General features: G+C 71.0%; 49 protein-coding genes, 1 tRNA gene and 1 pseudogene (2 of these 51 running past the window's edge). 12 read left to right on the top strand and 39 right to left on the bottom strand.

Annotation, left to right across the window (positions count from 1 at the left end; translation table 11 throughout):
- From OC490_RS06135 to OC490_RS06125, 3 genes are all read right to left on the bottom strand, one after another.
- A protein-coding gene (locus OC490_RS06135) for a glycosyltransferase family 4 protein (protein WP_262056751.1) crosses the window boundary here: on the bottom strand, positions 1-265 show its beginning. Its footprint begins 920 nt before the window's first position; 265 of the gene's 1,185 nt are visible here — the first part of the coding sequence; its start codon is at positions 263-265; its stop codon lies off the left edge, out of view.
- Positions 262-660: a 6-pyruvoyl trahydropterin synthase family protein gene (locus OC490_RS06130; RefSeq protein ID WP_019073017.1), complete on the bottom strand. Its 399-nt coding sequence runs from the start codon at positions 658-660 to the stop codon at positions 262-264. Before OC490_RS06130 ends, OC490_RS06135 begins: the two co-directional genes overlap by 4 nt.
- Before the next feature lie 150 nt (positions 661-810).
- A complete protein-coding gene (locus OC490_RS06125) occupies positions 811-1,791 on the bottom strand; it encodes a zinc-dependent alcohol dehydrogenase (protein WP_262056750.1) in 981 nt (326 codons plus the stop codon).
- A gap of 105 nt (positions 1,792-1,896) precedes the next feature.
- On the opposite strand from OC490_RS06125, the gene OC490_RS06120 reads away from it, so the two are divergent.
- The gene (locus OC490_RS06120; protein WP_262056749.1) at positions 1,897-2,667 is read left to right on the top strand and encodes a CDP-alcohol phosphatidyltransferase family protein; all 771 of its coding nucleotides are present in this window, start codon (positions 1,897-1,899) and stop codon (positions 2,665-2,667) included.
- Between the two features lie 67 nt (positions 2,668-2,734).
- Here the strand turns inward: OC490_RS06120 and OC490_RS06115 are convergent, their stop codons facing one another.
- The 6 genes and pseudogenes from OC490_RS06115 to OC490_RS06090 all read right to left on the bottom strand — a co-directional run bounded on the left by OC490_RS06115 (position 2,735) and on the right by OC490_RS06090 (position 8,497).
- Positions 2,735-3,478 (bottom strand): YcnI family protein, encoded by a 744-nt coding sequence (locus OC490_RS06115; RefSeq protein ID WP_262056748.1) that lies wholly within the window; start codon positions 3,476-3,478, stop codon positions 2,735-2,737.
- Between the two features lie 39 nt (positions 3,479-3,517).
- Entirely contained in the window at positions 3,518-4,120 is a 603-nt protein-coding gene (locus OC490_RS06110; protein WP_262056747.1) for a hypothetical protein, read from the bottom strand.
- A gap of 229 nt (positions 4,121-4,349) precedes the next feature.
- Positions 4,350-4,716 (bottom strand): annotated as a pseudogene (locus tag OC490_RS06105) (MFS transporter); the annotation flags it as partial.
- Positions 4,713-6,443 carry an ABC transporter permease subunit gene (locus OC490_RS06100; protein WP_262056746.1) on the bottom strand — a complete coding sequence of 577 codons (1,731 nt, stop codon included), beginning with the start codon at positions 6,441-6,443 and terminating at the stop codon, positions 4,713-4,715. The gene OC490_RS06100 and the pseudogene OC490_RS06105, both read right to left, overlap by 4 nt.
- A gap of 3 nt (positions 6,444-6,446) precedes the next feature.
- On the bottom strand, positions 6,447-7,964 hold the full coding sequence (locus tag OC490_RS06095; RefSeq protein WP_262056745.1) for an ABC transporter substrate-binding protein: 1,518 nt from the start codon (positions 7,962-7,964) through the stop codon (positions 6,447-6,449).
- Positions 7,961-8,497 carry a GNAT family N-acetyltransferase gene (locus OC490_RS06090; protein ID WP_262056744.1) on the bottom strand — a complete coding sequence of 179 codons (537 nt, stop codon included), beginning with the start codon at positions 8,495-8,497 and terminating at the stop codon, positions 7,961-7,963. The genes OC490_RS06095 and OC490_RS06090 overlap by 4 nt, the downstream gene beginning before the upstream one ends.
- Positions 8,498-8,660: 163 nt before the next feature.
- On the opposite strand from OC490_RS06090, the gene OC490_RS06085 reads away from it, so the two are divergent.
- Positions 8,661-9,608 (top strand): ATP-binding protein, encoded by a 948-nt coding sequence (locus OC490_RS06085; protein ID WP_262056743.1) that lies wholly within the window; start codon positions 8,661-8,663, stop codon positions 9,606-9,608.
- A 65-nt stretch (positions 9,609-9,673) separates the two neighbouring features.
- Positions 9,674-10,066, top strand: coding sequence for an SCO5389 family protein (locus OC490_RS06080; RefSeq protein ID WP_262056742.1), 393 nt, complete (start codon positions 9,674-9,676; stop codon positions 10,064-10,066).
- On the opposite strand, the gene OC490_RS06075 is transcribed toward OC490_RS06080, so the two are convergent.
- The 6 genes from OC490_RS06075 to OC490_RS06050 form a co-directional block, all read right to left on the bottom strand.
- A complete protein-coding gene (locus OC490_RS06075; RefSeq protein ID WP_262056741.1) occupies positions 10,053-10,895 on the bottom strand; it encodes an alpha/beta fold hydrolase in 843 nt (280 codons plus the stop codon). The genes OC490_RS06080 and OC490_RS06075 overlap by 14 nt on opposite strands.
- Before the next feature lie 121 nt (positions 10,896-11,016).
- Entirely contained in the window at positions 11,017-12,882 is a 1,866-nt protein-coding gene (locus OC490_RS06070; RefSeq protein WP_262056740.1) for a discoidin domain-containing protein, read from the bottom strand.
- A gap of 164 nt (positions 12,883-13,046) precedes the next feature.
- Complete coding sequence (locus OC490_RS06065) at positions 13,047-14,405, bottom strand: GH1 family beta-glucosidase (protein ID WP_262056739.1); 1,359 nt, start codon at positions 14,403-14,405, stop codon at positions 13,047-13,049.
- Between the two features lie 38 nt (positions 14,406-14,443).
- A complete protein-coding gene (locus OC490_RS06060; protein WP_078532652.1) occupies positions 14,444-15,304 on the bottom strand; it encodes a carbohydrate ABC transporter permease in 861 nt (286 codons plus the stop codon).
- A complete protein-coding gene (locus tag OC490_RS06055) occupies positions 15,297-16,292 on the bottom strand; it encodes a carbohydrate ABC transporter permease (protein WP_262056738.1) in 996 nt (331 codons plus the stop codon). The genes OC490_RS06060 and OC490_RS06055 overlap by 8 nt, the downstream gene beginning before the upstream one ends.
- Before the next feature lie 8 nt (positions 16,293-16,300).
- Positions 16,301-17,617 carry an ABC transporter substrate-binding protein gene (locus OC490_RS06050; RefSeq protein WP_262056737.1) on the bottom strand — a complete coding sequence of 439 codons (1,317 nt, stop codon included), beginning with the start codon at positions 17,615-17,617 and terminating at the stop codon, positions 16,301-16,303.
- A gap of 210 nt (positions 17,618-17,827) precedes the next feature.
- Between OC490_RS06050 and OC490_RS06045 the strand changes: the two genes are divergently transcribed.
- Complete coding sequence (locus OC490_RS06045; protein ID WP_262056736.1) at positions 17,828-19,594, top strand: coagulation factor 5/8 type domain-containing protein; 1,767 nt, start codon at positions 17,828-17,830, stop codon at positions 19,592-19,594.
- Positions 19,595-19,646: 52 nt separating this feature from the next.
- Here the strand turns inward: OC490_RS06045 and OC490_RS06040 are convergent, their stop codons facing one another.
- From OC490_RS06040 to OC490_RS06010, 7 genes are all read right to left on the bottom strand, one after another.
- The gene (locus tag OC490_RS06040) at positions 19,647-19,973 is read right to left on the bottom strand and encodes a putative quinol monooxygenase (RefSeq protein WP_262056735.1); all 327 of its coding nucleotides are present in this window, start codon (positions 19,971-19,973) and stop codon (positions 19,647-19,649) included.
- Positions 19,974-20,147: 174 nt separating this feature from the next.
- Positions 20,148-22,208, bottom strand: a complete 2,061-nt coding sequence (gene fusA / locus OC490_RS06035) for an elongation factor G (protein ID WP_262056734.1) — start codon at positions 22,206-22,208, stop codon at positions 20,148-20,150.
- 245 nt (positions 22,209-22,453) lie between these two features.
- Positions 22,454-23,458, bottom strand: a complete 1,005-nt coding sequence (locus OC490_RS06030) for a lactonase family protein (RefSeq protein ID WP_262056733.1) — start codon at positions 23,456-23,458, stop codon at positions 22,454-22,456.
- A gap of 142 nt (positions 23,459-23,600) precedes the next feature.
- Positions 23,601-24,293 (bottom strand): response regulator, encoded by a 693-nt coding sequence (locus tag OC490_RS06025; protein ID WP_262056732.1) that lies wholly within the window; start codon positions 24,291-24,293, stop codon positions 23,601-23,603.
- Positions 24,290-25,606, bottom strand: coding sequence for a sensor histidine kinase (locus OC490_RS06020; RefSeq protein WP_262056731.1), 1,317 nt, complete (start codon positions 25,604-25,606; stop codon positions 24,290-24,292). The genes OC490_RS06025 and OC490_RS06020 overlap by 4 nt, the downstream gene beginning before the upstream one ends.
- 83 nt (positions 25,607-25,689) lie before the next feature.
- Complete coding sequence (locus OC490_RS06015; RefSeq protein ID WP_262056730.1) at positions 25,690-26,535, bottom strand: ABC transporter permease; 846 nt, start codon at positions 26,533-26,535, stop codon at positions 25,690-25,692.
- Positions 26,532-27,467, bottom strand: a complete 936-nt coding sequence (locus OC490_RS06010) for an ABC transporter ATP-binding protein (protein ID WP_262056729.1) — start codon at positions 27,465-27,467, stop codon at positions 26,532-26,534. The genes OC490_RS06015 and OC490_RS06010 overlap by 4 nt, the downstream gene beginning before the upstream one ends.
- Positions 27,468-27,768: 301 nt before the next feature.
- On the opposite strand from OC490_RS06010, the gene OC490_RS06005 reads away from it, so the two are divergent.
- Positions 27,769-28,881: an arabinogalactan endo-beta-1,4-galactanase gene (locus tag OC490_RS06005; RefSeq protein ID WP_262056728.1), complete on the top strand. Its 1,113-nt coding sequence runs from the start codon at positions 27,769-27,771 to the stop codon at positions 28,879-28,881.
- A gap of 83 nt (positions 28,882-28,964) precedes the next feature.
- Here the strand turns inward: OC490_RS06005 and OC490_RS06000 are convergent, their stop codons facing one another.
- Positions 28,965-29,978 (bottom strand): glycoside hydrolase family 26 protein, encoded by a 1,014-nt coding sequence (locus OC490_RS06000; protein ID WP_262056727.1) that lies wholly within the window; start codon positions 29,976-29,978, stop codon positions 28,965-28,967.
- Between the two features lie 400 nt (positions 29,979-30,378).
- Here OC490_RS06000 and OC490_RS05995 point away from each other — a divergent pair, with 400 nt between their 5' ends.
- Positions 30,379-33,159, top strand: a complete 2,781-nt coding sequence (locus tag OC490_RS05995; protein ID WP_262056726.1) for an AAA family ATPase — start codon at positions 30,379-30,381, stop codon at positions 33,157-33,159.
- Positions 33,160-33,169: 10 nt separating this feature from the next.
- Here OC490_RS05995 and OC490_RS05990 read toward each other — a convergent pair whose 3' ends face one another.
- From OC490_RS05990 to OC490_RS05965, 6 genes are all read right to left on the bottom strand, one after another.
- The gene (locus OC490_RS05990) at positions 33,170-34,051 is read right to left on the bottom strand and encodes a GNAT family N-acetyltransferase (RefSeq protein WP_262056725.1); all 882 of its coding nucleotides are present in this window, start codon (positions 34,049-34,051) and stop codon (positions 33,170-33,172) included.
- A gap of 162 nt (positions 34,052-34,213) precedes the next feature.
- The gene (locus tag OC490_RS05985; protein WP_262056724.1) at positions 34,214-34,903 is read right to left on the bottom strand and encodes an alpha/beta fold hydrolase; all 690 of its coding nucleotides are present in this window, start codon (positions 34,901-34,903) and stop codon (positions 34,214-34,216) included.
- Positions 34,904-34,985: 82 nt separating this feature from the next.
- Positions 34,986-35,888, bottom strand: coding sequence for an alpha/beta fold hydrolase (locus OC490_RS05980; RefSeq protein WP_262056723.1), 903 nt, complete (start codon positions 35,886-35,888; stop codon positions 34,986-34,988).
- A gap of 85 nt (positions 35,889-35,973) precedes the next feature.
- On the bottom strand, positions 35,974-36,942 hold the full coding sequence (locus tag OC490_RS05975) for an RNA polymerase sigma factor (protein ID WP_262056722.1): 969 nt from the start codon (positions 36,940-36,942) through the stop codon (positions 35,974-35,976).
- A gap of 127 nt (positions 36,943-37,069) precedes the next feature.
- Positions 37,070-37,432 (bottom strand): hypothetical protein, encoded by a 363-nt coding sequence (locus OC490_RS05970; protein WP_262056721.1) that lies wholly within the window; start codon positions 37,430-37,432, stop codon positions 37,070-37,072.
- Between the two features lie 26 nt (positions 37,433-37,458).
- A complete protein-coding gene (locus OC490_RS05965; RefSeq protein WP_262056720.1) occupies positions 37,459-38,463 on the bottom strand; it encodes a LacI family DNA-binding transcriptional regulator in 1,005 nt (334 codons plus the stop codon).
- A gap of 120 nt (positions 38,464-38,583) precedes the next feature.
- Here OC490_RS05965 and OC490_RS05960 point away from each other — a divergent pair, with 120 nt between their 5' ends.
- Positions 38,584-39,738, top strand: coding sequence for a Gfo/Idh/MocA family protein (locus OC490_RS05960; RefSeq protein ID WP_262056719.1), 1,155 nt, complete (start codon positions 38,584-38,586; stop codon positions 39,736-39,738).
- A gap of 149 nt (positions 39,739-39,887) precedes the next feature.
- Positions 39,888-42,197, top strand: coding sequence for a helix-turn-helix transcriptional regulator (locus OC490_RS05955; protein ID WP_262056718.1), 2,310 nt, complete (start codon positions 39,888-39,890; stop codon positions 42,195-42,197).
- Between the two features lie 265 nt (positions 42,198-42,462).
- Here the strand turns inward: OC490_RS05955 and OC490_RS05950 are convergent, their stop codons facing one another.
- The 7 genes from OC490_RS05950 to OC490_RS05920 all read right to left on the bottom strand — a co-directional run bounded on the left by OC490_RS05950 (position 42,463) and on the right by OC490_RS05920 (position 49,753).
- Positions 42,463-43,383, bottom strand: coding sequence for a trypsin-like serine peptidase (locus tag OC490_RS05950; RefSeq protein WP_262056717.1), 921 nt, complete (start codon positions 43,381-43,383; stop codon positions 42,463-42,465).
- 67 nt (positions 43,384-43,450) lie between these two features.
- Positions 43,451-43,810: a hypothetical protein gene (locus tag OC490_RS05945; RefSeq protein ID WP_262056716.1), complete on the bottom strand. Its 360-nt coding sequence runs from the start codon at positions 43,808-43,810 to the stop codon at positions 43,451-43,453.
- A gap of 45 nt (positions 43,811-43,855) precedes the next feature.
- On the bottom strand, positions 43,856-44,560 hold the full coding sequence (locus tag OC490_RS05940; protein ID WP_262056715.1) for a DUF4232 domain-containing protein: 705 nt from the start codon (positions 44,558-44,560) through the stop codon (positions 43,856-43,858).
- 239 nt (positions 44,561-44,799) lie between these two features.
- Entirely contained in the window at positions 44,800-45,690 is an 891-nt protein-coding gene (locus OC490_RS05935; RefSeq protein ID WP_262056714.1) for a glycoside hydrolase family 19 protein, read from the bottom strand.
- Between the two features lie 229 nt (positions 45,691-45,919).
- Positions 45,920-48,211 (bottom strand): penicillin acylase family protein, encoded by a 2,292-nt coding sequence (locus OC490_RS05930; RefSeq protein WP_262056713.1) that lies wholly within the window; start codon positions 48,209-48,211, stop codon positions 45,920-45,922.
- A 259-nt stretch (positions 48,212-48,470) separates the two neighbouring features.
- Positions 48,471-49,490, bottom strand: coding sequence for a DNA-directed RNA polymerase subunit alpha (locus OC490_RS05925; protein ID WP_019073061.1), 1,020 nt, complete (start codon positions 49,488-49,490; stop codon positions 48,471-48,473).
- 175 nt (positions 49,491-49,665) lie between these two features.
- Positions 49,666-49,753 (bottom strand) — tRNA-Leu (locus OC490_RS05920).
- A 485-nt stretch (positions 49,754-50,238) separates the two neighbouring features.
- Between OC490_RS05920 and OC490_RS05915 the strand changes: the two genes are divergently transcribed.
- Complete coding sequence (locus tag OC490_RS05915) at positions 50,239-50,439, top strand: hypothetical protein (RefSeq protein ID WP_262056712.1); 201 nt, start codon at positions 50,239-50,241, stop codon at positions 50,437-50,439.
- 15 nt (positions 50,440-50,454) lie between these two features.
- Here OC490_RS05915 and OC490_RS05910 read toward each other — a convergent pair whose 3' ends face one another.
- The 3 genes from OC490_RS05910 to sucC all read right to left on the bottom strand — a co-directional run bounded on the left by OC490_RS05910 (position 50,455) and on the right by sucC (position 54,191).
- The gene (locus tag OC490_RS05910) at positions 50,455-52,035 is read right to left on the bottom strand and encodes an aldehyde dehydrogenase family protein (RefSeq protein ID WP_262056711.1); all 1,581 of its coding nucleotides are present in this window, start codon (positions 52,033-52,035) and stop codon (positions 50,455-50,457) included.
- A 102-nt stretch (positions 52,036-52,137) separates the two neighbouring features.
- Positions 52,138-53,049, bottom strand: a complete 912-nt coding sequence (gene sucD, locus OC490_RS05905) for a succinate--CoA ligase subunit alpha (RefSeq protein ID WP_262056710.1) — start codon at positions 53,047-53,049, stop codon at positions 52,138-52,140.
- Positions 53,050-53,060: 11 nt separating this feature from the next.
- Positions 53,061-54,191, bottom strand: coding sequence for an ADP-forming succinate--CoA ligase subunit beta (gene sucC / locus OC490_RS05900; RefSeq protein ID WP_262056709.1), 1,131 nt, complete (start codon positions 54,189-54,191; stop codon positions 53,061-53,063).
- A 178-nt stretch (positions 54,192-54,369) separates the two neighbouring features.
- On the opposite strand from sucC, the gene OC490_RS05895 reads away from it, so the two are divergent.
- The 3 genes in view from OC490_RS05895 to OC490_RS05885 are tightly spaced (at most 11 nt apart) and all read left to right on the top strand, a layout consistent with a single transcriptional unit that may run on beyond the window.
- Entirely contained in the window at positions 54,370-56,067 is a 1,698-nt protein-coding gene (locus OC490_RS05895; RefSeq protein WP_262056708.1) for a thiamine pyrophosphate-binding protein, read from the top strand.
- 11 nt (positions 56,068-56,078) lie between these two features.
- Positions 56,079-57,311, top strand: coding sequence for a formyl-CoA transferase (frc, locus tag OC490_RS05890; protein WP_262056707.1), 1,233 nt, complete (start codon positions 56,079-56,081; stop codon positions 57,309-57,311).
- Between the two features lie 4 nt (positions 57,312-57,315).
- Positions 57,316-57,671, top strand: partial view of an acetate--CoA ligase family protein gene (locus tag OC490_RS05885; protein ID WP_262056706.1) — the 5' portion only. It continues 1,789 nt past the right edge of the window; the window shows 356 of its 2,145 coding nt (coding positions 1-356); the start codon lies at positions 57,316-57,318; its stop codon lies off the right edge, out of view.

Below are 57,671 nucleotides of genomic sequence, written 5' to 3'. Positions count from 1 at the left end.
CCGCGCGGGCGGCGGCATCGGGCCGGGGCCACTCGCCGTCGACGGCGTGCTTGTGGACCTGCCAGCCGAAGCCGGGGAGGTCCAGGCTGACCCGCCGGTCGTAGGCGTTGCCGCCGCTCGGCGCGGCCGGGTCGTCGACACCGCCCGGCATCACGAAGTGCACGGTGCGCAGGGACATGGGGATGATCTCGGCATTCCGGGAGGCCGCGCGCTGTGCGGGCAGGAATCCCAGCGAGGGGGCGCGGTCGATGGTCACGTCGCTCACAGGGCACGCTCGTAACTCGCCCAGGCGACGTGCGACTCGTGCAGGGTGACCTGGAGTGCGGCAAGGCCCCGGGCGCCCTCGCCCAGCGCGCCCTTCTCGATCCGCTCGGCGAGCCGGTCGGCGATGACCTTCGCCAGGAACTCCGTGGAGGTGTTGACGCCCGCGAAGTCGGGCTCGTTGTCGAGGTTTCTGTAGTTCAACTCGCTCACGACGGCGCCCAGTTCCTGGGTGGCCAGTCCGATGTCGACAACGATGTTGTCGTCGTCCAGCTCTGCGCGCCGGAAGGTGGCGTCCACCAGGAACGTGGCCCCGTGCAGGCGCTGCGCGGGTCCGAACACTTCGCCGTGGAAGCTGTGGGCGATCATGATGTGATCGCGGACGGTGATGCTGAACAACGGACGACCCTCCAGGTGCGGCGCGTCTGGTCCCCCGGCTGATCCCTGCCGGGGGATGCCGTGTAGTACGGCTGCACGCCTCCCCCTGTTCAGCCCTCTCTCACTCTTTTCTCAGGTCAGACGCGCTTGTCGTAACGGATTGAACGATTCTCAACCCATGTCGGTGTATCGGACCCGGTGACACAGCGCCGGAATCTCTCCGGAGGCGAGCCTGGGCAGCAGGTCCGGCAGCTCCTCGAAGTCGCTCTCCCCGGTGACCAACGCGTCGAGCGCCGGGTCGGCGAGGAGGTCGAGAGCGAGGGCGAGGCGGTCGGCGTAGCTGCGGTTCGCCCGGTTCGGGGAGACGGTGCCGACCTGGCTGCTGCGGATGACGAGGCGGCGGGAGTGGAAGGCCTCGCCGAGCGGGAGGCTCACCTTCCGGTCGCCGTACCAGCTCAGTTCGAGGACGGTCCCCTCGGGGGTGAGGAGTTCCAGCGCGCGGGCCAGGCCCTGTTCGGTGGCGCTGGCGTGCACGACGAGGTCGCAGTCGCCGAGCGCGTCCGCGGGGAGCGCGAAGCCGACGCCCAGGGCCTCGGCGGTCTTGGCGCGCGTCGGATCGGCGTCCACCAACTGCACGCGCGCACCCGGGAAGCGGGCCAGCAGCGCGGCCACCGAACACCCGACCATGCCACCGCCGACCACGGCGATCCGGTCACCGATCAGTGGCCTCGCGTCCCACAGGGCGTTGACGGCGGTCTCCACGGTCCCGGCGAGAACGGCCCGCCCGGCCGGCACCGAGTCCGGCACCGGTGTGACGGCGCTCGCGGGGACGACGTAGCGCGTCTGGTGCGGATAGAGGCAGAAGACGGTACGGCCGAGCAGCGCGGCCGGGCCCTCCTCCACCACCCCGACGTTGAGGTAGCCGTACTTCACCGGGCCCGGGAAGTCGCCGTCCTGGAAAGGTGCCCGCATCGCCGCGTGCTGGCTCTCGGGGACACCCCCTCGGAAGACCAGGGTCTCGGTGCCGCGGCTCACGCCCGACCAGAGGGAACGGACCAGCACCTCGTCCTCGGCGGGGTCCGGAAGGGGCACGTCACGTATCTCGCCGTGACCCGGGGAGCCGATCCAGAACGCCCTGGCGGTGCGTTTCATCGGAATCCTCCTGAACGATCGGGAAGCTGTTCACGTACGGGTAACCACAGGCCGCGCACAGTACGCGGCGTTGATCGACTCTGTCATATGGCCGGAGGGTGTGCGGTGGCCCTGAACAACACATACGAAGCAAGGCTGGTCCAGCAGGAGACCGCTGTGGGAGCGGGCGTTCAGATCCTGTTGCTGGCGTTGCTCGGTACGGCGATCGGGATGGGCCCGGCGGGCTGGCTGACCGGCCTGGCGTTCGCGATCGCCACCTGGGCCGTGCTCTCCCAGGCCCTGCACAAGACCCGGACGCGGTCCTTCGGCCCGGCCAACCGGGTCACGCTCGGCCGCGCGATCCTGGTCGGCGGGGTGACCGCGCTGGTCGCCGACTCCTTCGAGAGTTCGCCCCCGGTCACACTGCTGGTCGGGCTGACGGCGGTGGCCCTGATCCTGGACGGTGTCGACGGCAAGGTCGCCCGGCGCACCGGCACCTCCACCGCGCTGGGCGCGCGCTTCGACATGGAGGTCGACGCGTTCCTGATCCTCGTCCTGAGCGTGTACGTGTCGACGCAGCTCGGCCCGTGGGTCCTGCTGATCGGCGCCATGCGCTATGTGTTCGTGGCAGCCGCCCGCGTCTGGCTGTGGCTGAACGCCCCGCTGCCGCCGAGCACGGCCCGCAAGACGGTCGCCGCCACCCAGGGCATCCTCCTGCTGCTGGCGGGCGCGAACCTGCTGCCCCACACGGCCAACCTCGCCGTGGTGACGCTCGCGCTGGGCACCCTGGTGTGGTCCTTCGGCCGCGACATCCTGTGGCTGTGGCGCACCTCCCGCACCGCCCTCGTCGAGGAGGTTCCGGCGGAGGAGAAGCTGCTGGAACTGGTCTCGCAGTAGGGACGGTTGCGCCGAAGGGCCCGGATCACTGGTGATCCGGGCCCTTCGGCGTGCTACGACAGGTGCTCTACGACTGCGGGGACCGGCTGCGCACGATCGCGAACGCCCCTGCCGCGAGACCGAGGACGCCCACGATCAGCCCGGCGATGCCGAGCCCGCGGGCGGTCGAGTCGCTCCTCGAACTCGACGAGGAGGCGGACGTCGTCTTCGTGGCGGTGGCTGCCGTCGAGGCCGAGGCGGCCGGGGCCTCGTCGCCGTCCCCGCTCTCCTTGGCGGTGAGCTTGAGGACGGGCGCCGGGTTCTCCGGCTCGTCCTCGCCCGCCGCGGCCTCCTCGATCCAGCGGACGACATCGCCGTCCGCGTAGGTCTGCAGCGTCTTGAACGTCAACTGGTCGGTGTCCTCGGGCAGTTGACCGAAGGCGACATTGAAGTCCTCGTACTGTCCGGCCGCGATCTTCCCGCCGGTCCAGGTGATCTCGGAGACGGCGTCGGTGATGGTGCCGTCGTCGGTCTTGACCGGCGTCTTCAGCTTGCTGGTGGTGACCTTCGCCGTCCAGCCGTTCTGCGGGGTGACCAGCACGCCGAGGACCGGGTGGTCGGTGGGCAGATAGACCTGGACCTTGGTGGTGCTGGACTTGTCCTCCTCGTTGGGGACGCGGAAGGTCAGCACACCGTCCGTGGCGCCCTTGGCGTAGCTCTCGGGGTGGACGGTGACATGCGCGGAGGCGACGCCGGCGGCGGCCAGGACTCCGGCGGTGGCGAGCGCGGCGACGGTGCCTGCGCGGCGCAGGGTGGTGCGGTATGCGGACATGGTGAGGCGATCTCCGTACGGGAAAAGGAAGTTGGGTGGTCAGACCGGGTACGGGATCGGGACCGGTGGCCCTCTGCGGCTGACCGCGTGCCGCAGGAGGAGCCGGCAGAAGGGGGCCGCGTCGGCGCCGGTGCGTCCGGGACCGACCGTGCGGGCGGGCAGGGGTGCGGGGGCGTCCCGCCACCAGGCGACCAGTCCGGGTACGAAGGCGACGGCCCAGCGCAGCAGCGACCACAGCGCGGCCTCCCCGCGCCGCAGCCACCAGGCCGCGACGAGGGCGGCGACGACGTGCGCGGCCACGGCGTGCGGGGTCATCGCCTGCGTCTGCCGCATGGGGGCCATGGTGTCCCCCGACATGTGCGCCATCCCGGCCATCGCCATCCCGGCCCGGGGCCGCGCGAGGTCGAAGCCGAGGTGCAGCCCCGCCTGGGTGGCGAGCATGGCGGCACCGATACCGGGCAGGGACCGCTCACGCCCGCCGAGCAGCCACCCCGTGCCGAACACGACGAGAAACCCGGCGCCGTCCGCCCACAGCGGGGGTGTCGCGCCGGTCGCGAACCCGTGCCCGGCGGCAGCCAGCAGCACACACACCGCGGCGAACACCGCGGCGCGCAGGCTCCGTACCGCCGGGGATGCGCTCATGGTGACGGATCCTCCCACGGGCCGCTGCCGCCGTAGCCGTCGATGGCTGTTTAGGGGGCAGCTCATATCTGGTTCATGGCTTGGTACGGCGGTGACGCGTGGGGCGTTCAGTCCAGGTGGGCGGACTCCTGCCCGCATGCGTCGATTTACCGGGATACGGCCGCCGGATCGCCTACGGGACCACGACGGCTGCCGGTCGGCCCGTGCGCGGCAACAGTCCGACCGCCGCGGCCGGGGAGAAGAGGGCGGCGGCGAACCCGATGAGCAGCGCGGCTCCGACGACCGCCAAGGTCCGTTCGGCGTATCCGAGCCGGCCGAACCCGGCGATCCGCAGCACGCACCCGGCGAGCACGACGGGCCGCACTCGGTACCGGTCGGCCGACGCCCCGCCGACCACGAACAGCCCCTGTCGGCTGAAGGTCCGCAGCCCCAGCACCAGCCCGACGAGCCGGCGCGCCATGCCGATCACGTCCGCCAGATGCTCGACGAGAAATGGCGGTCACGACGAAGAAGCCGATGTTGAAGGCGAGTTGAATGGGGATCAGCAGCCGGAGCGGGGGCGGAAGCGGGGTCCGTACGACGGTCGCCGCGCTCACCGGACCGCCAACTGCCCCTGTCCCGAGGCTCGTACGCTGCCGGCCGCCGTCACCGCGAGGGCGCCGAGGAGGGCGAGGACGGCGGCGGGCGCGAGGACGGCCCAGGGAGCGCGCTCGGCGTAGGGCTGGTTCTCGGCGAGGAGGAGGCCCCACTCCGGGTCGGGCGGCTGGGCGCCGAGGCCGAGGAAGCCGAGCGAGGCGAGGGCGAGGGCGATACCGGGCAGGCGGAGCAGGGCGTGCCGGGTGACGGGTGGCAGGACGGCGGGCAGCAGTTCGTGGCGCAGGAGGTACCAACGGCCCGCGCCCAGGCCCCGGGTGGCGGTCACGTGCGGGGTGGCGCGCTCCTGCCGCAGCAGCGCGGAGGTGTGTGCGGCGAGGGGGGTCCACGTGAGGGCGGCGACGGCGAGGGCGGGCGTACCGCTCCCGCGGCCGGCCACGGCGGTGACCAACAGGGCGGCGAGGACGGGCGGTACGGCGTTCACGGTGTCGACGAGCGGTCCGGACAGCCGGGGCAGCAGTCCGAGCAGGACGCCGGTGACGAGCGCTACGGCACTGATCGCGAGGGCGAGCAGCAGGGTGTCGACGGCTCCGTGGGCGATCCGCGCGAGGAGGTCGCGGCCGAGCGCGTCGGTGCCGAACGGGTGGGCCCAGGTGGGGTGTTGGAGCCGCAGTCCGGTGTTGAGGGCGAGGGGGTCGCGGGGCAGGCCGAGTACGAGGACACCGAGGAGGAGGGCGCCGTACACAAGGGGCAGGGTCGGCCTGGGTGTTGGGCCGGGTCCGTGGAGGGACGGCAGGGCCCCGGCTCGCAGTGCCGGTCCGACGAGGAGACGGGTGACGAGGCGGGAGAGTCCGGCGGCGAGGGCGGCGAGCAGGAGGAGGACGAGGGTCCCGGCCTGGAGGACGGGCAGGTCCTGGGCGAGGGCGGCCTGGAGGATGGTGCGGCCGAGGCCGGGGATGTCGAAGATCTGCTCGACGGCGACGGCCCCGCCGGTCAGCCCGACGACGAACAGCCCCAGGTTCGGCAGCAGTCCGGGCAGACAACGGCGAACGGCCTGCCGGGCGATGCGCCGACCGGGCAGTCCGCGCGCGGCGGCGGCCCGCGCCCACGGCTCGGCGAAGGCACCGGGCAGCAGATCGTCGAGCAGCCGCCCCAGCACGGCCCCGGCGGGCAGCCCGAGCGCGAGCGCGGGCAACACCGTCCACCGCGGCCCGTACCAGCCGAGCGCGGGCAACCACCCGAGCTGCACCCCTACGACGGTGGCCAGCACGGACGCGGTCAGGAACTCGGGAAGCGCGGCGAGCACGGCGGAGCCGGTGCCGCCGGGGCGCGACGCCTCGGCTCCGCCCCGCCGGAGCGTGCGGGCGCACACCAACCCGGCGGTCACAAAGGCCAGTACGAGCGCCGCGCCCATCAACAGCAGGGACGCGCCCAGTGCTTGGAGGACGCCGGGCATGACCTCGGCGCCGGAGATCCACGACCGGCCGGCGTCGCCGCGCGGCAGCCCGCCGAGCCATCGCCCGAGCAGCCTCAACGGACCCTCTTCTAGGCCGAGTTGGGTGCGGACAGCGGCGAGCACCTCGGGATCGGGGTCGCGTTCCGCCGACCGCGCCTTGAGGACGGTGAGTGCCGGGTCGGTGCGGGAGAGCCAGGGCAGCAGGCCCACGGCGCACACGAGGGCAGCCGCGAGGAAGGCGCGCCACAGGAGCGTGGCCGTGCGACGGGGCATGGTTCAGCGCCGGGTTCCGGTGCCGACGAGGGTGCGCTCGTACGGGTCGAGGAGGACACCCTCGACGGAGCCGCCGACGCCGGTGACGACCCGCTGATGGACGAGCGGCACGACCGCGTCGGTGCCCAGGATCTCGGCCTCGGCCGCCATCGCGGCGCTCTGGCGCGCGGAGGTGTCGGCGGCACCCTCGGCCTTCGCCACGGCCCGGTCGACACCCTTGTCGCACAGCAGGGCCAGGTTGTAGCCGCCGTCGCAGGTGTAGTCACTGGCGAGCACCGCGACCGGATCCCCGGTGTCCACCTGGGTGTTGCGGGCCACCACGAACGCGTCGAACTTCCCGGCCAGCGCGTCGCTCTCGATCCGCGAGTACTCGCGCACCTCCAACTCGACCCGGAATCCGGCCTCTTCCAGTTGCTGCTTCAACACCTGGGCCGCTTCCGGCAGTTCGGGCCGGTTGTCGTACGTGGCGAGGATGATCGACGTTCCGTCGGGCACCGCCGGCTTCGCCCGCCCGACCGGCTGTTCGCGTTGACCGGCGGCCCAGGTGACGGCGGGGCCGTAGATGCCCGTCCCGGCGTCCGCGTGACCTTCGTGGACGCCCTTGGCCAGCACGCTGGTGTCGACGGCCTCGCGGGCGGCGGCCCGGAGCTTCGGGTCCTTGAACGGGCCTGTGCGGGTGTTGAGTTGGAGGCTCGTGGTGCGGGTGGTCGCGGTCTCGCGGCGGACCGCGCGGTCGAGGGTCGCAACCTGGGCGACGGGTATCGCCTCGGCCATGTCGACCTGTCCGGTGCGCAGGGCGTTGGTGCGGGCGGTGCCGTCCGCGACGAAGCGCGCGTCGATGCCGGAGGCGTGGGCGAGGCCGCCCCAGTAGTCGTCGAAGCGGTCGAGGGTGGCGGCCGTGGAGCCGGTGACCTCGGTGAGTTCGAAGGGACCGGTGGCGGTGCCGACCGGGTCGACGCGGCCCTTCGTGTTCGCGTACGCCTTCGGGGAGAGGACGGCGAGAGCGGGACCGGCCAGCCTCAACGGCAGCACGGGGTCAGGGGAGTTGGTGGTGACGCGTACCCGGTCGCCGCCCGCGGGCTCGGCGGTGAGGGTGACGCCGGAAAGGGCGGCGGGGGCGGGTCTCGCCTCGGTGGCGTGGGTGAGGGCGGCGGCCACGCGGGCCGGGGTGACGTCGGTGCCGTCCTGGAAGGTGGCCTCGCGCAGGGTGAACAGCCAACTGCGGTCGCTCTCCCGCTGCCAGGACCGCGCGAGCGCGGGGGCGGCGGAGCCGTTGGCGTCCAGGGAGGTCAGGCCCTCGGTGACACCGAGGCGGCTGAGGACGGTGGCGTCGGCGCCGTACGGCGAGAGGTTCTCTGCGGGCGGGAACGCCAGGGCGACCCGTAGCCGGGAACCGGACTTCCCGGTCGTCTCTCCGCTCTCCTCACCGGCGGAGGCGAAACAGCTGGTGAGCAGCGGGGCGAGAGTGAGGGCAAGGAGCAGTCGGGCGGGCCGAGTTCGTCGGAATCGCATCGCGGTCATCGCCCCATCGCCAGTTCGAAGTGCATGATTCCCTGCCCGCCGCCCGCGTCGTCGCGCTCGTCGTGCACGACCTTGCCGAGCGAGCGCCAGAAGGCCTCGGCTCCGGGCACGGCGGGGTCGGTGTGCAGATAGGCGGCGCGGTAGCCGCCGTCGGCCGCGGCGAACGCGAGGAGTTCGGCGACGAGGTGCCGGGCGAGGCCGCGGCGGCGGTGCGCGGGACGGACGTAGACGCGGCGCAGTTGCGCGGTCGCGCCGGAGGGATACCGCTCGGCGAGGCCGCGCGGGTTCGGCGGGTGGACCGGTCCACGGGAGTCGAGCGCGGCGGTGGCGACGACCTGGCCGTCGGCGGGATCGAGCGCCACGAGGAGGGTGTGGCGGGCCGGGGCGAGGTAGGCGGCGGCCGGGTCGATGATGTCGGCGTGCCAGCGGGGCACGTAGCCGGTGGCGAAGTCGCGGTGGACGGTGTCGAGCATCACGGCACGCGCACCGTCGACGTCGTCCGGACCTGCCGCCCTGATGCAGTAGTCAAGCATTTGCACATCGTATGCATTAAGACTCCCGTCCTTGATCGCGCCCGGCGATCCCCCACGACAGCCACCCCTGATGGCCGCTTCCGATTTGACAGCCCCGCGGCCGACCCCTAAAACCTAGCCACATGACATTCATTTTCAAAACTGCGAAAGCGGCGGACCGGTAGTGCGCGTCGCGTTCGTCGGCAAGGGCGGCAGCGGAAAGACCACGCTGTCGGCCCTCTTCGCCCGCCGTCTGGCGCGCTCCGGCGCCCCCGTGCTCGCCATCGACGGCGACATCAACCAGCATCTGGCCGAGGCCCTGGCCCCGGGCACCGCACCGGTCGTCGCCCCTCCGCTCGGCGCCCACCTGGGCGAGCTGAAGGACTTCCTGCGCGGCTCCAACCCGCGCATCGCCTCCCGCGAGGCCATGGTCAAGACGACCCCGCCGGGGCGCGGCTCACGCCTGCTGCGTCTGCTCGGCGACGACGAGGTGCACGCCCGGCATGTGGTGCGGGCGGGTGACGTGCCGCTGATGGCGACGGGCGAGTTCGAGGAGAGCGACCTCGGGGTGGCCTGCTACCACTCCAAACTCGGCGCGGTGGAGCTGTACTTGAACCACCTGGCCGACGGCCCCGGCGAGTACGTCGTGGTCGACATGACGGCGGGCGCCGACGCCTTCGCCTCCGGCCTGTTCACCCGCTTCGACCTCACCTTCCTGGTGGCCGAACCCACCCGCAAGGGCGTCTCCGTCTACCGCCAGTACCGGGACCACGCACGGGAGTTCGGGATCCGGATCGCCGTGATCGGCAACAAGGTGACCGGCGAGGACGACCTGCTCTTCCTCAAACAGGAGGTGGGCGACGACCTGTTGACCCACCTGGTCCACTCCCCCGCCGTCCGCGCCGCCGAACAGGGCCGGGAGCAGGGCGAGTTGGAGCCGCACAACACGCACGCCCTGAATCTGCTGCGTGATGCGGTGGACTCCTGCCCCCGGGACTGGCCGACCCTGCACCGCCACGCCGTCGAGTTCCATCTGCGCAACGCGCGGGCCTGGGCGGACCGGGCGACGGGCCTGGACCTGGCCGCCCAGGTGGACCCGGGCTACGTACCGGGTCCGGCCGCGCTGACCTGACGACCACCCCACGCCACACCGCCCCTGCCCACCACTCCCAACTACCTGACAGGACACCCCTTTTCATGTCTCTCGACGTCTCCCCGAAGCTCCTCGCCGAAGCCGAACACGGTGACATCCGCGAGGCGGACTTCGTGGACACGGTCCGCACGTCCCTGCCGTACGCCTACGACCTCGTCGCGGGCCTCGCCGCCGAACTCCACGACGGCACGGCCGACTTCACCGACAACCAGACCCCGCCGCCCTCCGAGAAGGAACGCGGCCAGCTGCTGCGGGCGTTGGCCAGCGACGCGATCCGGGGCAGCCTGGAGCGCCACTTCGGGGTGGCCCTGGCCTTCCAGAACTGCCACCGGGTGGCGGCGTTCCGGCCGGCGGCGCGGGACGGCGGGACGTATGCCAAGTTCACTTCACCGCGGTCCCAGGTGCTGAACCAGTCACCGGAGTTCAGGGACTGCTGACGGGCAGCACCAGCGCGGCGAACCGCTCGGCGTCGTCCAGCCACGGCATGTGTCCGGCGCCGGGCTGGATCACGAACTCGGCGTTCGGGAACAGTTCCGCGTACCGGGCCATCACCCGCGGCGGAGCGGAGATGTCGAACTCCCCGGCGAGAACGCGCACCGGGGAGGTGAAGCCGGCCAGCGCCGCGCGGGTGTCGGCCGGGCTGAAGGCGCCTTCGGCGGAGTGGACGGCCGCGGCCTCCGCGTTCTTCTCCTTCGCGTCGGCCTCCTCGAAGGCTCGTGCCGCTTCGTCCCAACGGGCGTGGGCAAAGGGCGAGATGGCCTGCCAGGAGTCGGACGTCGCCCGGCCGGCGGTGACCTCCTCCAGGGCGGCGAACGCGGGTCCGAACCACGGTTCGGACCCGCGCAGCCGTGCGACCGCCAGCCGGTCCTCGGCGGAGATCCGGATGCCGACCGCGTAGACGCTGGGGGTGACCAGTGTCAGCCGGGACACCCGGTCCGGGTGCCGGGCCGTGTACAGGGCGGCCAGGTTCGCACCGGCCGAGTGGGCCAGCAGGTCGATCCGGTCCAGGCCCAGGTGTGCGCGCAGGGCCTCGACGTCGTCCACGAGCCGGTCGCAGCGGTACGACGCCGGGTCCCGCGGCACCTCCGACGCGCCCGTGCCCCGGAGGTCAAGACGGATCAGCCGCCGGTGGGCGGTCAGACCGCCGAGGGTGCCGAGGTAGGCCGAGTCCCGCATCGGTCCGCCGGGCAGACAGACCAGGGGCGGGCCGTCGCCGGAGGCGTGCGCGGCGAGGCGGGTTCCGTCGGGTGCGGCGAAGGTCGGCATGGGCGTGAGCGTGTCAGGGGGCCCGATGTACGGCAACCGGAATCCGGGGCGCGGTGCGGCAACCGGAGTGCCGCGGGGCGAACGGGCCGGTCCGGTTCCGCGCTCCGGACCGGCCCAGCTCTCACTGCTTCTGTTCGACCCGCACCCAGTCCACCTCCGCCTGCACTCCCCCGGCCGCGACCTTGTCGACGCTCGACTGCGGCAGGCCCCAGTACGGCGTGGTCACCTGGTTCCAGCCGGCCGGATACGCGCCGCCCAGGGCGAGGTTGAGGATGACGTACTGGTTGTGGTCGAAGACCCATTGCCCGCGCGTCGATTCGAGTTTGTTGCGGGTGGTCTCCTGGACGAGGTTGTCGTCGACGTAGAAGCGCATCGCGGTCGGGGTCCATTCGACGGCGTACGTGTGCCACTGGTCGATCGTGCCGGCGTTCGGGAAGGTCTGGCGGGCGCCGATGTTGCCGTCCGCCGAGTACCCGGGGCCGTGCAGCGAGGTACTGGTCCAGTTCGGGTAGCCGATGTTCTCCATGATGTCGGTCTCGCCGGAGGCGGGCCAGGACACGGACGGGTTGTCGACGTTGCTGCCGAGCAGCCAGAAGGCGGGCCAGAATCCGTCGCCGACCGGCAGCTTCATGCGGGCGCTGACCTTGCCGTACGTGAAGTCGAAGTGGGTGTTGGTGTCGATGCGGCCCGACGTGAGGTCGTACGTACCGCCGCCTGCCTGTGTGCAGCCCTTGCAGTACTTCGCCGCGAGGATCAACTCGCCGTTCTGTGTACGGACGTTGTCCGTCGAGTCGATGTACGCCTGGGACTCGCCGTTGACCGGGCCCATCTCCGTGCCGGTCCGCACGACCCGCCACTTGGAGCGGTCCAGGGCGGCGGAGGTGAAGTCGTCGAAGAACGTCGTCCGGTACGTGCCCGACTGGTCGCCGGGGAGTGCGGGGTAGGTCGCCGCCGCGCTGCCGCCGGTGCCCCAGACCTGGAACTCGTAGAGCGAGTAGCCGAATTGGGCCGTGTAGGGCGCCGGGTTGTAGAAGGAGCGGCGTTCCTTGCCGAGCATGCGGACGTAGCGGCCGGTGACCGGCTGGGGCAGGGTCACCGTGTCGTGGCGGCCCGTCGCGTCGGCGGGGGCCTGGACGTTCGCCCGGCGGGCCGCGATGTCGGCGGCCGAGGGCTCGTAGACCGTGCGCCAGGTCGTGTTGTCGTCGGAGACCTGGAGCAAGTAGTCGACGGCGTACGCGGATTCCCAGTAGAAGTCGACCGTGTCGATCGTCGAGGTCGCGCCCAGGTCGACCGAGACCCAGCGGTCGGCGTTCCAGTCGCCGGCCCAACGGGTCGCGTCGTCCTTGAGGTTGGCGGGCCAGCCGCCGTCGGTGACGTACGCCGGTGAATTGCCGTTGTGCTGGTAGTAGTTGGAGTACGCGGGGTGGTTCAGGGCGAGGTTGGTGCGGGTCGTGGACGCGGGGGCCGCCTCGCCGCCGTACACCTTGAAGGAGTAGAGCGAGTAGCCGTAGGGCGTGGCACGTTCCAGGCCGCGCAGGCGGATGTAGCGGCCCGTCACCTCCTGGGGGTAGGTGCTCGTGGTGACCGAGCCGCCGGTGCCGGCCGTCTCCGTGTAGAAGGGCGTCCAGTCGGTGCCGTTCCTGGAGATCTCCAGGACGTATCTCCTGCCGTAGGCGGCCTCCCAGTCGAGGGTGACGCGGTCGACGCGGAGGGTGGTGCCGAGGTCGAGGCGGATCCAGGCGTCGTCGGCGAAGTTGCTGGACCAGCGGGTGGCTCCGTCGCCGTCGAAGGCGAGGCCGGGGGTGGTGCCGGCGTTCTCGCTGCCGGAGGCGGTGACGGCGGCCGGGTTCACCGCGTAGGCAGCGGCCGCGCGGTCGGTGTCCCAGGTCGCCGCGACGGCGGCCTGCGGGGCGGGGGCCGCGAGGGCCGGGGTGGCGACGAGCAGGGTCAGCGCGGTGAGCGCCGTGAGCAGGGTGCGGGTGGGCATGCGGGTCTCCTTGAGGGTCGGGTCTCCTTCTGGGGGTGCTCGTGCTGACGTGCGCATGACATTCACGGGATCGATGGGGCTGACGGGACTCAAGGGGCCACTAGGGCTGTTGGTGCCCCGGTGGGCGCGGGCTCCCCCGCCCGCACCCACCGGGGCGGTCCCGGTCAGGCCGCGCGCCGGGCCCGGCTGCGGTGGTCGCGGATGATCTCCGCGTACCGGTGGCCGGAGCCCTTGATCGTGCGGACCTGGGTGTCGTAGTCCACGTGGACCAGTCCGAACCGCTTCTCGTAGCCGTACGCCCACTCGAAGTTGTCGAGCAGCGACCAGGCGAAGTAGCCGGCCAGCGGGGCGCCCTTGCGGGCGGCCGAGGCGCAGGCGGCGAGGTGCTGGACCAGGTAGTCCTGGCGTTCCGGGTCGTCGATGGTCCCGTCGGGGCGTACGACATCGGGGAACGCGGAGCCGTTCTCGGTGACGTAGATCCGGCGCGGGTCGTACTCCTCGGTGAGGCGGAGCAGCAGGGTCTCGATGCCGGAGGCGTCGATCTCCCAGTCCATGCCGGTGCGCGGGACGCCGAGGCGGCGGACGGCGCGGGTGTAGGGGGCGGGGCCGGTGGGGTCGTCGGCGACGGTCGCCGGGAAGTAGTAGTTCAGGCCGAGCCAGTCCAGGGGGGCGGCGATGGTCGCCAAGTCGCCCGGCTGTTCCGGGAGTTCGACGCCGTACGTCTCGACCATGTCGGCCGGGAAGCCGCGGCCGTGGACCGGGTCGAGCCACCAGCGGTTGACGTGGCCGTCCTGTCGGCGGGCGGCCTGTACGTCCTCGTCGCGGTCGCCGGCGGGGTACACCGTGGAGAGGTTGTTGACGATGCCGACCTGGGCGCCCGGGGCGGCGGCGCGGATCGCCTGCGCGGCGAGGCCGTGGCCGAGCAGGAGGTGGTAAGAGGCTCGGACGGCGGCAGTGAGATCGGTCCAACCCGGTGCCATCTTGCCTTCGAGGTGGCCGATCCAGGCCGAGCAGGAGGGCTCGTTGAGGGTGGTCCAGTGGGTGACGCGGTCGCCGAGGCGTTCGGCCATCACCGAGGCGTACGCGGCGAAGTGCTCGGCGGTGGCACGCTCGGGCCAGCCGCCGCGGTCCTGGAGCGCCTGCGGCAGGTCCCAGTGGTAGAGGGTGACGGAGGGGGTGATGCCCGCCTCCAGGAGTCCGTCCACCAACTGGTCGTAGAACGCCAGGCCCTTGGGGTTCACCGGGCCGTCGCCGCCGGGGAGCACCCGGGGCCAGGCGATCGACAACCGGTAGGCGTTGGCGCCGAGTTGGCGCATCAGGCCGATGTCCTCGCGCCAGCGGTGGTAGTGGTCGCAGGCGACGTCGCCGTTGTCGTCGTTGTCGATCTTGCCGGGGGTGTGCGAGAAGGTGTCCCAGATCGACGGCGAACGCCCGTCCTCGGCGACGGCTCCCTCGATCTGGTACGCCGCGGTGGCCGTGCCCCACAGGAAGTCGTGCGGGAGTGCGGCGAAGTCGATGGTCACTGAAGTCCCTTTACGGTCAGCGGAGTTGGTCGGGTCGGTCACTTGACGGCGCCCGCCGTCAGCCCGGCGACGAGATAGCGCTGCAGCAGCAGGAAGCCGGCGACCACGGGCACGCTGACGACCAGCGAGGCGGCCATGATCTGGTTCCAGTACACGTCGTTGAGCGTGGAGTAGCCCTGGAGTCCGACGGCGAGCGTGCGGGTGGAGTCGTTGGTCATGACGGAGGCGAAGAGGACTTCTCCCCACGCGGTCATGAAGGCGTAGACGGCGACCGCGACGATGCCGGGGATCGCGGCCGGTACGACGACCCGCAGCAGCGCGCCGAGCGGACCGCAGCCGTCCACCAGGGCCGCCTCGTCCAGGTCCTTCGGGACGGAGTCGAAGTAGCCGATCAGCATCCAGATGGAGAAGGGCAGGGAGAAGGTCAGATACGTCAGGATCAGGCCGCCGCGCGAGCCGAACAGGGCGATGCCCGTGGCGTTGCCGATGTTGACGTAGAGGAGGAACAGCGGGAGGAGGAAGAGGATGCCCGGGAACATCTGCGTCGACAGGACGGTGACCGTGAAGACGCGCTTGCCGCGGAACTCGTAGCGGCTCACCGCGTACGCGGCGAAGACCGCGATCACGACCGAGCAGACCGTCGCGGCGACGGACACGATCAGCGAGTTCATGAAGTACTTCGCGAGCGGGACCGTGGACCAGATGTCGATGTACGGGCGGATCGTGAGCCCGCTCGGCAGCCAGCGGAACTTGCCGGTGACGTCCGAGAGCGGTTTCAGGGAGCTGGAGAGCATGACGTACACCGGCACCAGGACGAAGCCGGTGAGCAGGGTGAGGAAGATCCGCCGCGACCAGATGAAGGAGCGGGGCGGGGCCATGGGCGAGGTGGGGCTAGACATCGGCGGTTTTCCGTCCGCGTGAGGTGAACACGAGATACACGCCGGTGACGACGAGCAGGAACAGGAGCAGCAGGACCGACATCGCCGAGCCGGTGCCGAAGTTCCAGGTGACGAACGACGCCTGGTAGATGTGCACCGAGATGAGGTCCGCGGCCTCGGGGGCCGACCTGCCGAACAGGACGTACGGCGTGTTGAAGTCGTTGAACGTCCACAGGAACAGGACGAGGACCAGCACCTGGTTGACGGGGCGCAGTGACGGCAGGGTGATGCGGCGGATCTGCTGGAGGCGTCCCGCGCCGTCGATGGAGGCCGCCTCGTACAGCTCCTTGGGGATGTTCTGCAGGCCCGCCATCACGATGAGGAAGGCGAACGGCCAGCCCTTCCAGACCGAGACGATCAGCAGCGCGTAGAAGCTGTTGTCGCCGATCAGCCAGAACGACGGCTTGTCGGTGAGGTGCAGCTGGTCGTGCAGGACGTGGTTCACCAGGCCGTTGTCGTGCTGGAACATGAACACCCAGGTGATGACGGCCGCGTAGACCGGCAGCGCGTACGGGATGAGAAAGAGCGCTCTCAGAAAGCCCCGGCCGCGGAAGGTGTCCTGCATGTAGATCGCGGCGACCGTGCCGATCAGCCAGCAGAAGCCGACCGAGAGCAGGGTGAAGCCGACGGTGACGAAGAAGGAGTGGAGGAGCGCCTTGCCCACGGGGGCGCTGAAGTCCACCGACACCTTGTAGTTGTCGAAGCCGGACCAGGGTGCGGTGCCCCAGTCGCGGATATAGAACTGGGTGAGCTCCTTGAAGCTCATGACGATGCCGATGACCATCGGCACCAGGTGGACCAGGAGTTCGAGGAACAGGGCGGGCAGGAGCAGCAGGTAGGGCAGTCCGATACGGCGGATCCGTTCGCCGCGCCGCCGGCGCGGGCCGGGGGCCGCCGGGTCGGAAGGGTTCTTCCGCACGGCGGCCTCCGGGGTGACAGTGCTCGTCACAGTCGCACTCACTTCGCCGGCATCTGCTGCTGGGCCTTTTCGAGCTCCGCCTTGACGGAGGCGGTGGTGACCGCGCGTCCGGCGGCGGCGTCGGCGAACAGGTTCTTGACGGCCGTACCGACCGCCGTCTCGAACTGCGACTCGTCGGCGACCTGCGGCAGCGCGGCGGCGCTGGTCGCGAGGGTGTTCTTCAGGACGGAGTTCGCCGGGGTGTTGAACGCCGTGTCCTCCTGCGCGGCCTTCACCGGCGGGATGGAGCTGTAGGCGGTGTTGAGGATCTTCTGCTCGGCGTCGCTCGTCATGAACTTCACGAACTTGGTGGAGCCGTCGAGGTTGTCGGTGTTCTTGAAGACGGCCAGGTTGATGCCGGCCACCATCGAGTCGACCTGGGTGCCGGTGCCGGGGGTGCCGGACTGCACGGGTATCGGGGCGATGCCGTACGAACTCTCGCTCATGCCCTGGGACTTGAGGTTGGCGGACGCGGACTGCCACATCAGCATCGCCGTCCTGCCCTTGGCGAAGTCGCTGACGGACTGGTTCTGCGCGTACTCGGCGTTGCCGACCGGGATGACCTTGTCCTTGGCCATCAGGTCGACGTACTGCTTGACGGCGGCCACGACGCCGTCGTTGGTGAAGTCGGCCTTGCCGTCGGCGGTGAAGAAGTCGGCGCCGTGCTGCTTGGCGAAGACGAAGGTGTGGTGGATGTTCTCGGAGACGTTGGCGCCCTCGGCGCCGAGGACCTGCTTGCCCTTCGCCTCGATCTTCTTGCCGTCTGCCACCAACTCGGCCCAGGTGGCCGGGGGTTGGGCGATGCCCGCGTCGGCGAAGATCTGCTTGTTGTAGTAGAGCGCGTACGCCATCGAGTACAGCGGGACGGCCGCCGGGTCCTTGCCCACGGCGCCGGTCGAGCCGAGCGCGGAGTCCACGAAGCGGTCCTTGCCGCCGATCTTCGCGAAGTTGGCCGCGTTCCACGGCAGGAAGGCGCCGGTGGCCTGGAGGGAGGCGCTCCAGGTGTTGCCGATGTTCAGGACGTCGGGGCCCTGGCCGGAAGTCGTCGCGGTCAGGATGCGGTTGAGCAGGTCGGACCAGGGCACGACCTCCAGCTTCACCGTGATCCCGGTCTGCTTCTTGAACTTGTCGAGCTCGGGCTGCAGGACCTTCTTGTCGATCTCGATACTGGCGCCCTGGTTGGAGGCCCAGTAGGTGAGCGTCTTGGGCGAGTCGTTGGACCCCCCACCCGTGGACGAACCGCCTCCGCAGGCCGTGGCCGCAAGGGCGAGTGACATGGTGACGGCGCCTACGGCCGCGGCTCGGATGCTGCGCATACTCCGGGTGTCCCTTCAGGGAATGCACTCACGACTTAATTTAGGACGTGAGTTAAACCTCGGAAGTCAAAGGCGTCAAGAGTTTGGACGCCACTCGTCGAACTCGGTCGCACCTCTTGACGACCACGTTCACGGACCTGAAGCATTCCCCCGCGAGAGAGCGCTCCCAACCCCACCGGCGTTCATTTCATGAACAAGGAGAGCCGCGACATGTCCTCAGTGCCCCGCAGAACCGTCCTCGGTGCGGCCGCCGCTGTGTCCGCCCTGGCCGGGCTGCCCGCAACTGCCTCCGCCGCCCCCGCAACTCCCTCCGCGAACAAGCCACTTGCTCTTCCGGGTGGCGGCGATCTCGGCCCCAACGTGATCGTCTTCGACCCGTCGACCGCCGGCATCCAGGCCAAGCTGGACCAGGTCTTCGCCCAGCAGGAGACCGCCCAGTTCGGCACCGGCCGCTACGCCTTCTTCTTCAAGCCCGGCACCTACTCCGGGCTCAACGCACAGCTCGGCTTCTACACCTCGATCGCGGGCCTCGGCCTCTCCCCCGACGACACCACCATCAACGGCGACGTCACCGTCGACGCCGGCTGGTTCAACGGCAACGCCACCCAGAACTTCTGGCGTTCGGCGGAGAACCTCGCGCTCGTCCCCGTCAGCGGAACCAACAGGTGGGCCGTGGCTCAGGCGGCCCCCTTCCGGCGTATGCACGTGCGCGGCAGCCTCAACCTCGCGCCCAACGGCTACGGCTGGGCCAGCGGCGGCTACATCGCCGACAGCCGGATCGACGGCCAGGTCCAGCCGTATTCGCAGCAGCAGTGGTACACCCGGGACAGCGTGATCGGCAGCTGGCTCAACGGCGTCTGGAACATGGTGTTCTCGGGCGTGCAGGGCGCTCCCGCGCAGGGCTTCCCGAACCCGGTGTACACCACGCTCGCCACGACCCCCGTCTCCCGCGAGAAGCCCTTCCTCTACCTCAACGGCACCGAGTACCGCGTCTTCCTCCCCGAGAAGCGCACCAACGCCAGCGGGGTGACCTGGGGCAACGGCACCCCGCGCGGCACCTCGCTGTCGCTGTCGCAGTTCTACGTCGCGAAGCCGGGCGTCACGGCCGCCACCCTCAACCAGGCGCTCACGCAGGGACTTCACCTCCTGCTGACGCCGGGCATCTACCACCTGGACCAGCCGATCCAGGTGAACCGCGCCAACACCGTCGTGCTGGGCCTGGGTTACGCAACTCTGGTCCCCGACAACGGAGTCACGGCCCTGAAGACGGCCGACGTCGACGGCGTACGACTCGCGGGCTTCCTCATCGACGCGGGCACGGTCAACTCCAACACCCTGCTGGAGGTGGGCCCTTCGGGCACGACGACGGACCACTCCGCCAACCCGACCACCGTCCAGGACGTGTTCGTCCGCATCGGCGGCGCGGGCGCGGGCAAGGCCACCACCAGCATGGTCATCAACAACCGGCACACCATCGTCGACCACACCTGGCTCTGGCGCGCCGACCACGGCACGGGCATCGGCTGGGACACCAACCGGGCCGACTACGGCCTCGTCGTGGGCGGCGCCGACGTGCTGGCCACCGGCCTGTTCGTGGAGCACTTCAACAAGTACGACGTGCAGTGGAACGGCGAGCGGGGCCGCACGATCTTCTTCCAGAACGAGAAGGCGTACGACGCCCCGAACCAGGCGGCCGTCCAGAACGGCTCGATCAAGGGGTACGCGGCCTACAAGGTCGGTGACAACGTGACCGTGCACGAGGGCTGGGGCCTGGGCAGCTACTGCTACTACAACGTCGCCCCGACGATCGTGCAGCACAACGGCTTCGCCGCGCCGAACCGGTCGGGCGTGAAGTTCCACGACCTGCTGGTCGTCTCGCTCGGCGGGCAGGGCCAGTACGAACACGTCATCAACGAGACGGGGGCGGCGACTTCGGGCACGTCGACGATCCCGTCCACCGTGGTGTCCTACCCCTGAGGTCGTGGTGGGTGCGGGCCGGAGCTCCCCCTCCGGTCCGCACCCGCCACTGTCACACCCGTGGCGTGATCTCCGCCATCGGTGACCAACCCCCGCCCTCCACCTCGACGTTGATGATGTCGGGCGTCGCGGCGACGACGTCCGGCATCCACGCGATCGCCGCCTTGAAGTGCTCCGAGCCGACATGGGCGGCGCCGGCCTCCGGGGACGCGAACGCCTCCAGCAGCACGAAGCGGTTCGGGTCGACCGCGTCGACCGACCACTCGAAGAACAGATTTCCGGGCTCGGCCCGGGTCGCGGCGGTGAAGTCGGCGACCCGGTCGAGCCATTCGTCGCGGAACTCGGGGCGGACGGGGAACCGTACGGCGATGAAGATCATGCGGTGCTCCTGGGTTGTCGGGTCGGCACGCGGAGACGTGCCGTCCCGAGCGTGCCTCCCACGGGCAGGCGGCGGGAGGTGCCCCACCGTGGACACCTCCCCCACGGGGACCGGCACCGGGCGGTTCAGCACCGCGCCCGGCGCCGGCGCACGCCCCGTCCACGCACCCACCCCCTACCGGGGCACCACCGCCGCCCCACTCGGCACCCGTGCGTACCCCGTCGGCCGGGCCGTGAACGTGCCCCGGCCCTGGGTCCGGCTGCGCAACCTCGTCGCGTAGCCGAAGAGTTCGGCCAGCGGCACGGTCGCCGTGACGAGCGCGGAACCCGTGCGGGTCGTCGAGCCGGTGACCCGGCCGCGGCGGGCTGCCAGGTCGCCGAGGACTGCGCCGACCGCGTCCTCGGGCACGGTGACCGTGACCTCGGCGACCGGTTCGAGGAGAACCGTCGCGCAGGCGCGCAGGGCCTCGCGCAGGCCGAGCCGGCCGGCCGTGCGGAACGCCTGCTCCGAGGAGTCCTTCACATGGGTCGCCCCGTCGGTCAGCGTGACGCGCAGCCCGGTCACCGGGAACCCGCCGACCGGCCCCTCGGTGAGGGCGTCACGGCAGCCAGCCTCCACCGAGCGGACGTACTCCTGCGGCACCCGCCCGCCGACGACCGCCGAACGGAACTCGACCTCGGTGCCGTCGACTGGTTCGACGTCCAGCACCACGTGCGCGAACTGGCCCGAGCCGCCGTCCTGTTTGACGTGCCGGAACACGAACCCGGACACCCCGCGCACCACCGTCTCCCGGTAGGCCACCCGGGGGCGGCCCACGTCGACCTCGACCCCGGTGGCCAGGCGGATCTTCTCCACCGCGACCTCCAGGTGCAGTTCGCCCATGCCGGACAGGACCGTCTGGCCGGTCTCGGCATCCGTGCGCACGACCAGCGAGGGATCCTCCTCGGCAAGCCGGGCGAGAGCGGAGGTCAGCCGGTCGGTGTCGGTGCTGCGGCGCGCCTCGACCGCCACGGACACCACCGGGTCGGCGACCGCGGGCGGTTCGAGGAGGATCGGGGCGCCGGGCGCGCACAGGGTCGAGCCGGCGCGGACGGACTTGAGTCCGGCGACGGCGACGATGTCCCCGGCGACCGCCCGTTCCAGCCGTTCGTGCCGGTCGGCCTGCACCCGCAGGATCCGCCCGATCCGTTCGGTGCGCCGCGCGCCCGGATCCCACACCGTGTCCCCCCTCTCGATCGTGCCCGAATAGATCCGCAGATACGTCAGCCGCCCGGCCCCTGCCGCGCTCACCTTGAACGCCAGCGCGGACAACGGCACTTGGGGATCGGCGGCCCGCTCCTGTCCGCCGCCGTCGTACGTTCCCCGTACCGGGGGCACGTCCAACGGCGAGGGCAGATACGCCACCACGGCGTCCAGCAGCGGTTCGATGCCGCGGTTGCGGTAGGCCGAGCCGCACAGCACCACCACGCCGTCGCCGGTGCGGGTCAGGTCGCGCAGTGCCGTGCTCAACGTCCCGGCGGACAGGGTGGATTCGGCGCAGAACTCCTCGAACGCGCCCGGATGCAGTTCCGCCACCGACTCCTCCAGCAGCCGCCGACGCCGCCGCGCCTCCGCCAACAGGCCCTCCGGCACCGGGACTTCGGCCACCGGGCCGTCCGTGTCCGCCCACACCAGCGCCCGCATCCGCAGCAGGTCGACGACTCCGGTGAAGCCGTCCTCCGCGCCGATCGGCAACTGCACCACCAGCGGCGCCGGATGGAGCCGATCCCGGATGGACGCGACGGCCGTGTCGAGGTCGGCGCCCGCGCGGTCCAGCTTGTTGACGAAGGCGATGCGCGGCACGCCGTACCGGTCGGCCTGGCGCCACACCGACTCGCTCTGCGGTTCCACGCCCGCGACGGCGTCGAACACGGCGATCGCGCCGTCGAGGACGCGCAGCGAACGCTCCACCTCGTCGGCGAAGTCGACGTGTCCCGGGGTGTCGATCAGGTTGACGCGGTGCCCGCCCCAGGCGCAGCTGACGGCCGCGGCGAAGATGGTGATGCCGCGGTCGCGTTCCTGGGGGTCGAAGTCGGTGACGGTGGTGCCGTCGTGGACCTCACCGCGCTTGTGCGTGCCGCCGGTGAGGTAGAGGAACCGCTCGGTGACGGTGGTCTTGCCGGCGTCGACATGGGCGAGGATGCCCAGGTTGCGGACGGCGGTGAGCGGGTTGGTGACAGGGCGTTCGGTGCGCACGGCCCGTGGCCTTTCGAGAGTGATTCCGTGCAGGGCGGCGCGATTCCCGTACGAGAAAAGGGAGTTGACGTGGAGTCAGATGCTCAGATGCTCGTCACGGGTGTCCGGTACCGGCCGCGCGGCGGGTACCGGAGGGACGAGGACAGGAGGATCACAGCGGTGCGGTCACGCACGGCGGGCTCCCCTCACTCGTCAACGGTTGTGGCGAGTGTAGGGAAGCCCGGGGTGCTGGGGCACGGGATTTATCAGGGGCGGGTGGTCAGGCGCAGGTGGGCACCCCTTCGAGCCGGGCTGGGCCCTTGATGTAGATGTCGGTCATCCACACCTTGTGGTCGGGCAGACGGACCCAGGCTTCGTTGGTGTGGCCGTCGGAGGTGCGATGCGTGGACGAAGCGGCCGTCGCGGCTGATGGCGAGTTCGGAGCCGCTCTTGGTGCCGCTGAAGTCGGGTGAGTCGATCGCGAGACTCTGACAGTGCGTCAGTTCGCCGGATCTCCCGTCCCAGCCGACGAGTTGGAGTTCCGCGGTGAGTTCGGTCAGCAGGTACGCCCTGCGCCCGTCCGGGTGGAAGACGAGCCGTCTCGGCCCCGCTCCGGCGTCGGTGGCGTAGGCACCGGGACCCGTCCCGCCCGCGCACAGCGCACCCGTCGTACCGTCGAAGCCGCGGACGAAGACGCGGTCGGCGCCGAAGTCGGGGACCAGGGCCTGGCGGCGGCCGGGTGCCACGACGACCTCGTGCGGGTGCGGGCCCGACTGCCGCGGGCTGGGGCCCGATCCGGTGTCCACCACGACCGACACCGGTGCGCCGAGTGTGCCGTCCCGGTGGATCGGGAGCGAAGTGGCCAGGCCCGCCTTGAAGTTGGCGACGAGGAGAGTGTGCGAGGTCCGGTCCACGGCGAGGTACGACAGGCCGTGGCCGGCCGTGTCTCCGCCGTCCGTGCCCACCTGACCGAGCTGTGCGAGTGCGCCGGTCGTGCGGTCGACGGCGAAGGCGGTGACGATTCCGCCGTTCAACTGGCTGCCGACGTAGAGCAGCGGGCGGTCCGGATGTGCCGTCACCCAGCCCGAACTGACCTGCGCCACCGGCCCGTTGGACGTCAGGACCCCCTCAACGGGGGAAGCTGACCCCGTGGACCTGCCCGCCGTTCCAGCTGCAAGGTAGAGCAGATCGGGTCTCGCCTGTGGAGTGGCCTCGGCGCTCGGTGCTCCGACGGTCAGCGGCACGGTCGCCGCGGTCGCGGTCGCCGTCATGGCGCCCAATGACGTTCTGCGGGACACAGCCCCTTTGATCTCGACCACGGGAAGCAACAGTTGTCGCGATGTGCGGCAGCGTACGAAGCTGTGCGTGCGGGCCGCGCAAGCTGAGCTTTCGCGATCCGAACGCTCAACTCACCTACTGATCGGGGACGTTGGGGCGGGCGAGGCCGAGGTCGTAGGCGAGGATGACGGCCTGGATGCGGTCGCGGGCGCCGACCTTCGCCAGGACACGGCCGACGTGGGTCTTCACCGTGGACTCGGAGACGAAGAGGCGTTCGGCGATCTCGCCGTTGGTCCAGCCCTGGCCGATGGCGAGCAGGATCTCGCGCTCGCGTTCGGTGAGGGAGCGGATGCGGGGGTCGTCCGTCGCCGGAGCCGCCGCGGGGCCTTCCGGTGAGTGTTTCGGCAGGTGCTGGGCGTAGGCGTCGAGCAGGCGGCGGGTCAGGGCGGGGGCGATGACGGCGTCGCCGGAGGCCACCGCGCGGATGCCGGCGAGGAGTTCCTCGGGGTGGGCGTCCTTGAGGAGGAAGCCGCTGGCTCCCGCGCGCAGCGCCTCGTGGGCGTACTCGTCGAGGTCGAAGGTGGTGAGGATCAGGATGCGGGAGCGGTCGCCGGCCGCGACGACCCGGCGGGTGGCCTCGATGCCGTCCATGCCGGGCATCCGTACGTCCATCAGGATCACGTCGGGGCGCAGTTCGGCGGCCATCCGCACCGCCTCGCCGCCGTGCCCGGCCTCACCGACCACCTCGGTGTCGGGGTTGGCCTCCAACAGCATGCGGAATCCGAGGCGTTGGAGGGGCTGGTCGTCCACGATGAGCACGGTCGTCATGCCGCTCCCCCGATCGCGTCGAGCGGGGTGAGGTCGAGGGTGGCCCGTACCGTCCAGCCGCCGCCGGGGGCGGGGCCCGCGGTGACGGTGCCGTGGTAGAGGGCGGCGCGTTCTCTCATGCCGGCGAGTCCGTGTCCTTCGTCGTGGCTCGGTGCGGGTCCGGTGCCGGCCGTACTGGGGCCGGTGTCGTGGCAGTCGATGTGCACCCGGGTGTCCTCGACGTTCACCGTCAGCTCGACGCGGGTGTCGTGGCCCGCGTGCTTGAGGGCGTTGGTCAGGGCCTCCTGGACGATGCGGTACACGGTGAGCTGGACCCCTCGGTCCAGGGCGGCCGGGTCGCCGCCGGTGCGGTACACGACCTGCGGGCCGGCCGCGCGGATCCGGGCGCACAGGGCGTCGAGGTCGGCGACCCCCGGCTGCGGGCTGAGTTCGGGGGCGTCCGGGGTGGTGCCCTGTACGCGCAACACGCCCAGCATGCGCCGGAGTTCACCGAGCGCCTGGCGGCCGGTGTCGCCGATGAGGAGCAGCGCCTGCTTGCCGCGTTCGGGCGCGAGGTCGGTGGCGTAGGCGCCGCCGTCGGCAAGGGTGATGATGACGGAGAGGTTGTGGCCGATGATGTCGTGCATCTCCCGTGCCACACGGGTGCGTTCGGCGGCGGCGGCGAGCTTGGAGCGCTGGTCGCGCTCTATCTCCAGGCGGGCCGCGCGGTCGCGCAGTACGGCGAGCTGGGCGCGCCGGATGCGGATGACGAGGCCGAGTGCGACGGCCGCGGTGATGGTGCTGACCAGGATGAACATCGCGTCCAGGACCGGCACTCGGGACGGCAGCCGGGCGAAGAACAGCACCAGGGCGCAGAGGGTGACGGCGCAGGCGGCGGGCAGTCGTCTCAACTGCCCGTGCAGGGCCAGGCTGTAGAGGGAGATCAGCAGCGCGACGTCGGCCCGGAGCCAGGTGCCCAGGCCGAGCTGGACGAAGAACACCGCGGCGATCACGGCGAAGGCCAGGGTGGGCCTGCGGCGCCGCCACAGCAGCGGCAGCACCAGGCCCGCCTGCAGGGCGATGGTCGCGGGCCAGTGCAGATGGATGAAGCTGTTGTCGAAGCCGTGCCGTCGGCCGTCGTCGTCGTCCACCAGGTCCGGCAGACAGAACATCACCGCGACCACGACGATCAGGGCCGTGTCCAGCACCCACGGGTGTCTCCGGTCGCCCTGCTTGATCCGCCGGCCGAACCGGGACAGCCCGCCCGCCACGGGGTGGCTCCAGGGGAGGTCCGCCTCCCCGAAGGGCGCGCGGGCGGGGTCGTCGAGGCTCATCGGTGTCACTTGTCCGGGTTCATGGCGGTCATCTGTCCATTGTGGGGGCCCTGCGCGCGCCGCGCGGGCGCAGGGCCCCGGCCTCAGGCGTCGGTCCGCACCAGCCGGTAGGCGGCCCCGGCCAGCGCGAACGCCGTCCAGCCGAGGAAGACCAGGAGTCCGGCGCCGGGCGAGAGGGTCGTCGAGTCGTGGGTCAGCGCGAACATCGCCTGGCCCGCGTTGCTCGGCAGGTAGGGGCTGATGTCGTCCTGCCAGGAGGTGGGCAGCAGCGAGATCAGTCCGGGCACCAGCATCAGCGAGGCGACCAGCACCGAGATACCGCCGGCCACCGAGCGCAGCCATGCTCCCAGCGCGGTGCCGATCACGCCGACGAGGCCGAGGTAGAGACCGGCGCCGAGCAGGCTGCGGACGACTCCGGAGTGCGAGAGGGAGAGGGCCGCGGGGGTGCCGGAGACGATGCCGCTGACGATCGGGAACGCGACGAACACCCCGACGAGGGAGATGCCGAGCGCGACCACGCCGAACACCAGGGCCTTGGACCACAGCACCGGAAGGCGGCGCGGTACGGCTGCCAGCGTGGAGCGGATCATGCCGGTCGAGTACTCGCCCGCGGTGACCAGGACGCCCAGTACGCCGAGGGCGAGCTGCGCGAAGTTCGTGCCGAAGAGGGAGAGGTCGAGCGCGGTGTCCTGGGCGTCGTCGGGCCTCAAGTGCCCGCCGTCGTAGGAGGACTTGTAGTGCGCGGCGGCGATCAGGCCGAACGCGATCAGGAACAGCAGGCCGAGGCCCAGGGTGATCCAGGTGGAGCGCAGGGACCACAGCTTGGCCCACTCGGAGCGCAGCACGCGGCGCCCGGTGACCTTGTACGGCGGACGGGCCGGCCGTACGGCTGCGGGTGCGGCGCTGTCGGTCGCGGTGGCGGTGCTCACGCGGCCCTCCCGGGGGTCTCGACGGTGGTGGTGCCGTGGTACTCGACGGCGTCCCGGGTCAGGTCCATGAACGCCTGTTCCAGGGAGACGGTCCGCGCGCTGAGTTCGAACAGCGGGATGCGGTGCTCGGCGGCCCTGATGCCGATGGCGCGCGCGGTCAGCCCGGTGACGTGCAGTTCCTCGGAGCCGACCTCGCCGGTGATCTCCACACCGGGACCGGCGAGGACCTCGCGCAGCCGGGCGGGCTGCTCGGAGGCCACGGTGACGGTGTCGCCGCCCGCGTGCCGGACCAGGTCCTGCACGGTGGTGTCGGCCAGCAGCCGCCCCCGTCCGACGATGATCAGGTGGTCGGCGACCAGTGCCATCTCGCTCATCAGGTGCGAGGAGACGAAGACGGTACGACCCTCGGCGGCGAGCCCGGTCAGCAGGTTGCGGATCCACAACACACCTTCGGGATCAAGGCCGTTGACCGGTTCGTCGAGCATCACGGTCGCCGGGTCGCCGAGCAGCGCGGCGGCGATGCCGAGCCGCTGCCCCATGCCGAGGGAGAAGGCCCCGGCCCGCTTCCTGGCCACGGACTGGAGTCCGGTCATTTCGATGACCTCGTCGACGCGGCGGCGCGGGATGCCGTGCGTGTAGGCCTGCGCCATCAGGTGGTCGAACGCCGAGCGGCCCGGGTGGATCGACTTGGCCTCCAGGAGCGCGCCGACCTCCTGGAGGGGCGCGGTGTGCTCGGCGTAGGGCCTGCCGTTGACCGTGACGGTGCCTGCGGTGGGCGCGTCCAGGCCGACGATCATGCGCATCGTGGTGGACTTCCCGGCCCCGTTCGGACCCAGGAAGCCGGTGACCGTGCCCGGCTTGACGACGAAGTCCAGCCGGTCGACCGCCGTCTTCTCCCCGTACCGCTTCGTCAGCTGTTGCGCCTCGATCATCGACTTCCCTCACGCTCGACGTGCCACTGCCCCTACTGGACACCGGCAACGCTAGGAGCCGACGGACCCCGAACCCGTCGTACCGAGGGGCCGTTGCGGGGACGGGTGTAGTACCGCGGTACGACCCTCACACCCCTGGTTGTGTACGTTCCCAATCCGATCGCGCGCACTTCACGTCCACCAACTGCGGGAAATACAACCGACACACATATTTACAGTGCCTGTTACCTCTCCTACTGTGAACGTTCTCAGACCCAACCCGCATGCGCATGTCAGTCGACCCAAGGAGGTCGGGTACCCCGTGAAAATCCCGGGCCGCATAGTGAAGGCCGCCTTGCTGCTGGCCGCAGTCGCCCTGCCGGCGGCGATGCTCACCCCCACGGACGCCGCCGCCGCGAACTCGCTCACGATGCTCGGCGCCGACGTCTCGTCCGCACAGCGCGCGATCGATCTCGGCGCCAAGTACTACGACTCCAGCGGGACCGCCAAGGACCCGCTGGACATCCTCAAGGGCGCCGGCGTCAACTACGTACGCCTGCGGATCTGGAACAACCCCGCCAGCGGCTACAACAACAAGGCGAAAGTGCTGGCCTACGCGAAGCAGGTCAAGGCCAAGGGCCTCAAGCTGCTGATCGACTTCCACTACTCCGACACCTGGGCCGACCCGGGCAAGCAGTACAAGCCGGCGGCCTGGTCCAGCCACGGCATCAGCGCGCTGCAGACCGACGTCTACAACTACACCTACGACGTCTGCAACAGCCTCAAGTCCCAGGGCACCACCCCGGACAGCGTGCAGATCGGCAACGAGATCAACGTCGGCATGCTGTGGGACGACGGCAAGGTCGTCAACAACAGCTTCACCAACCTCGGGCTGCTGCTGAAGTCGGGCTACAACGCGACCAAGGCGTGCAACAGTTCCACCCAGGTGATCATCCACACCGCCGACGCGGACAGCGACTCCAACGCCCGCTGGTTCTACGACGGCATCAAGGCGCAGGGCGTCAACTGGGACATCACCGGGCTGTCGTACTACTGCATGTGGCACGGCACGCTGGCCAACATGGGCAGCGTGGTCTCGGACATGAAGTCCCGCTACGGCAAGGACGTCATCATCGCCGAGACCGCCTATCCGTTCACCTCGTCCGACGCGGACAGTACGGCGAACTCGGTGACGTCGGGCTGCTCGGGGTATCCGCTCACCTGGGCGGGCCAGGGCGCGGAGTTCACCGCCGTGCAGAACACGGCCCGCAGCGCGGGTGCGATCGGCGTCTTCTACTGGGAGCCGACCTGGTACGCGGTCACGGGCAACGGCTGGGACCCGGCCAACATCTCGGGCAGCGGGGACGGTTGGGACAACATGGCGATCTTCAACTGGACCGGCCAGGTGAATCCGAACGTGAAGTGGACGCCGTAGCAGGGTAGTTCGACGGCCCACGAACGGCATCGCCCGGCTTCATCGGGCGGTGTCGTTCTCCGCGTTCAGGGCGTTCAGGGCGTTCAGGGCTGATGATCCGTCAGGGCACGGTATACGGCCGCCGACTTGGGGTTGGCGCGGCAGCGCCACACGCCGTGCGGGCAGTAGTCGCTGATGGTCTGGTAGAGCGGACGCTGTCCTGCCATCCAGGTGAGCATTCCGCGCATGTAGGTGGGGTTGTCGCCGTTGTCGAACAGGCCCCACTCGGGGTAGGCGACGGGCTTGCGGTGGGCGCGGGCGAAGTCGACCTGCGCCAACAGGCCGTACGGTTCCGTCACTTGGTCGGTGAAGGGCAGGCCCCGGGGAGCGTCGTAGGCGTCCATGCCGATGACGTCGACGTAGGCGTCGCCGGGGTAGCAGTCGGTCCAGGGGATCGCGTCGTGGCCGCGGTTCGGGGTGAAGTCGAAGCGGAGGCGCTGACCTGGGACGGACCGCATCGCGGTGACGATGCGCGTCCAGTACCGCTTCCAGGACCCGGGGTCGGGCGCGCAGCGGTGGGTGTAGGTGGTGCCGTTCATCTCCCAGCCGAGGACGATCTCGGTGTCGGGGGAGCCGAGTTGGACCAGCCGGCGGGCGAGCGCGCGGAAGTGGTCGTCGTAGCGTCCGCTCGCCCCGTCCCCCAACTCGGCGCGGACCACGTCGTCGGGCAGGTGGGCCTCGTTGCGGTCCAGCATCGGGACGTTGAGGACCAGCAGGCGGTCCTGTCGGGCGCGGCGCCACTCGGCCCACTGGCCCAGGTCGCCGGTGGCGCCCTCGATGCCGGTCCAGGTGTCGCCGGGCAGATACGCGTGGCCGACCCGGGGTTCGGGCCGGCCGAGCCAGGCGCCGAACTCGGCGACCCGGCGGACGGCGCCCGGGCCGTAGCCGACGTAGGCGCCGTAGGCCGTCGGCGGGCCGGACGGGTGGGCCGGGGCCGCCTGCGCGGGCCGGGGCGTTGGCTCGCCGCCGGGTACGCAGCCCGGTCCGGCCAGCAGGGCGAGCGCGAGGGCGACGGTCAACAGGGCCGACAGGCTGCGGCGCGTCCCGTGCGGGGCCACTGGACGCCTCTCCTTCTTCCCGGGTGCGTGGGGCGACGGACGGCTCCGACGCCCGAGCAACGTACCAGCGCGGGGCAGAAGATGACGTAGCACTCCATTCACGACATGCCCACGACGCGCGCCGTGTCCGGAACGGATCGCGGGGGCCCGGGTGCACGGGATCGCAGGGGCACGGGATCGCGGGGCACGGAGATCGCGGGGCACGGAGATCGGTGCGGAGGTGACCCCGCTCCCACCCTGTGACCCAGTTCACGTCGCGCGGATCGAACTCTTGGACCGGTCTCCCATCTTGTCCGTGTCACGCCCGGTTCCTTCCGCCGAAACGGTCGTCCACCTCGGGCGGCTCGGCATCGGACGGCTGGACCGTTCCTGTTTCCGCCCGACCCTTACCGGAGGCGTCATGGCATCGGCATCCCTCACACCGGTGGTCCTCGTCGGACGATCGGCCGAACTGGCTGTGATCGACCGGCACTTCGGCTCCGCCCGGGCGGGCGGTGCCGCGCTGATGCTGGCCGGGGAGGCCGGGGTGGGCAAGAGCGCGCTGCTGGACGCCGCGGCATCCCGCGCGGCCGAGGCCGGATTCCGGGTGCTGCGGGTGGCCGGCCGCCCGTTCCAGCAGGGGGTCGGCTTCTCGGCCCTCAACCAGCTGCTGCAACCCCTTGCGGAGGCGATTCCCGCGCTGTCCGCCCGACAGGCCGAGACCCTCCAGGCGGTCCGCGGCCTGTCCGAGGAACAGCCCGCCGAACTCCTCGCCATCGCGAACGCCGTGCACGCCCTCGTGGCACAGGTCGCCACCGAAGCCGCTCCGCTCGCGCTGATCGTCGACGACGCGGCCTGGGTGGACCGGTCCAGCGCCACGGTCCTGGGCACCCTCGCCCACTCCCCGCGCACCGCGCATCTCGCCGTACTGGGCGCGTCCCGGACCGGGGACGCGGCCTTCCTCTGCACCATCGGAATACCCGAGCACGAGGTCCGGCCACTCGACGACGTCTCGGCGGACGAGCTGGTGGCCGAGCGGTTCCCCGCCATGGCGGCCCGGGTCCGCCGCCGGCTGATCACGGAGGCCCGCGGCAACCCCCTGGCCCTGCTGGAACTGCCGGTCCCCCTCAACGACCTGCAGCACACGGCACGTTCCACCCTGCCGGCCGTACTGCCGCTGACCGAGCGCCTCAAGGGGATCTTCTCCACCCGGGTCGCCACGCTCCCGGCCCCGACCCGGAAGCTGCTGCTGCTCGCCGTGCTCGACGGTTCGGGCGAACCGCACGTCCTGCAGCGGGCCCTGGGCGGCCGGGACCCGCTGGCCGGGCTGTCCCCCGCCGAACGGGCCGGACTCGTCCAGGTCGACGCGGTCACGGGCCGGCTCGAATTCCGGCACCCGCTCACCCGCTCGGCGGTGCTGGATCTGTCGACGAGCGAGGAACGCCGGTGGGCCCATCTGGCGCTCGCCGCCGAACTCCCCGAGGGATCCGAGCACCGGGCCCGGCATCTCGCCGACGCGGCGATCGGCCCCGACGACGACGTCGCCGCCCTGCTGCACGAGGTGGCCTACGGCACGCTGCGCCGCGGTGACGCGGTCGGTGCCATCAACACCCTGCTGCGCGCCTCGGAGTTGAGCGCCGACGGGACGGCGAAGGCACGCCGGCTCGCGGAGGCGGCCTGTCTCGGGGCCAACATCACCGGTGACCTCCGCAATGTGCGCGCGCTGCTGGAGAACGCCGACCACGCCGACCCGTCCGGCACCGACTCACTGGCCGCCGCCACCGCCGCGGCCAGTCAACTCCTCAACGGCGAGGGCGACGTGGACACCGCCCAACGGCTGCTCGTCGGCGCCATCGACACCCATGTCCACCCCGGCGACACGGACGAGGACATCCTCCGCGAAGCCCTCAACACCCTGCTGATGGTGTGCTTCTACGGCGGCAGGCCCGAACTGTGGCGCTCCTTCGACACCGTCGCGGCCCGCCGCCCGCCCTCCTCGGGCCGGCTGCTGCCGGTGATCCTGGGTGCCTTCGGCGATCCGGCACATGGCGCGTCGGCGGTCCTCGACCGCCTCGACGACCTCGTCGCGGGAGTGCACCAACAGACCGACCCCGTGCGGGTCTTCGGGATCGCGCTCGCGTCCTCCTATGTCGACCGGCTGCCGGGCTGCCGGGGCGCGCTGCGCCGGATCGCCGACGACGGCCGGGACGGCGGGGCGGTGGCGCTGGCGATCCAGGCCCAGTTCCTGCTGGCCAACGACGCCTGGACCGGCGGCCAGTGGGACGACCTGCTGGCGGTCACCGCTGAGGGCCTGCGCTGGTGCGAGACGTACGACTACCGTCTGTCGGCCTCAACGGGCCATTTCCTGCGCGGAGTCGTGGCCGCCGCGCGCGGCGACGGCGACACCGCGCGCGAGATCGCGGACCGGCTGGCGTCCTGGGGCAATCCCCGGGGGCTCGGCGCGCTGCGCGTCTACGCCGCGCACATCCGGGCCCTGTCGGCGCTCGGCGGCGCGGACTTCGACACCGCCCACCGGCTGCTGGGGGCACTCGGCACGCCGGGTGAGGTGCCGCGGTTCATGCCGCACGCCCTGTGGCTGCTGCTGGACTTCACCGAGGCCGCGGTCCGCACCGACCGGCACGAGGAGGCGGCGGAGCGCGTCGCGGCGGTCCGCAAGACCGGCATCCCGTCGATCTCGCCCCGGCTGGCCATGGTGACGGACGCCGCCGAGGCGATGGCCGTCGCGGACTTCATCGACCACGACCTGTTCGTGGCGGCGATCACCGCGCCCGGCGCCGAGCGCTGGCCGTTCGACTGGGCCCGGATCTGCCTGGCCTACGGCGAGCGGCTGCGCCGCGCCAGGGCGGGCGTCGCGGCGCGGGTGCACCTGGAGGCCGCGCTCTCCACGTTCGACCGGCTGGGGGCCGCCCCGTGGAGTGCGCGCGCCGCCAACGAGCTGCGGGCGAGCGGGATCCCGGTCGGTCCGGCCGCGTCCGACGGCCGGGACCCGCACGTGCTGCTGACCCCGCAGGAGCGGCGGGCGGCCCGGCTGGCCGCCACGGGACTGACGAACAAACAGATCGCCGCGCAGCTCTTCCTGTCCCCGCGCACGGTGGCCGCTCATCTCCGCGGTGTCTTCAGGAAGTTGAACGTCACCTCGCGGGCCGGCCTGCGCGACGCACTGACCGGCCCGGTTCCGTGACGCCGTCGGCTCAGTGCCCGGACGTGCCCGCGTCGTCGGTGCCCGTGCCCGCGTCGGGGTTCAAGTGCCAGCGCCAGTTGGGGCGTTCGTAGGCGACCTCGAAGCCGAGGCGGAACATGTTGTGCAGGGAGCTGTTGTGGGTGCCGGGCTGTTCGGCGCCCGTCTCGGCGACGAGCACCCGGCAGCCGAGCTTCCGTGCCGCGCGGGCCCGGGCGGCGAGCAGCGCGGTCTGGCCGCCGCGACCGCGTGCGTGGGGCAGTACGGCGCCGGCGAACATCTGCGCCGTCTCGCCGCGGACGAGCAGGGTGCCGGTGCCGACCAACTCCCCGTCCAGCCAGGCGGCGTAGGGATGCCAGCCCGGCCGGGTCACGGTCGACGCGGCCATCTCGGCGTAGTGCTCGACCGGTGTGCCGAAGGCCCGCATCATCACCGTGCCCCATTCCAGGGCCTCTTCGGCGGCCAGCGGGGTGACCCGGATGCCGTCGGGCCGGTCCAGGGCGTCGGCGCGCGCGACGGCCTCGTCGGTCGGGCAGACGAGCTTGGCCCAGGACGGGGCGCGGACTATGCCCTCCCGCGCGCAGATCTCCGGCCAGTCCTCGGGCAGGAAGGCGGGCGCGATCTGCAGGACGGCCTGCGGGGTGCGCTCGGCGCGGTAGAAGTCGCAGACCTCCTCGACCAGTTGGGCGGTGACGGGGGCGGTGACTCCGAAGCCGAGGGCCTTGCTCCAGAAGTGGGTGCTGTCGTGGCGCATCGACAGCACCACCCCGCCGCCGATCCGGGTGGCGTTCATGCCGAGCGCGGTGCGGACGGGCTCGGGGGTCTCCATCTGGAATCGGTAGAGGGCTTCCGCCTCGGACTGCTCGGCGACGGACGGCTGGACGACGGTCGTCAAGGTGCTGCTTCTTTCTCGGGTGGTCCCGGGAGGGGCGCGCGGGCAGCCCGCCTGAGGGGAACAGGCGGGCTGCCACGGGGAATTGACGGATGGTCAGGTGGTCAGTGGGTGTCGGAGGGGACGGCGTACCCGGGGGCGCCTGCGACCCGGCCGGGCAAGCAGTCAGCCCTGGTCGGCCGCGGCCTGCTTGATCAGTTCCACGACGGCCTCCGGCCGGGAGACGTAGATGGCGTGGCTGCCCTCGGCCTCGGAGACGGTGGCGCCGGCCCGCTCGGCCATCTGGTGCTGGACCGGCGGCGGGATCATGCGGTCCCCGGTCGTGACGAGGTACCAGCTGGGCTTGGTCCGCCAGGCGGGTTCGGTGATCGTACCGCCGAGCGCGTCCAGGCCCCACGGCACCTGGGCGTCGGCCAGGAACGCGGCGTCCTCGGCCGGCAGGTCGCCCGCGAACGACGCGGCGAACTTGTCCCGGTCCAGGAACAGGAAGCCGTCGACCGGCGGCAGGATCGGCGGCACCGGCGCGCCGGGCGCCGGGTCGGCGACCAGGGTGCCGACCGACTCGTCCTTGTCCGGCGCGAAGGCCGCGATGTAGGCGAGCGCGGCCACCCGGTCGTGGCGGCCGGCCTCGGTGATCACGGCGCCGCCGTAGGAGTGGCCGACGAGCACCGCCGGACCGTCCAGGGCGTCGAGGGCGCGGTGGGTGACGGCCACGTCGCCGTCGAGGGACAGGGTCGGGTTCTGTACGACGCTGACGCGGAATCCGTCCTGGGTGAGAAGGCGGTACACGGACTGCCATCCGGAACCGTCGACGAATCCGCCGTGCACGAGGACGATGTTCTTGACGGCGCTCATGCCGTTGCTCCTTGTTTGTCGGGAACCCTCCGGACAGCTCCACACTAGGCAGGGCCGTCCGCGGGAGCTTCGACCAAATGACCTAGTTCCGGCCGGCGGTCTCGACGAACGCGGTCACCGCCTTCGCGAAGGCCTCCGGTTCCTCCAGGTGCCCGAAGTGCCCGCTGTTCTCCAGGATCACCAGCTCCGAACCCGGGACGAGGTCGTGCAGTTCCTCGGCCCAGCGCACCCCGCAGATGAAGTCGTGGCGGCCCACGAGGACGAGGGTCGGCACGGTGAGCGCGCCGAGGGTGGCGCGGTCGTCGACGACGTCCGGGGTGCGGTCCTCGGCCAGCCCGGAGATGTGGGTGGCCGCGACAGCCTCCCGGACGGGGGCGAACTCGGCCTCCCGGCCCCAGAAGTCGGCGAAGTAGGCGGGGAACAGCCCGCGGGCCACGGCGGTGGTCTGCGCGTCGTCGGAGATGGTGGGGATGTTCTGGAACGCCTCCACGACCTCGGGGAGCCCGGGGTTGTCGGCGTGCCGGGCGGCGAACTCCTGCACCAGGCGCACCGCCTCGGCACCGTGCTCGGGGCCGGTCACCGGTGCGCTCTCGTAGAGGATCACGCCGGCGAGGCGATCGGGGTGGTGCAGGGCGTGGTACTGGGCGACGAATCCGCCGTGGGAGTGTCCGAGGAGGTGCACCTCGGGGACGCCGAGGTGGTCGATCAGTCCGGTGAGGAAGCGGCTGTAGCGGGCCCGGGTGTAGCCGTGCGGGTGGGTGGGCAGCCGGCCGGAGGCGCCGGTGCCGACGGGCTCCGGGTAGACGACCGTGAGGTGCTCCTCCAGCGCGGGCATGCGCAGGTACTCCCAGAAGATGCCGGGTCCGCCGGAGTGCGCGACGCACACGGGACCGGTCCCGTGGACGTGGTAGCGCTGGGTGACTCCGTCGATCTCGACGGTGTGCGTTCCGGTGGCGAGCGGGTCGGTCGAAGGGGTGGTGCTCATGGGATCTCCTTGTCCGGCACGTGGCGATGACACGGACAGGACGCGGGAGAAAGGGTGAAGTTCGAAACGGATCGAGTGATGCCCGTCACACCAGGAGGGCGTGCGGGACCGGTACCGGCCGGGGGTGGACGAGGCGCAGCCGGTACACCCGTCCGGCGCCGTCCAGACTCATCAGCCAGGCCACGGCGGGCGGGCAGTGCTCGGGGTCGTCGTCGGGGTTGCTGATGTCCATCTCCCAGACGACGAGCGACCGGCTCGCCACGGCGTGCGCGAGGTGCTGCCGTACGCCGGCCTCCAGGTCGCACTCCATTCCGCGCACCAACAGGCTTCTGCCGCCCACCGGTTGGTTCCCACGGACCAGCGCGGCCTCCGGCGACCAGCGCTCGGTGATCAGCTTGCCGAAGTGTCCGCTCTCGGCCGCCTCCAGGGTCTCGCGGGCCTCGACGCGGCTGGCGCGGGTGCGGCGGCCGGCGTCGCCGTGCGGGGCGTCGGCCGTGGCGGCGAGGGCCAGTGCGAGCCTGGCCCGGCCCTGGCTGAGCCGGCTGCGGACGGTGCCGACGGGGACCCCGCAGGCCTCCGCGATCCGCTCGTACGAGGTGACACCGACGCTGAAGTGCCGTAGCACCAGCGGCAGTCGCAGCGCGGGCGACAGTTCCTCGATGGCCTCCCAGATCCAGTCCCGCATCGTGTGGTGCTCCAGCCACCGTTCCGGGCCGGACTCCGTGGCGGGCTCATGGAGGTCGTCGAGGGGCCGGAGGTCGACGGTGCCGCGCAGCAGCGAGCGGGCGGTGTTGCGCACGATCATCCGCAGCCACGGCCCCACGGCCTCCGGGTCGCGCACGTCCCCGACCCGCCGCAGGGCGGTCAGTGCCGCGTCCTGCACCACGTCGTCGACGTCGGGCCCCGGCCCGAGCACACTCACCGCGACCGCGCGCATCCCGGCCCGGTGCCGCTCCAGCAGCAGCCCCAGGGCGGCGACGTCACCGGCCTGCGCGGCCAGGGTGAGTGCCGCGTCCTCGACGCGCGTGATCTCGCCCGTGTTGCGGCTGCTCATGCTGTTCCTCTTCCGGCGTTCCCGTCGTCCCCACGAACGTAATGGGCACGCCTCGTGACGTCACATCGCGGGGTGGTCGGGCCGGGCCGGTTCGGCCCGGAGCAGGCTCGGGCGGGCCGGTTGCCCGCTACCGCCACACCTGCGCCGCCACCTGCCGGAAGGCGCCGCCCAGGATCGCGGCGACGGCGTCCTCGGCTCGGCAGCATGGTGCGCACACCGAGGTCGTAGAAGTGCTGTACCGGTCCAAGTCCCCTTCCAGCGGCCCGGAATCCTCCAGGTCGAAGGCGACCGCCACTCTCCCCGCGCGCACGGCGTCGTCGATGTCGTCGGCACCGTGCGGCGCGTAGCCGACGTTGACCGAGACGAAGCCGCCGCCCGCTCTGCGGTAGCGGGCCGGTTCGCCGACGTCGGCGTGCGGCTCCAGCGGCAGAGCGCGGTGCTGCTCCCGGAGCAGGGGCGGGCGGCTCGGCGGTGGGGTGTCGTTCGGCACCGCACCGAATCATGCCCGCGCCGGGGCTACGGCGTCGAGGGCGGCCCCGTCGTGCCGCGTACCTGGAGGGTCGGCGGGGAGAGCACGGTCTCGCCCGGGCGGGCCGGGTTCGCCATCCGGTCCAGGAGGTGCTGCGCGGCACGGCGGCCGATGTCGTGGCTGGCGCTGTCGACGGTGGTGAGCCACAGGTGTCGCAGCCGCGCCAGGTAGGTGTTGTCGTAGCCGACGAGGGAGAGGTCGCGCGGTACGTGCAGGCCCGACTCCTCGGCGGCCGACAGAGCGCCGACGCAGGCGATGTCGTTGAAGGCGAAGACCGCGGTCGGCGGCTCGGGGGCGTTGAGCAGGCGGACCATGGCGCGGTAGCCGCCCTCCTCGGTGAGGTCGCCCTGTTCGACCGTCGCGAGGTCGGCCAGACCGTGTTCGCGCACGACCGTCTCGAAGGCGGTGCGGCGCAGTTCGCCGACGACACCCTGTCCCGCGATGTGCGCGATGCGGCGGTGGCCGAGTTCGACGAGGTGCTCGGTGGCAAGGCGCGCGCCGTGCGCGTCGTCGCCCGCGACGACGTCGACGTACGGCAGCACCGGCTCGCGGGCGCCGGCGACCACGGTGGGGATGTGGCCGGCGGCGGCACGCAGTTCGTCCGAGGCGGGGAGGGTGCCGACCGCGACGAGTCCGTCGACGCGCAGTTCCGTGAAGGTGCGGGAGAGATCGTCGCCGAGGCGCCGGTTGAGACGGCCGTCGGCGAGGAGCATGTGCAGGCCGCGTTCGTGCAGGCGCGAGCCGAGGCCGTCGAGGAGCTCCACGAACCACGGGTTGCGCAGGTCGTTGAGGAGGACGCCGACCGAGCGGGTGCGGCGCTCGCTGAGGCTGCGGGCGGCGGCGTTGGGCCGGTAGCCGAGTTCCTCGACGGCGGCCAGTACGGCCTGTCGTTTCTCGGGTCGTACCTGCTCGGAGCCGCGCAGCACCAGGGAGACCAGGGACTTCGACACACCGGCGTGTTCGGCGACATCACGGATGGTCGGTGCTCTCATGGTTGGACCGTTCCATGCGCCCCGGCCGGCTGTCAAAGGCATCTAAAGGTATTGACATAAGGACGTACGCGTTTCAGGGTGGCGGGAACAGCTTCTGGACCGGTCCAAAGAAGGGCAGTCATGGTGACCTCGCTCGGTGTAGCCGTCGTGGGCTTCGGATGGATGGGGCGGGTGCACACCCAGGCGTACGCCCGGGTCCCGCACCACTTTCCGCAGCTGACCGTGCGGCCACAGCTGGTGTCGGTCGCCGAGGACGTGCCCGGGCGAGCCGAGCAGGCCGCCGAGCAGTTCGGCTTCGCCTCCACCACCCGCGACTGGCGCGAGGTGGTCGCCGACCCGCGCGTGCAGGCGGTGAGCATCACCGCGCCGAACTTCCTGCACCGCGAGATCGGCGTCGCGATGGCCGAGGCCGGCAAGCACATCTGGATCGAGAAGCCGGTGGGCCTGTCGACCGCGGACGCCTCCGCCGTGTCCGACGCGGTCACCAAGGCGGGCGTACAGGGCGCGGTCGGCTTCAACTACCGCAACGCGCCCGCCGTGGAGGCCGCCCGCGACCTGATCGCCTCCGGCGAGCTGGGCACGGTCACCCACATCCGCGTCCGCCTGTTCAGCGACTACGCCGCCCACCCGGACGGCGCCCTGACCTGGCGCTACGAGCTGGAGCGCGGCGGCCACGGAGTCCTCGGCGACCTGGCCTCGCACGGCGCCGACCTGGCCCGTCACCTGCTCGGGGACATCACCTCCCTCGCCGCCGACACCGCGATCTTCCTGCCGCAGCGGGCCCGCCCCACCGGCGCGACCGCGGGCCACGCGCTCGCCACGGGCGGGGAGTTGGGGCCGGTGGAGAACGAGGACTACGTCAACTGCCTGCTGCGCTTCGCCTCCGGCGCCCGGGGCGTCCTGGAGGCCTGCCGGGTCTCGGTCGGCGAGCAGAACAACTACGGCTTCGAGGTGCACGGCACCAAGGGCGCGGTGTTCTGGGACTTCCGCCGGATGAACGAACTGGCCGTCAGCCGCGGCACCACGTACCAGGACCAGCCGGTCACCACGGTGTATGTCGGCCCGGGAGACGGCGAGTTCGGCGCCTTCCAACCCGGCGCGGCCAACGCGATGGGCTACGACGACCTCAAGGTGATCGAGGCGTACCGCTTCCTGCGCTCCGTCGCCGAGGACAAGCCGTACGGCGCCACCCTCCCGGACGCCGTGCACAGCGCGGCGGTACTGGACGCCATGGTGCGCTCCGTCGAGAGCGGCGGCTGGGCGAGCCCGGCGTGAGGGGCGCACGCACGAGCTGACCTGCGCGCCCCCGCACTGAGCCACCGGCGCGATCTCGCGTCCACCCGCCGGACTCGACTACCGTTCACGCTCGGGAGTCACTCGCCTACGCTGTGGTGACCGGTTGGCGGACGGGTATGGGGGCGGGCATGGGATACGGCTTCGGACAGCGGCGCGGCGGTCAACTCCCCGTCGAGTTGACCAGCTTCGTCGGACGCACCGGCGAACTCGCCGCGCTGCACGCCGAGTTGGCGCGTTCGCGACTGGTCACGCTGGTCGGTCCGGGCGGTGTCGGCAAGAGCCGTACGGCGTTGCGGGCGGCCCGCGCGGTCACGGACCGGTTCGCCGACGGGGTGCGTCTGGTGGAGCTCTCCGCCCTGCACGACCCGGAGTTGGTGCCGCCGACCCTCGCGGGCGTGCTGGAGCTGCCCGAGCAGTCCGGCATGACACCGTTGGACGCGATCGTGGAACACCTGCGCGGGCGGCGGATGTTGATCGTCCTCGACACCTGCGAGCACCTGGTCGACGCCTGCGCGATGCTCTGCGACGTCCTGCTGCGCGAGGCTCCCGGACTGAGCGTGCTCGCCACCAGCAGGCAGCCGCTCGACGTGCCCGGTGAGCGCTCTCTGCCGGTCGCCCCGCTGGCCCGCGCCGACGCCGTCGACCTGTTCACCCAGCGCGCCGCGGCCGTGACCGGCGGCCGAGCCCTCGACGGCGCCGACCGGGAGCACGCCCTCGCCCTCGTCGACCGCCTCGACGGCATCCCCCTCGCCCTGGAACTGGCGGCCGTACGGCTGCGGGCCGTGCCCCTCTCCGAACTCGTCGCCCGCCTGGACCGCCACTGCGAGGTCCTGACCGGCGGCCGGCGCACGGCCCTGACCCGGCACCAGACCCTGCGCGCGGCCATCGACTGGTCCTACGACCTGTGCACACCCCAGGAGCAACTGCTGTGGGCGCGGCTCTCGGTGTTCGCCGGTTCCTTCGGACTGACCGCCGCCGAACGGGTGTGCGCGGGCGGTGCGGGCGACCTCGGCGGCGAGGAGGTCGTCGAGGCGCTGATCGGTCTGGTCGACAAGTCGGTCGTCCAGCGCCTCGGCGAGGACGGGGGCCGCTACCGGCTCCTGGACACCATCCGCGAGTACGGCGCCGGGCGGCTCGCGAAGACCGAGGACGCCGAGGCCGTACGACGGCGGCACTTCGCGCACTACGAGGAACTCGTCGGCCGTTTCTGGGACGGTCTGGTGGGCCCGGCGCAGGTGCCGCTGCACCACGCGGTGCGCGCGGAGATCGCCGATGTGCGGGCGGCCCTGGAGTACGGCTGCGCCACCGAGGGCCGGGCCGTGGACGCGCTGTGGCTGGCCACCCGGCTCGGGGCGTACTGGCGGGCGGCGGGCACCCTGTCCGAGGGCCGGTACTGGATCGACAAGGGGCTTGGACCGGTCCAGCAGGACTCCCCCGTGCGGGCCTGGGCCCTGTTCATGACCGGGGTGTTCGGGGTGTGGACGGCGGATCTGGAGACGGCGTTGGACCGGTTTCCGCGCGCCCTGGACCTGGCACGGCGGGTCGGCGAGAGTCGGGTGGAACTGTTCAGCGAGGGCTACTTGGCCGCCATGACCGTGCTCGGCGGCGCCGTGGAGGAGGGGATGGCGGCGCTCGACGCGGTCCGCGCGCGGATGGTCGCGGCGGACGACGCGCTGGGCATCGGCGTCGTCCACTACGAAGGGGCCCTGTTGTACGGGGCGTTGGGCTTCACGGACCGGGCGCTGGAGTGGTGCGAGTCGGGGCTGGCGTATCTGGAGGGCCGGGGCGAGCGCCAGTTGTACGGGTCCACGCTCACCGTCCAGGGCGTCATCCTGTGGCTCGTCGGGCGGCCGGAGGAGAGCGCGGTGGCGTTGCGCCGGGGCCTGGAGGCGGCGAGCGAGATCGGCGAGGTCCTCGTCGCGGCACTCGCGACCCTGGGGCTGGCCTGGCACGCGGCCGGACAGCAACGCTACGTCAGGGCCTGCTGGCTGCTGGGCTACGCGGAGCACGCGCGCCGGCTGGGCGGCGACCCGGTCGGCATGCTGCCCCGGCTGCTGGAGGAGCAGGAGGCCCAGCAGCGGGCGGTGCGCGCGGCACTGGGCGACGAACCGTACGAGCGGTGGCGGGAGGCGGGTGCCCGCATGTCGGGCCGCGAACTCCTGGACGCCGTAGGGGCGGACGCCGACGAGCCGCCCGGTGTCCCCGCGGTCCGCCCCGGCACCGCGGACGGCCGCCCCGTCGATCCCCTCACCCGCCGCGAGCGCGAGGTCGCCGCGCTGGTGACCCGGGGCCTGTCCAACCGGGAGATCGCCGAACGGCTCGTCATCTCCAAACGCACCGTGGACGCCCACGTGGAGCACATCCTCGCCAAGCTGGGGATCACCTCCCGTACCGAGATCCTGGCCCCGGCACAGCCGGAGGGCACCTCGACGGCGTAGGTATCCCGGTGTTTCCGCATACCTAGGTACCCCCCGCGAAGCCCCCGCCCGCGACCGGGTGCACGGATCTCCCGGGGTTCGCACCCCCCGCGCCCGCCCGGCACCCCAGGCTGGTCCCACCGCCAGGGGAACGGAACGTCGCGGGCGCCGGCAGTGTTGGTCAACCCCACGGCTGTCATGGCAAGGCGCCCGTCACCGCACCTCCCCTGGCGGTACTCACATGGGGCTGCCCCTGTCGGCGGGGGCAGCCCTCGGGCACCGGTGCTCAGCCGCGCCCGGCCCGCTCGTACATGGCCTTGGCGGTGGCGCCCAGGATCTCGCCGTACATCTTGGTCGGCGTGAAGCCGTCCAGCGCGCTGTTGACCGAGACGAGGGTGCCCTTCCCGGTGGCCTCGTCGAACCCGGCCAGCCACGGGCCGCCGCTGGAGCCGCCGGTCATGTCGCAGGGGATCATCTGCCGGCCGTTCTCCTTCTTCTCCGTACCGACGCAGCGCAGGAGTTCCTCGCCGAGCTGGGGGTGGGTGGCGGGGTAGCCGAAGGACGAGATCCTCCCGCCGACCGCCCGGCCGAAGGCGACGGGCGTCCCGCCCACGACATCGGTGAGCCTACGACCGCTCCTGTCCGCGTCGACGACCATCGCGGCCACGTCGTTCGTGCCCTCCTCGGCGAAGGTGCGCGGCGTCAGGACGGTACGGACCGCGAAGGCGCCGTACGGCTGCCTGCCCTTGCCGTAGGCCGGGACGAACACCATCGACATGTTGGTGTTGACGGGCGAGGCGGAACGCCGGACGCAGTGCCCCGCGGTCATCACGACGGACCGGTTGGCGCTCTGCACGGCGGTGGCCGTGCACCAGGTGTCGGCCCCTGCGGCGTTGACCATGAAGAGCCGCCCCACGGTCTTCAGCTGTGGACCGGTCCACGTCTTGGTCTTCGGCCCGGTCGGCCCGAGGTCCACGGACTTCCCCACGGCCTTGATCCGGGCCGGCGACCAGTAGGCGAGGGCGTCCTTGCGTTCCTGGGCGGTGAACCCGAACGTGGACACCGGGTCGGGGGCGGCGGCGCGGGCCGCACCGGACACGGCCGTGGCCGAGACCGGCACGGCGAGCGCGAGGGCCGCACCGGCGAGGGCGAGCGCCGTGGCACGGCGGATCGGGCGCCGGTTCCCGGAAAGGGAGCTGTCGAACATGGGGGATGTCTCCTCGACCGATTCAGGTGGTTCGGGTAGTTCACGCGGTTCGGGTGGTTCAGATGGTTCAGATGGTTCGGGTTGCCGGAGCGGCAGCCGTCTCGCGGAGAAACGCCAGGAACTCGCCCACGGTGCTGCCCCAGAGCCGGCGTTCCACCAACGCGGTGTGCCGGCGGGCCAGTTCGCGGTCGTCGCCGTAGGCGAAGCTCGCAACCGGCGGGCCCTGGTGCACGCGGACGTCGATGCCGATCGGCTGTACCTCGTCGGCGGAGTGCAGGCCGACCGCGATGCCGATGATCTCCCGGGCGAGCAGGCCCGCTCTCTTGAACGCGCCGTCGGACGAGGTGCGCCACACCACCTCGAAGTACTCGTGCGCGGGCGCCCCTGGATCGAGCCGCCGAGCCACGTCGTTCGCTGTACTGGACACACCTCGTCCTTTCTGTGCGGCAGGGAACTTCGCGGTACGGGCCGCCTAGTCGAGGGCGTCCGCGGGGTCGGTCAGCCAGTAGGTGGTGGTCAGGGAGCCGTCGATCCAGACGCCCTTGGCGGGCAGCGGGACCTCGACGCCCGAGCCCACGAAGTCGAGCGCGCGGTTCTGGAAGATCACCTTGAGCGTCTTCGCGGTGTAGCCGCCCGAGCCGCTGCCGTCGGCGGCGGAGAGCAGGACGCCCGCGTAGCCCGACTGTCCCGGGCGGAGCGTGGTGACCGCCTGCGGCTGCGTGTCCTTGTCGACCGGGGGCAAGGCCTGGGCGTCCTGGAAGTCGATGGCCGGATAGCCGTACAGGTAGCAGGTCTTGGAGCCGGTGTTCTTGACGGCCAGCAGCAGGTGGTTGAGCGGACGTGTCACGGTCTGCGCGGTGACCTTGGTGTTGGCGACGGTGCAGGTGACGGCGCCCGATGAGCCCTTGGACCCGGTGGATCCCTTGGAGGCGGTGCTGCTCCGGCCCGGCTTCGAGACCGTCACGGCCGAGTCCGTGCCGGAGGCCGCGGCTTCGGTGCCCCCGGTGTTGCCCTTGGGTGTGGCGGCCGAGGAGTTGCCGCTGTCGGCGACGGCGGTCGAGGTGCTCCTGGCCCCCGTGTCCTGGCCGGTTCCGCAGGCGGTGAGTGCGAGTGAGGCGGCTGCGGCGAAGCCGGCGGTGAGGAGTGCCGTGCGGCGGCGGAAGACGGTGTCGGACATGCTCGGGTTCCCCCTGAGTGCGGTGCTGGAAGGCGAGCCACCCGGTTCGTGGTGGGTCTCGCTGCGAACAACCGCAGCTTGCGCGGCGATCCGTCCCAGCCGCCAGGACAGTCGGGGGAAACGGGAAGCTGGAACGCTCACACAGGTGCTGACCTGCAGGAACACACCCTTCCTGGAACGCGTGGACGGGACGGGGCACCGGCCGGACGTGCGGTCCGGCCGGTGCCCGTGCCGCACGCTCAGCAGTAGAGGTTGGCTCCCGTGCCGGTCCCGAGGATCGACGTGAACCGCTGATAGGCGTCGACACGGCTCTGCACCTGGGCGGGGCTCTTGCCGTCGCACTCCACCGAGCCGTTGATGCTGCGGATGGTCTGGCCGAAACCGGCGCCGTTGACGATCGCGTTGTGCGGGGTCATGGAGCCGGGTCCGCTCTGGGTGTTCCAGTACCAGAGCGCGGTCTTCCAGGCCACGGCCGAGTCGTTCTGCACCAGCCAGGGGTTGTTGAGCAGATCGATGCCCAACGCGTCCCCGGCGGCCTTGTAGTTGAAGTTCCAGCTGAGCTGCAGCGGGCCGCGCCCGTAGTAGGCGGACCGACCGGCCGGGCAGCCGTAGGGCTCGTTCCAGTTGCAGTACGTCGGGTAGTTGGCGGTGTTCTGCTCGACGATGTACACCAACCCGCCCGTCTCGTGGCTGACGTTGGCGAGGAAGGCGGCGGCTTCTTGCTTCTTCGTGGTGTCGCTGCCGGTGTTGGCGAAGCCCGGGTAGGCGCTGAGGGCGGCGGTGAGGCCGCTGTAGGAGTAGAACGAGTTCCGGCTCGGGAACATCTGGTTGAACTGCGCCTCGCTGACGACGAAGGTGCCGACGGGCGTGGTCGAGCCGCCGTCGCAGGCGTACGGCTCCCAGAACCAGGTGCTGATGACCGGGTCGTAGCCCGGGTTGTCGTGCTCGGCGATGTACGCCTTGCCGTCGGTGTAGCGGACGATGTTGCCGGTCACGTACGACTGGCCGGCCACCCAGTTGGGATAGCTGGAACAGGACGCGGCGGACGCGCCGGCGGCGGGGAGGACCACGGGCGTAAGGCTACCGAGGACGAGTGCGGTCAGTACTGCGGCGATGCGGCGTCTCGACACAGGGTTCAACTCCTCTGTGGAGCACGGCCGTACCCCGCCAAGGGCAGGGCGAAGCGGAGCCTTGTGCGCACGGGCCGGTCGGACCGGTCACGACGTGGGGGGGGCGGCCGTGGTGGGGGATGACGCCACTCACTGAACCGCATTGGTCTGTACCAGTCAAGGGTATAGACCAGTCAACCCCGCGTCCGGGCGGCCGGGTTGCGACCGGCCCGCGCTGCGTCGGCCCGCGTCACCTGCGCAGAGTCGTCACCTCCAGGCCAGGGGCGCCCGCGATCTCCGCCTCGGTGAATCGCTCGGTGACCCACTGCTTGCGCGAGAACAGGCGGGTCTGGTCCGAGAAGTGGGGTGACGTGGGGTTCGCGGACTCTCCGTAGGTCAGGAGGGTGTGGGCGCGGGGCCCGTCGGGGGTCAGTTCGACGGTCATCAGGAAGCTGCTGCCGAACGCGCCGGCGGTCGGGGTGCCGGTGCCCGAGTCGGGCCCCGCCTCCACGACGTCGAAACAGCCCACGTCACAGCCGGGCAGCGGGATCCCGGCCCACTTCTGTACGGCGCCGAGTTCGACGTCGACCGGGAGGTCACGGGCGGCGAACTCCTGGACGGCGTCGGCCAGGGCGCGCCGGACGCGCGGGTCGTCGCCGTTGAACCCCCTTGGTGTGGTGAGGGGTTGGGCGGGGTCGTAGGGAACGCGGCGCCAGGTGTCGGGCGGACCGCCGTCGAGGAGGCGGTTGTAGAACGTGCTCCAGAGCACGATGCCCCGGCTGGTGATGTCGGCGCGGGTGTCCCAGCGGGCGAGGACCGCACATGCCTGCGTCACGTCGACCGGTGAGCCGTCCGTGGCCGTCAGGCTCGGGTGGGCGCGGCACATGGCGACGATGTCGTCGCGGCCCCTCTCCGCCGACAGGACACGGTTGCCGAACATCGACGCGCCGAGGGTGGTCTCGGTGAAGCCCGGAGCGCCCAACCCGTCCGTTCCGTCCCGGCGTTGGGCGATCATGCCCAGTCCCAGCTGGGCCCGCCCGTCGAGATGGGGATCGGTGTCGTACACGCCCGGGAGGCCGGTGATCGGCGCCTCCGGATTGACGTACTGGGGGCCGTTGTTGGAGTTGGCGACATAGTCGGTACGGACCGACTTCGGCTGGTGGGAGGGGCCGTAGAGGCCGGGCACGAGCGCGTCGGGGTCACTGCCCCAGGCGCAGGCCGACGCCGAACCGTCCAGGGCGTTGGGCCCTTGGTCTGCCGCGACGGTGCAGCGCTTCAGTTGCTCGTCGGTGAGGTGCGGTACGGCCGAGGAGTCGGTGAAGTACGTGCGGCCACTGGTGTCGGCCGCGAGGGTGTAGGTCCAGGGGACGCCCTGGTAGGTGTCCTGGGCGGCGCGCAGTTGACCGAGGGTCCGCGCCTTCCCCATGGCCAGCCAGGTGTTCATGGAGCGCAGGTTGTCGGCGTTGGCGTCGCGGATCGCGTAGGCGGTGGTCGTGGTCCAGCCGGACGACAGGACGGGGCCGAACCGCGAGGTGTACAGGGTCCGTTCGACGGTCGACAGTCCACCGTCCGCGCCCCGTACGGTGACCGGGACCGTACGCCGCTCCATCGGTACGGCCTTGCCGTCGAGCAGATAGCTGGTCGGGTCGCCGGGCACGAGCTTGAGGGCGTAGAAGGAGGCGTGCTGGGCGTCACTCGCGGTGTGCGTCCAGGCGAGGGTGCGGTTGTGGCCGATCTCCACCAGCGGGGTGCCGTAGAGGCCGGCGCCGGACACGTCCAGAGTGCCGGGGATCGTCAACTGCACTTGGTAGAAGCGGAAGTTGCCGGCGGCCCAGGGCAGGTGCGGGTTGGCGAGCACCATCGCGTTGCCGGTGCGGGTGGCGTCCCGGCCGAGCGCCCAGCCGTTGCTGCCGACGTCGGCGGAGGCGAGGCCGAGACCGACGAGGCCGTTCCGGGAGGCGGTTGTTGTGGCCGTCGAGGGAGCGGAGGCGGTCGGCGGCTGTGCGTCGCCGATGTCCGGGGCCAACGGCACTGTCGCGGTCACCCTGTTGACGTCGTAGACGACATTCCACAGGTCGAGGGCGGTGATCGGCCGCACCCAGGGCTTGCCCTTGCAGCGCGGGTCCGGCAGCCGGTCGACTCCGGTGTCCCGCAGATAGCGGTTGTACCCGGCGGCGTATCCCTCGACCATCCGCCGCAGCTCCGTCGTCGGTCCCAACGGCGCCTTCTCGTCGAGCAGTTGGCGCACCGTCCCGGCGCGCAGCAGTCCGCCGTAGTAGGTGTCGCTCGCGAGGTTGGGGCCCGCACCGGAGTCTCCGTCGGGCCCGAAGAACCGGGACCGTTCACCCCGCAACGTCGCTACCTGGTCGGCGAGTTCGCACACGTTGTCCTGCGCGAACGCGTAACCGTAGCCGTAGCCGAGCCCGTCGAAGTCCTGGGCCAGGATGTGCGGTACGCCGTACTCGGTCCGGCTGATGCGGACCGTGTGCCCGCCCTCGGCGACCGTCGTGGCGGCGGACGCGGAGGCGGGCAGCAGGGCCATGGTGGCCGAGGTGAGGCAGAGTACGGCTCCGAGGACGGCCGACCTGCCTGATAACAAACGTCTGTGACGCTTCGTCAGTTCTCCGGTTTCACGCATGCCCGCCACCCTTCAGGGCGAACGGCGAAGCGGCATCCCACCCTTGGCGGATTTCCGGACGACCTGTCAGCCTCGGGATGTACGCCTTGGGGCCCGGCACAGCACGGCGCCCCGGTCGGGCTGCTGCTCGACCGGGGCGCCGGGACTTACCTCTTACTGCGTTCTAGTACTGCTCGGTCTCCACGAACCGCGTGTCCGCGTCGTTGGTGGCGAAGGTGTCGACCGCGGCGGTCGGGTCGAATCCGGGCGGGCTGTCCTTCAGGCCCAGACCCAGACCGGCCAGCTTCGCCTTGACCTCGTCGATGGACTTCGCACCGAAGTTGCGGATGTCCATCAGGTCGGCCTCGGAACGCGCCAGCAGTTCGCCCACGGAGTGGACGCCCTCGCGCTTGAGGCAGTTGTAGGAGCGGACCGTGAGCTCGAGCTCCTCGATCGGCAGGGCGAGGTCGGCGGCAAGGGCGGCGTCCGTCGGGGACGGGCCCATGTCGATGCCCTCGGCGTCGATGTTCAGCTCGCGGGCGAGACCGAACAGCTCCACCAGAGTCTTGCCGGCGGACGCCATGGCGTCACGGGGACGCATGGCCTGCTTGGTCTCGACGTCGACGATCAGCTTGTCGAAGTCGGTGCGCTGCTCGACACGGGTCGCCTCGACCTTGTACGTGACCTTGAGCACAGGGCTGTAGATGGAGTCGACCGGGATACGGCCGATCTCCTGGCCCACCTGCTTGTTCTGCACGGCGGAGACGTAGCCGCGACCGCGCTCGACGGTCAGCTCCATCTCCAGCTTGCCCTTGCCGTTGAGCGTGGCGAGGACCAGGTCGGGGTTGTGCACCTCGACACCGGCCGGGGGCGCGATGTCGGCGGCGGTGACCAGACCGGGGCCCTGCTTGCGCAGGTACATCACCACGGGCTCGTCCTGCTCGCTACTGACGACGAGCTGCTTGATGTTGAGGATCAGGTCGGTGACGTCCTCCTTGACGCCCGGCACGGTGGTGAACTCGTGCAGGACGCCGTCGATGCGGATGGACGTGACCGCCGCACCCGGGATCGAGGAGAGGAGCGTACGGCGGAGGGAGTTGCCGAGGGTGTAGCCGAAGCCGGGCTCCAGCGGCTCGATCACGAACCGGGAACGGAACTCGTCGACGACCTCTTCGGTCAGGGACGGACGCTGAGCAATGAGCACGGGGTGTTGCCTCCATTTTCGGCGCCCACTATTTGACGCCGTAGACCTCAAGAAGGATACGTCGACATCGCTTCAAACCTCGCCGGGGCCTGCCCGGTAGGTGAGATGTCATCTTCGGGCCAACCGCACGACGGCCCTGGCAAGCAGAAAACCCCACGTGAAGTGGGGTCTCAGCTGGTGTCCGAGGGGGGACTTGAACCCCCACGCCCGATAAAGGGCACTAGCACCTCAAGCTAGCGCGTCTGCCATTCCGCCACCCGGACGAGGTGTCTGCCGCCTGGCCGGGGGTGTTCCCCGCGGCGACATGGACAACAATACCAAGCTTTCGCAGTGCCTTTCACCTGCATATCCGCCCCCGCGGAACCAGCCGCACGAGGCCTGCCACCTGCGGGGACTCCACCACGACGGGTGAACGAACCGCTACGGACACGCGCCGGATCCGGCACTCGCCCGTCAAGCACCAGGGTCTGCAGCGCCCGCACGCGCGAGGCCGCCCCCGCCTCGTCCAGCGGGGCCAGAAATCGCCGTTCCGCCGCTCGACGGGCCTTCTCCGCCCGGCGCAGGCAGCCCTGCCACTCGGACGTCAGTTCGACGATGTTCTTGCGGCGGTCCTGCTGGCTGCGCCGTCGCACCACCAGACCGTGGTCCTCCGCCGCACAACACCGTCGAGTACGTCACCGAGCGCGCCCGCGTCCTCGACGCGCACTGCGCCGAGCTGGGCCGCGACCCGGCCGGGATCACGCGTTCGGTGCAGGTCCTGGTGTCGTACGACGAGCCGGCCGCGACCAAGGAGACGGTCGGCCGGCTCGTCGGCGCCGGGATGAACCGCATCGTGCTGAACCTGCCGCGCCCGTATCCGCGGGGCGTGGCCCGCTGGCCGGCCGACGAGATCATCGCCGGGCGGCACTCGACGGACCCGAGTGCCGCCCGACCGCGGATCACCGCGTGAGCCGACGGCGGCCGGTCACGGCATGAGCTGGTACTCCGGGAAGTTGCCCGGCAGCCGCTCCCCCACCGGTCCGTGCGTCACCGCCCGGACGAGGAGTTCGCCGCCGACGAACGCGCCGCGCCAGGAGGCGCCGAATCCGCCGAACAGCTCGTCGCGGTCACCGCGGGAACGCGGCTTGCCGTGTCCGACCTTGAACGCCCGGATCTGCGGGGCCAGTCGGTCGTAGGTCGCCCGGTCGTCGGTGGACAGGGTGGCGACCAGCGCACCGTTGGACGCGTTCATCGCGGCCAGCAGCTCCGCCTCCGTGTCGACCAGGACGATGGTGTCGACCGGGCCGAACGGCTCCGCGTGGTGCAGCGGGGACGATGGCGGCGGGTTGAGGAGGGTGACGGGGCGGACGTACGCCGAAGTGTCCTGGCCCGGCAGGAAGTTGGCCTCGGACAGCCTGCCGCGGTGCAGCGGTACGGCGCCGCGGTCGATCGCCTCGGCCACCTGGTCGTGGAGTTCCTTGGCCTTGGCCGCGTTGATCACCGGGCCGAAGTCCAGTTCCGGGTAGGGGTCTTCGGCGTGCTGGACGGCAAGAGGGTGGCCGACGCGCAGAGTTCGGACCGCGGGGAGGTAGGCGGTGAGGAACTCGTCGAACAGCTCGCGTTGGACGACGAAGCGCGGATAGGCGGTGCAGCGCTGTTTGCCGTAGTCGAAGAGCTTGGGGATGACGGCGGTGAGGGTGTCCCAGTCCGTGTGGTTCCAGATGCCCCAGGTGTTGAGTCCTTCCTGCTCCAGGACGTGCCGTTTGCCGAGGTCGGCGACGGCCGTGGCCACCGCCGCCCCGGTGTCGCGCCCGCCGACGAAGGAGACGCAGCCGATCTCGGGCGCCCGGACCAGCGCCTCGGACAGTTCGCCTCCGCTGCCGCTGACGAGGGTGACGGGGATGCCTTCGCGTGCGGCGAGCGCGCAGGCCAGGGTGAGGCAGGCGACGCCGCCGTCGGTCGGGGTCTTGGCGATGACCGCGTTGCCCGCCAGCGCCTGTACGAGCATGGCGTGGACGAGCACGCTCATCGGGTAGTTCCAGCTCGCGATGTTCGACACCGGGCCGTCCAGCGGGGTGCGGCCGGTGAGCATCGGTTCGATGCCGTCGACGTACCAGCGCACACCGTCGATGGACCGGTCCACGTCGGCCTGCGCGAGCCGCCAGGGCTTGCCGATCTCCCAGACCAGCAGGAGCGCGAGGAGTTCGCGGTGCTCGGTGAGGGCGTCCAGCGCGGCGGCGACGCGGGCGCGCCGTTCGTCGAGCGGGACGTGCCGCCAGGCCCGGTGCTGGTCGAGGGAGGCGCGGACGGCCTGGTGGGCGGTGGACCGGTCCAGACGCGGCGGTCCGGCGATGGGGCTGCCGTCGACGGGGGTGGTGGCGGGCAGGGTGCGGCCGTCCCGCTGCCAGGCGGCGTTCCAGAGGTTGAGGACACGGTCGTCCTGGAAAGCCTCGGGCGCGACGGCGAGACAACGCCGCCACGCGTCGCTCCAGGACGTGCCCGCCTTGAGGGTCGGGGGGCGATGGGTAGGGGCGAGGGTGGACGTGGGGGTGAGGGTTGATGCCATGCTTCTGCTCCGCTCTCGGTGCACAGTCGGGGCGGGGTGAGGCAGGAACTGTCGTACAGATGAAGCTAGTTGCGCTCCAAGGAGCGCAACAGTGACGTCACATCAACTATGAGTGACATCACGCGCCGCCTCCCGCACCCCCTCCAGGCGGTCCAGCACCAGCAGTGCGGTCTCCGTCGGCGTACGCCCGACCCTGACTCCTACGGCCTCCAACGCCTCCTTCTTCGCCGCCGCCGTACCGGAGGAGCCGGACACGATGGCGCCGGCGTGGCCCATCGTCCTGCCCTCGGGCGCGGTGAAGCCGGCGATGTAGCCGACGACGGGTTTGGTGACGTGGTCGCGGATGTATGCAGCCGCTCGCTCCTCCGCGTCGCCGCCGATCTCCCCGATGAGCACGACGAGTTCGGTGTCGGGGTCCTCCTGGAACGCGGCGAGGCAGTCGATGTGGCTCGTGCCGACAACGGGGTCTCCGCCGATACCGACGCAGGTCGAGAAGCCGATGTCCCGCAGTTCGTACATGAGTTGGTAGGTGAGCGTGCCGGACTTGGAGACCAGGCCGATTCGGCCCGGCTTGGTGATGTCGGCGGGGATGATGCCCGCGTTGGCCTGCCCGGGGGTGATCAGGCCGGGGCAGTTGGGGCCGATGATCCGGGTGCCCTTCGACCTGGCGTAGGCCGTGAAGGCGACCGAGTCGCGGACGGGGATGCCCTCGGTGATGACGACGGCGAGGCCGATGCCCGCGTCGGCGGCCTCGGTCACGGCGGCCTTGGCGAAGGCGGGCGGCACGAACACGACGGTGACATCGGCTCCCGTCGATCGCATACCGTCGGCGACCGACCCGAAGACGGGGACGCCACGGTCGTCGAAGTCGACGGTGCGGCCGGCCTTGCGCGGGTTGACGCCGCCGACGATGTTCGTGCCGGCGGCGAGCATCCTGCGGGTGTGCTTCATGCCCTCGCCGCCGGTCATGCCCTGGACGAGGACCTTGCTCTCCTTGGTGAGGTAGATCGCCATGTCCCGGCTCCTCAGCGTGCGTTGGCGAGGTCGGCGGCGCGGCGGGCGGCGCCGTCCATGGTGGTGGCCTGCTGGACCAGTGGATGCGCGTGGCCGTCGAGGATCGCCCGGCCGCGGGCCGCGTTGTTTCCGTCGAGCCGGACGACCAGTGGCTTGGTCAACCGGACGGTGTCCAGGGCCCGCACGATGCCGTCGGCCACCGCGTCGCATGCGGTGATGCCGCCGAAGACGTTGACGAACACCGACTTCACAGCGGGGTCGGAGAGGATGACGGACAGTCCGTCGGCCATGGTCCGGGCCGATGCCCCGCCGCCGATGTCGAGGAAGTTGGCGGGGCGGGCACCGCACCCGGCGACCACGTCGAGGGTCGCCATGACCAGGCCGGCGCCGTTGCCGATGATGCCGACCTCGCCGTCGAGCTTGACGTAGTTGAGTCCCTTCGCGGCTGCCTCCGCCTCCAGCGGATCGTCGTGCGTCGCACCCTCGGCGCCCCAACGGGCCTGCCGGAAGCGGGCGTTGTCGTCGAGGGTGACCTTGCCGTCGAGGGCGAGGATCTGCCCCTGTCGGGTGCGCACGAGTGGGTTGACCTCGACGAGGACGGCGTCCTCGCGGACCAGCACCTCCCACAGTCGTACGAGGACGTCGACGGTCTGCGGGGGCAGTCCGGCCGCCTCGGCGATCTCACCCGCCTTCGCCGAGGTGACGCCCCCGGCCGGGTCGATGTGCATACGGGCGACCGCATCCGGTCGACGGGCGGCGATCTCCTCGATCTCCATACCGCCCTCCGCGGACGCGATCGCAAGAAAGCGGCCGGCCGCCCGGTCGAGGACGTAGGAGACGTAGAACTCGCTCTCGATGTCGACGGGTTGGGCCAGCATCACCGTGCCGACCGTGTGGCCCTTGATGTCCATGCCGAGGATCTGCCGTGCGGTCAGCTCGGCGGCGGCCGGGTCGGCGGCGAACCTCACTCCGCCCGCTTTGCCTCGCCCACCGGTCTTCACCTGGGCTTTCACCACCACCCTGCCGCCCAGCCCGCGGGCGATCCCGCGCGCCTCCTTGGACGAGGTGGTGACCTCGGCCCGGGGCACCAAGATGCCGTGTTTCTCGAAGAGTTCCCTTGCCTGGTGCTCGTACAGGTCCATCTCGGCTCCTGCCTGCTGTGTCTATCCGGGGAGCGACCCCCAGCCCCCGAAAAGTGGCGCACGCCCCCTGGACACCACCCACCGGATGCGGGATAACAAGTTTCATACAGTATTCGTCGACTGTATGCAATGTACCGCGAGAGCCTTCCAACCCCCTACGAAGGGACAGGACTTCGCCATGCCCGACGACACCCAGGACGTGATTTCCGGTGGTCATCTCGTCGCCAAAGCCCTGAAGGCCGAGGGGGTCGACCGCATCTACACGCTGTGCGGCGGCCACATCATCGACATCTACGACGGTTGCGTCGACGAGGGCATAGAAGTCGTCGACGTACGCCACGAGCAGGTGGCAGCCCACGCGGCGGACGGCTACGCGCGGATCACCGGCAGGCCCGGGTGCGCGGTCGTCACCGCGGGTCCCGGGACGACCGACGCCGTCACCGGTGTCGCCAACGCCTTCCGCGCGGAGTCCCCGATGCTGCTGATCGGCGGCCAAGGGGCCCTCACCCAGCACAAGATGGGGTCCCTCCAGGACCTCCCGCACGTCGACATGATGACGCCGATCACCAAGTTCGCGGCGACCGTGCCGGACACGGCACGCGCCGCCGACATGGTGTCCATGGCGTTCCGCGAGTGCTACCACGGCGCGCCCGGTCCCTCCTTCCTGGAGATCCCGCGCGACGTCCTCGACGCCAAGGTGCCGGTGAGCAGGGCACGGGTACCGCAGCCCGGCGCCTACCGTGCCTCGACCCGCTCGGCCGGCGACCCCGGGGCGATCGAGAAGCTCGCCGACCTGCTGGTGCACGCCGAGAAGCCGGCAATCCTGTTGGGCAGCCAGGTATGGACAACTCGCGGCACGGAGGCGGCCATCGACCTGGTCCGCACGCTCAACATCCCCGCGTACATGAACGGCGCGGGGCGCGGCACCCTCCCGCCCGGCGACCCGCACCACTTCCAACTGTCGCGCCGGTACGCCTTCTCCCACGCCGACGTCATCGTCATCGTCGGCACGCCCTTCGACTTCCGTATGGGCTACGGCAAGCGTCTCTCCCCCGAAGCGACCGTCGTGCAGATCGACCTCGACTACCGCACCGTCGGCAAGAACCGCGACATCGACCTCGGCATCGTCGGCGACGCGGGGCTCGTCCTGAAGTCGGTCGCGGACGCCGCTTCGGGACACGCTTTCAATGGATACAGCAACGGCGGTGCGTCCAGGCGCAAGGAGTGGCTCGACGAGTTGCGTGCCGCCGAACAGGCAGCGATCGAGAAGCGGTTGCCCAGTCTGAAGTCGGACGCCTCACCGATCCACCCGTACCGCCTGGTCAGTGAGATCAACGACTTCCTCACCGAGGACTCGATCTACATCGGCGACGGCGGCGACATCGTCACCTTCTCCGGGCAGGTCGTGCAGCCCAAGTCGCCCGGCCACTGGATGGATCCGGGCCCGCTGGGCACCCTCGGCGTCGGTATCCCCTTCGTCCTCGCGGCGAAGCAGGCGCGGCCCGACAAGGAGGTCGTCGCGCTGTTCGGCGACGGCGCGTTCTCCCTCACCGGCTGGGACTTCGAGACCCTCGTCCGCTACGACCTCCCCTTCGTCGGCATCGTCGGCAACAACTCCTCGATGAACCAGATCCGTTACGGCCAGGCAGCCAAGTACGGCCCGGAGCGCGAGCGGGTCGGCAACACCCTCGGCGACGTGCACTACGACAAGTTCGCCCAGATGCTGGGCGGTTACGGCGAGGAGGTCCGCGACCCCGCCGACATCGCCCCGGCCCTGCAGCGCGCCCGTGAGTCGGGCAAACCGTCGCTGATCAATGTCTGGGTCGACCCGGACGCGTACGCCCCCGGAACCATGAACCAGACGATGTACAAGTGAGGTGAACGGCCATGACCGCCAGGGCACTTGAGGGCATCCGCGTCCTCGACATGACGCACGTCCAGTCCGGCCCCTCCGCCACCCAGCTGCTCGCCTGGCTCGGCGCCGACGTCGTCAAGCTGGAGGCGCCGACCGGTGACATCACGCGCAAGCAGCTGCGCGACCTCCCGGACGTCGACTCCCTCTACTTCACGATGCTCAACTGCAACAAGCGGAGCATCACCCTCAACACGAAGACCGAGCGCGGCAAGGAGATCCTCACCGAGCTGATCCGGCGGTCCGACGTCATGGTCGAGAACTTCGGGCCGGGCGCGGTCGACCGTATGGGGTTCACCTGGGATCGCATACAGGAGATCAATCCCCGCATCGTGTATGCGTCCATCAAGGGGTTCGGGGACGGCCCGTACACCAACTTCAAGGCGTACGAGGTCGTCGCACAGGCCATGGGCGGGTCGATGTCGACCACCGGCTTCGAGGACGGGCCGCCGCTGGCAACGGGCGCTCAGATCGGTGACTCCGGCACCGGAGTGCATACAGTGGCCGGGATACTGGCGGCACTCTTCCAGCGCGAGAGCACCGGCCGCGGCCAACGGGTCAACGTCGCCATGCAGCACGCCGTGCTGAACCTGTGCCGGGTGAAGCTGCGCGACCAGCAGAGGCTGGCCCACGGCCCGCTCGCCGAGTACCCGAACGACGACTTCGGGGACGAGGTGCCCCGCTCGGGCAACGCGTCCGGCGGCGGTCAGCCCGGCTGGGCGGTCAAGTGTGCGCCGGGCGGGCCGAACGACTACGTGTACGTCATCGTGCAGCCGGTCGGCTGGCGACCGCTCACCGAGCTGATCGGCCGGCCCGAGCTGGCCGAGGACCCCGAGTGGGCGACGCCGGAGGCCCGGTTGCCGCAGCTGGCCAAGATGTTCCAGCTGATCGAGGAGTGGTCGTCCACGCTGCCCAAGTGGGAGGTGCTGGAGAAGCTCAACGCCCACAACATCCCGTGCGGGCCGATCCTGTCGACCAGGGAGATCATCGAGGACGCCTCGCTGGTCGCCAACGAGATGGTCGTGACGGTGCCGCACCCCGAGCGCGGCGAGTTCGTCACCGTCGGCAGTCCGCTGAAACTCTCCGACTCCCCCGTGGAGGTGACCGGTTCACCGCTGCTCGGCGAGCACAACGAAGAGGTCTACATCGGCGAACTCGGTCTCGGCGACGAAGAGTTGCGCCTCCTCAAGTCGAACGGGGTGATCTGACGTGATGGCAGAGGACCGGGTCCTGAGGGTGCGTGCGCTCCTCGACTCCGTGCGGGCCGAGGGACGGTTCGCGCTGACCGCGCCCGAGGGCAAGGTGATCGCCGACGCGTACGGGATCGCCGTACCGGGTGAGGAGTTGGCGACGGACGTCGACGAGGCGGTGGCGTACGCGGCCCGGTTCGGCGGGCCGGTGGTGATGAAGATCGTCTCGCCCGACATCCTGCACAAGACCGACGCGGGTGGCGTGATCGTCGGGGTCGAGGGCGCGACGGACGTACGGGCCGCGTTCCACAGGATCGTCGACAACGCGCGTGCATACAGCGCCGAGGCCCGCATCGAGGGCGTCCAGGTGCAGGAGTT

Origin of the sequence: Streptomyces sp. STR69, from assembly GCF_024519455.1 — a bacterium.
In the GTDB taxonomy this organism is placed as follows: Bacteria; Actinomycetota; Actinomycetes; order Streptomycetales; family Streptomycetaceae; genus Streptomyces.
Note: the sequence above shows the minus strand (reverse complement) of the source record. Positions and strands in the feature narration are given on the sequence as shown.

Excerpts from the sequence above, each read along its gene's own strand:
- OC490_RS06125 (WP_262056750.1), bottom strand. The coding sequence starts at position 1,791 with ATGAAACGCACCGCCAGGGCGTTCTGGATCGGCTCCCCGGGTCACGGC.
- OC490_RS06115 (WP_262056748.1), bottom strand. The coding sequence starts at position 3,478 with ATGTCCGCATACCGCACCACCCTGCGCCGCGCAGGCACCGTCGCCGCG.
- OC490_RS06110 (WP_262056747.1), bottom strand. The coding sequence starts at position 4,120 with ATGAGCGCATCCCCGGCGGTACGGAGCCTGCGCGCCGCGGTGTTCGCC.
- OC490_RS06100 (WP_262056746.1), bottom strand. The coding sequence starts at position 6,443 with ATGCCCCGTCGCACGGCCACGCTCCTGTGGCGCGCCTTCCTCGCGGCT.
- OC490_RS06095 (WP_262056745.1), bottom strand. The coding sequence starts at position 7,964 with ATGACCGCGATGCGATTCCGACGAACTCGGCCCGCCCGACTGCTCCTT.
- OC490_RS06090 (WP_262056744.1), bottom strand. The coding sequence starts at position 8,497 with ATGCTTGACTACTGCATCAGGGCGGCAGGTCCGGACGACGTCGACGGT.
- OC490_RS06080 (WP_262056742.1), top strand. The coding sequence starts at position 9,674 with ATGTCTCTCGACGTCTCCCCGAAGCTCCTCGCCGAAGCCGAACACGGT.
- OC490_RS06075 (WP_262056741.1), bottom strand. The coding sequence starts at position 10,895 with ATGCCGACCTTCGCCGCACCCGACGGAACCCGCCTCGCCGCGCACGCC.
- OC490_RS06070 (WP_262056740.1), bottom strand. The coding sequence starts at position 12,882 with ATGCCCACCCGCACCCTGCTCACGGCGCTCACCGCGCTGACCCTGCTC.
- OC490_RS06060 (WP_078532652.1), bottom strand. The coding sequence starts at position 15,304 with ATGTCTAGCCCCACCTCGCCCATGGCCCCGCCCCGCTCCTTCATCTGG.
- OC490_RS06050 (WP_262056737.1), bottom strand. The coding sequence starts at position 17,617 with ATGCGCAGCATCCGAGCCGCGGCCGTAGGCGCCGTCACCATGTCACTC.
- OC490_RS06045 (WP_262056736.1), top strand. The coding sequence starts at position 17,828 with ATGTCCTCAGTGCCCCGCAGAACCGTCCTCGGTGCGGCCGCCGCTGTG.
- OC490_RS06040 (WP_262056735.1), bottom strand. The coding sequence starts at position 19,973 with ATGATCTTCATCGCCGTACGGTTCCCCGTCCGCCCCGAGTTCCGCGAC.
- OC490_RS06030 (WP_262056733.1), bottom strand. The coding sequence starts at position 23,458 with ATGACGGCGACCGCGACCGCGGCGACCGTGCCGCTGACCGTCGGAGCA.
- OC490_RS06025 (WP_262056732.1), bottom strand. The coding sequence starts at position 24,293 with ATGACGACCGTGCTCATCGTGGACGACCAGCCCCTCCAACGCCTCGGA.
- OC490_RS06020 (WP_262056731.1), bottom strand. The coding sequence starts at position 25,606 with ATGAGCCTCGACGACCCCGCCCGCGCGCCCTTCGGGGAGGCGGACCTC.
- OC490_RS06010 (WP_262056729.1), bottom strand. The coding sequence starts at position 27,467 with ATGATCGAGGCGCAACAGCTGACGAAGCGGTACGGGGAGAAGACGGCG.
- OC490_RS05995 (WP_262056726.1), top strand. The coding sequence starts at position 30,379 with ATGGCATCGGCATCCCTCACACCGGTGGTCCTCGTCGGACGATCGGCC.
- OC490_RS05985 (WP_262056724.1), bottom strand. The coding sequence starts at position 34,903 with ATGAGCGCCGTCAAGAACATCGTCCTCGTGCACGGCGGATTCGTCGAC.
- OC490_RS05980 (WP_262056723.1), bottom strand. The coding sequence starts at position 35,888 with ATGAGCACCACCCCTTCGACCGACCCGCTCGCCACCGGAACGCACACC.
- OC490_RS05975 (WP_262056722.1), bottom strand. The coding sequence starts at position 36,942 with ATGAGCAGCCGCAACACGGGCGAGATCACGCGCGTCGAGGACGCGGCA.
- OC490_RS05965 (WP_262056720.1), bottom strand. The coding sequence starts at position 38,463 with ATGAGAGCACCGACCATCCGTGATGTCGCCGAACACGCCGGTGTGTCG.
- OC490_RS05960 (WP_262056719.1), top strand. The coding sequence starts at position 38,584 with ATGGTGACCTCGCTCGGTGTAGCCGTCGTGGGCTTCGGATGGATGGGG.
- OC490_RS05955 (WP_262056718.1), top strand. The coding sequence starts at position 39,888 with ATGGGATACGGCTTCGGACAGCGGCGCGGCGGTCAACTCCCCGTCGAG.
- OC490_RS05950 (WP_262056717.1), bottom strand. The coding sequence starts at position 43,383 with ATGTTCGACAGCTCCCTTTCCGGGAACCGGCGCCCGATCCGCCGTGCC.
- OC490_RS05940 (WP_262056715.1), bottom strand. The coding sequence starts at position 44,560 with ATGTCCGACACCGTCTTCCGCCGCCGCACGGCACTCCTCACCGCCGGC.
- OC490_RS05930 (WP_262056713.1), bottom strand. The coding sequence starts at position 48,211 with ATGGCCCTGCTGCCCGCCTCCGCGTCCGCCGCCACGACGGTCGCCGAG.
- OC490_RS05910 (WP_262056711.1), bottom strand. The coding sequence starts at position 52,035 with ATGGCATCAACCCTCACCCCCACGTCCACCCTCGCCCCTACCCATCGC.
- sucD (WP_262056710.1), bottom strand. The coding sequence starts at position 53,049 with ATGGCGATCTACCTCACCAAGGAGAGCAAGGTCCTCGTCCAGGGCATG.
- sucC (WP_262056709.1), bottom strand. The coding sequence starts at position 54,191 with ATGGACCTGTACGAGCACCAGGCAAGGGAACTCTTCGAGAAACACGGC.
- OC490_RS05895 (WP_262056708.1), top strand. The coding sequence starts at position 54,370 with ATGCCCGACGACACCCAGGACGTGATTTCCGGTGGTCATCTCGTCGCC.
- frc (WP_262056707.1), top strand. The coding sequence starts at position 56,079 with ATGACCGCCAGGGCACTTGAGGGCATCCGCGTCCTCGACATGACGCAC.